At 40.7% G+C, this 57671-nt stretch carries 54 protein-coding genes (1 of these 54 running past the window's edge); 22 read left to right on the top strand and 32 right to left on the bottom strand.

The annotated features are described in order from the left end of the window. Together N824_RS05545 and N824_RS05540 are read left to right on the top strand one after the other, a co-directional pair. Positions 1 to 933, top strand: the 3' portion of a protein-coding gene (locus tag N824_RS05545; protein WP_048904161.1) for a hypothetical protein. It extends 309 nt beyond the left edge of the window; the window shows 933 of its 1242 coding nt (coding positions 310–1242); the start codon falls outside the window, past its left edge; the stop codon is at positions 931 to 933. Between the two features lie 318 nt (positions 934 to 1251). Further along, complete coding sequence (locus tag N824_RS05540; protein ID WP_048904160.1) at positions 1252 to 1668, top strand: DUF1801 domain-containing protein; 417 nt, start codon at positions 1252 to 1254, stop codon at positions 1666 to 1668. A 51-nt stretch (positions 1669 to 1719) separates the two neighbouring features. Here the strand turns inward: N824_RS05540 and N824_RS05535 are convergent, their stop codons facing one another. The 4 genes from N824_RS05535 to N824_RS05520 are packed head-to-tail and all read right to left on the bottom strand — an operon-like array spanning position 1720 to position 7216. After that, positions 1720 to 2097, bottom strand: coding sequence for a c-type cytochrome (locus N824_RS05535; protein ID WP_048904159.1), 378 nt, complete (start codon positions 2095 to 2097; stop codon positions 1720 to 1722). Between the two features lie 59 nt (positions 2098 to 2156). Beyond that, on the bottom strand, positions 2157 to 3272 hold the full coding sequence (locus N824_RS05530) for a Gfo/Idh/MocA family protein (protein WP_048904158.1): 1116 nt from the start codon (positions 3270 to 3272) through the stop codon (positions 2157 to 2159). A 32-nt stretch (positions 3273 to 3304) separates the two neighbouring features. Further along, positions 3305 to 4162, bottom strand: a complete 858-nt coding sequence (locus N824_RS05525; protein WP_048904157.1) for a sugar phosphate isomerase/epimerase — start codon at positions 4160 to 4162, stop codon at positions 3305 to 3307. Positions 4163 to 4189: 27 nt separating this feature from the next. Continuing rightward, positions 4190 to 7216: a PVC-type heme-binding CxxCH protein gene (locus N824_RS05520; RefSeq protein ID WP_048904156.1), complete on the bottom strand. Its 3027-nt coding sequence runs from the start codon at positions 7214 to 7216 to the stop codon at positions 4190 to 4192. A gap of 121 nt (positions 7217 to 7337) precedes the next feature. Here N824_RS05520 and N824_RS05515 point away from each other — a divergent pair, with 121 nt between their 5' ends. From N824_RS05515 to N824_RS05495, 5 genes are all read left to right on the top strand, one after another. Further along, positions 7338 to 8213 carry an AraC family transcriptional regulator gene (locus N824_RS05515; protein ID WP_048904155.1) on the top strand — a complete coding sequence of 292 codons (876 nt, stop codon included), beginning with the start codon at positions 7338 to 7340 and terminating at the stop codon, positions 8211 to 8213. Between the two features lie 285 nt (positions 8214 to 8498). Next, positions 8499 to 8705 carry a hypothetical protein gene (locus tag N824_RS05510; RefSeq protein WP_048904154.1) on the top strand — a complete coding sequence of 69 codons (207 nt, stop codon included), beginning with the start codon at positions 8499 to 8501 and terminating at the stop codon, positions 8703 to 8705. A gap of 63 nt (positions 8706 to 8768) precedes the next feature. Further along, positions 8769 to 9941, top strand: coding sequence for an HlyD family secretion protein (locus N824_RS05505; protein WP_048904153.1), 1173 nt, complete (start codon positions 8769 to 8771; stop codon positions 9939 to 9941). After that, a complete protein-coding gene (locus N824_RS05500; protein WP_235206998.1) occupies positions 9922 to 12114 on the top strand; it encodes a peptidase domain-containing ABC transporter in 2193 nt (730 codons plus the stop codon). The genes N824_RS05505 and N824_RS05500 overlap by 20 nt, the downstream gene beginning before the upstream one ends. A gap of 59 nt (positions 12115 to 12173) precedes the next feature. After that, a complete protein-coding gene (locus tag N824_RS05495) occupies positions 12174 to 13406 on the top strand; it encodes a TCR/Tet family MFS transporter (protein WP_048904152.1) in 1233 nt (410 codons plus the stop codon). Here N824_RS05495 and obgE read toward each other — a convergent pair. The 10 genes from obgE to N824_RS05445 form a co-directional block, all read right to left on the bottom strand. Continuing rightward, a complete protein-coding gene (obgE, locus tag N824_RS05490; protein WP_048904151.1) occupies positions 13403 to 14401 on the bottom strand; it encodes a GTPase ObgE in 999 nt (332 codons plus the stop codon). The genes N824_RS05495 and obgE overlap by 4 nt on opposite strands. A gap of 103 nt (positions 14402 to 14504) precedes the next feature. Continuing rightward, the gene (locus tag N824_RS05485; RefSeq protein ID WP_048904150.1) at positions 14505 to 15074 is read right to left on the bottom strand and encodes an adenylate kinase; all 570 of its coding nucleotides are present in this window, start codon (positions 15072 to 15074) and stop codon (positions 14505 to 14507) included. A gap of 337 nt (positions 15075 to 15411) precedes the next feature. After that, on the bottom strand, positions 15412 to 16983 hold the full coding sequence (locus N824_RS05480; protein ID WP_048904149.1) for a right-handed parallel beta-helix repeat-containing protein: 1572 nt from the start codon (positions 16981 to 16983) through the stop codon (positions 15412 to 15414). An 84-nt stretch (positions 16984 to 17067) separates the two neighbouring features. Further along, the gene (locus tag N824_RS05475) at positions 17068 to 18375 is read right to left on the bottom strand and encodes an IPT/TIG domain-containing protein (protein ID WP_048904692.1); all 1308 of its coding nucleotides are present in this window, start codon (positions 18373 to 18375) and stop codon (positions 17068 to 17070) included. A 32-nt stretch (positions 18376 to 18407) separates the two neighbouring features. Then, a complete protein-coding gene (locus tag N824_RS05470) occupies positions 18408 to 20279 on the bottom strand; it encodes a RagB/SusD family nutrient uptake outer membrane protein (protein WP_200869824.1) in 1872 nt (623 codons plus the stop codon). 24 nt (positions 20280 to 20303) lie between these two features. After that, complete coding sequence (locus tag N824_RS05465) at positions 20304 to 23702, bottom strand: TonB-dependent receptor (protein ID WP_152541995.1); 3399 nt, start codon at positions 23700 to 23702, stop codon at positions 20304 to 20306. Between the two features lie 251 nt (positions 23703 to 23953). After that, entirely contained in the window at positions 23954 to 25129 is a 1176-nt protein-coding gene (locus N824_RS05460) for a FecR family protein (protein WP_084498206.1), read from the bottom strand. A 61-nt stretch (positions 25130 to 25190) separates the two neighbouring features. Further along, complete coding sequence (locus tag N824_RS05455) at positions 25191 to 25778, bottom strand: RNA polymerase sigma factor (RefSeq protein WP_048904146.1); 588 nt, start codon at positions 25776 to 25778, stop codon at positions 25191 to 25193. A gap of 87 nt (positions 25779 to 25865) precedes the next feature. After that, positions 25866 to 26966 (bottom strand): glycoside hydrolase family 2 TIM barrel-domain containing protein, encoded by a 1101-nt coding sequence (locus tag N824_RS05450; protein ID WP_200869823.1) that lies wholly within the window; start codon positions 26964 to 26966, stop codon positions 25866 to 25868. A 24-nt stretch (positions 26967 to 26990) separates the two neighbouring features. After that, positions 26991 to 27806, bottom strand: a complete 816-nt coding sequence (locus tag N824_RS05445) for a phytanoyl-CoA dioxygenase family protein (RefSeq protein ID WP_048904145.1) — start codon at positions 27804 to 27806, stop codon at positions 26991 to 26993. 155 nt (positions 27807 to 27961) lie between these two features. Here N824_RS05445 and N824_RS05440 point away from each other — a divergent pair, with 155 nt between their 5' ends. Beyond that, a complete protein-coding gene (locus tag N824_RS05440; protein WP_048904144.1) occupies positions 27962 to 28825 on the top strand; it encodes an AraC family transcriptional regulator in 864 nt (287 codons plus the stop codon). Here N824_RS05440 and N824_RS05435 read toward each other — a convergent pair. Further along, on the bottom strand, positions 28822 to 30735 hold the full coding sequence (locus N824_RS05435) for a GxGYxYP domain-containing protein (protein ID WP_052334063.1): 1914 nt from the start codon (positions 30733 to 30735) through the stop codon (positions 28822 to 28824). The genes N824_RS05440 and N824_RS05435 overlap by 4 nt on opposite strands. 51 nt (positions 30736 to 30786) lie before the next feature. Then, positions 30787 to 31257, bottom strand: coding sequence for a carboxymuconolactone decarboxylase family protein (locus N824_RS05430; protein ID WP_048904143.1), 471 nt, complete (start codon positions 31255 to 31257; stop codon positions 30787 to 30789). Between the two features lie 512 nt (positions 31258 to 31769). Between N824_RS05430 and N824_RS05420 the strand changes: the two genes are divergently transcribed. After that, positions 31770 to 32852 carry a calcium:proton antiporter gene (locus N824_RS05420; RefSeq protein ID WP_048904141.1) on the top strand — a complete coding sequence of 361 codons (1083 nt, stop codon included), beginning with the start codon at positions 31770 to 31772 and terminating at the stop codon, positions 32850 to 32852. Positions 32853 to 33212: 360 nt separating this feature from the next. Here the strand turns inward: N824_RS05420 and N824_RS05415 are convergent, their stop codons facing one another. Then, on the bottom strand, positions 33213 to 33554 hold the full coding sequence (locus N824_RS05415; RefSeq protein ID WP_048904140.1) for a TfoX/Sxy family protein: 342 nt from the start codon (positions 33552 to 33554) through the stop codon (positions 33213 to 33215). 279 nt (positions 33555 to 33833) lie between these two features. Here N824_RS05415 and N824_RS05410 point away from each other — a divergent pair, with 279 nt between their 5' ends. From N824_RS05410 to N824_RS05400, 3 genes are all read left to right on the top strand, one after another. Beyond that, positions 33834 to 34403, top strand: a complete 570-nt coding sequence (locus tag N824_RS05410) for a Crp/Fnr family transcriptional regulator (RefSeq protein ID WP_048904139.1) — start codon at positions 33834 to 33836, stop codon at positions 34401 to 34403. 71 nt (positions 34404 to 34474) lie between these two features. Beyond that, the gene (locus N824_RS05405; RefSeq protein WP_048904138.1) at positions 34475 to 34894 is read left to right on the top strand and encodes a DUF4267 domain-containing protein; all 420 of its coding nucleotides are present in this window, start codon (positions 34475 to 34477) and stop codon (positions 34892 to 34894) included. A gap of 1 nt (position 34895) precedes the next feature. After that, a complete protein-coding gene (locus N824_RS05400) occupies positions 34896 to 35372 on the top strand; it encodes a DUF2214 family protein (RefSeq protein ID WP_048904137.1) in 477 nt (158 codons plus the stop codon). Positions 35373 to 35439: 67 nt separating this feature from the next. On the opposite strand, the gene mobC is transcribed toward N824_RS05400, so the two are convergent. From mobC to N824_RS05385, 3 genes are read right to left on the bottom strand one after another with little or no spacing between them, the layout of a single operon-like run. Further along, a complete protein-coding gene (gene mobC, locus N824_RS05395) occupies positions 35440 to 37431 on the bottom strand; it encodes a conjugal transfer protein MobC (RefSeq protein ID WP_306413879.1) in 1992 nt (663 codons plus the stop codon). A 9-nt stretch (positions 37432 to 37440) separates the two neighbouring features. After that, positions 37441 to 38676, bottom strand: coding sequence for a relaxase/mobilization nuclease domain-containing protein (locus N824_RS05390; RefSeq protein ID WP_048904136.1), 1236 nt, complete (start codon positions 38674 to 38676; stop codon positions 37441 to 37443). After that, positions 38661 to 39053: a plasmid mobilization relaxosome protein MobC gene (locus N824_RS05385; RefSeq protein ID WP_152541994.1), complete on the bottom strand. Its 393-nt coding sequence runs from the start codon at positions 39051 to 39053 to the stop codon at positions 38661 to 38663. The genes N824_RS05390 and N824_RS05385 overlap by 16 nt, the downstream gene beginning before the upstream one ends. Positions 39054 to 39425: 372 nt before the next feature. Here N824_RS05385 and N824_RS05380 point away from each other — a divergent pair, with 372 nt between their 5' ends. Next, positions 39426 to 40052, top strand: a complete 627-nt coding sequence (locus tag N824_RS05380) for a hypothetical protein (protein WP_048904134.1) — start codon at positions 39426 to 39428, stop codon at positions 40050 to 40052. A 367-nt stretch (positions 40053 to 40419) separates the two neighbouring features. On the opposite strand, the gene N824_RS05375 is transcribed toward N824_RS05380, so the two are convergent. Beyond that, positions 40420 to 41307 carry an RteC domain-containing protein gene (locus N824_RS05375; protein ID WP_084498205.1) on the bottom strand — a complete coding sequence of 296 codons (888 nt, stop codon included), beginning with the start codon at positions 41305 to 41307 and terminating at the stop codon, positions 40420 to 40422. Positions 41308 to 41729: 422 nt separating this feature from the next. Here N824_RS05375 and N824_RS37220 point away from each other — a divergent pair, with 422 nt between their 5' ends. From N824_RS37220 to N824_RS30050, 4 genes are all read left to right on the top strand, one after another. After that, positions 41730 to 41846, top strand: coding sequence for a DUF892 family protein (locus tag N824_RS37220; protein ID WP_306413883.1), 117 nt, complete (start codon positions 41730 to 41732; stop codon positions 41844 to 41846). Between the two features lie 354 nt (positions 41847 to 42200). Continuing rightward, on the top strand, positions 42201 to 42566 hold the full coding sequence (locus N824_RS30055) for a hypothetical protein (protein ID WP_048904132.1): 366 nt from the start codon (positions 42201 to 42203) through the stop codon (positions 42564 to 42566). 347 nt (positions 42567 to 42913) lie between these two features. Further along, positions 42914 to 43648: an SRPBCC family protein gene (locus tag N824_RS05365; RefSeq protein WP_048904131.1), complete on the top strand. Its 735-nt coding sequence runs from the start codon at positions 42914 to 42916 to the stop codon at positions 43646 to 43648. A 67-nt stretch (positions 43649 to 43715) separates the two neighbouring features. Further along, positions 43716 to 43868, top strand: a complete 153-nt coding sequence (locus N824_RS30050; protein ID WP_152541993.1) for a lmo0937 family membrane protein — start codon at positions 43716 to 43718, stop codon at positions 43866 to 43868. A gap of 336 nt (positions 43869 to 44204) precedes the next feature. On the opposite strand, the gene N824_RS05360 is transcribed toward N824_RS30050, so the two are convergent. From N824_RS05360 to N824_RS05340, 5 genes are all read right to left on the bottom strand, one after another. After that, a complete protein-coding gene (locus tag N824_RS05360; RefSeq protein WP_048904130.1) occupies positions 44205 to 46412 on the bottom strand; it encodes an outer membrane beta-barrel family protein in 2208 nt (735 codons plus the stop codon). A 38-nt stretch (positions 46413 to 46450) separates the two neighbouring features. After that, positions 46451 to 47320 carry a hypothetical protein gene (locus tag N824_RS05355; protein WP_048904129.1) on the bottom strand — a complete coding sequence of 290 codons (870 nt, stop codon included), beginning with the start codon at positions 47318 to 47320 and terminating at the stop codon, positions 46451 to 46453. A 48-nt stretch (positions 47321 to 47368) separates the two neighbouring features. Beyond that, positions 47369 to 48100, bottom strand: a complete 732-nt coding sequence (locus tag N824_RS05350) for a HEAT repeat domain-containing protein (protein WP_052334062.1) — start codon at positions 48098 to 48100, stop codon at positions 47369 to 47371. After that, a complete protein-coding gene (locus N824_RS05345) occupies positions 48097 to 48651 on the bottom strand; it encodes an RNA polymerase sigma factor (protein WP_235206997.1) in 555 nt (184 codons plus the stop codon). Before N824_RS05345 ends, N824_RS05350 begins: the two co-directional genes overlap by 4 nt. 425 nt (positions 48652 to 49076) lie before the next feature. Beyond that, positions 49077 to 49643, bottom strand: coding sequence for a cupin domain-containing protein (locus N824_RS05340; RefSeq protein ID WP_048904127.1), 567 nt, complete (start codon positions 49641 to 49643; stop codon positions 49077 to 49079). Positions 49644 to 49938: 295 nt separating this feature from the next. Here N824_RS05340 and N824_RS31165 point away from each other — a divergent pair, with 295 nt between their 5' ends. Continuing rightward, entirely contained in the window at positions 49939 to 50094 is a 156-nt protein-coding gene (locus N824_RS31165) for a hypothetical protein (RefSeq protein WP_161662267.1), read from the top strand. A gap of 189 nt (positions 50095 to 50283) precedes the next feature. Here N824_RS31165 and N824_RS05335 read toward each other — a convergent pair whose 3' ends face one another. Then, a complete protein-coding gene (locus N824_RS05335; RefSeq protein WP_048904126.1) occupies positions 50284 to 51048 on the bottom strand; it encodes a TIGR03915 family putative DNA repair protein in 765 nt (254 codons plus the stop codon). 13 nt (positions 51049 to 51061) lie between these two features. Continuing rightward, positions 51062 to 52318 carry a putative DNA modification/repair radical SAM protein gene (locus tag N824_RS05330; protein WP_048904125.1) on the bottom strand — a complete coding sequence of 419 codons (1257 nt, stop codon included), beginning with the start codon at positions 52316 to 52318 and terminating at the stop codon, positions 51062 to 51064. Positions 52319 to 52526: 208 nt separating this feature from the next. On the opposite strand from N824_RS05330, the gene N824_RS05325 reads away from it, so the two are divergent. Further along, positions 52527 to 53057 (top strand): hypothetical protein, encoded by a 531-nt coding sequence (locus tag N824_RS05325; RefSeq protein ID WP_048904124.1) that lies wholly within the window; start codon positions 52527 to 52529, stop codon positions 53055 to 53057. A 538-nt stretch (positions 53058 to 53595) separates the two neighbouring features. Here N824_RS05325 and N824_RS05320 read toward each other — a convergent pair. The 4 genes from N824_RS05320 to N824_RS05305 form a co-directional block, all read right to left on the bottom strand. Beyond that, entirely contained in the window at positions 53596 to 54129 is a 534-nt protein-coding gene (locus N824_RS05320; RefSeq protein ID WP_048904123.1) for a DUF2911 domain-containing protein, read from the bottom strand. Between the two features lie 256 nt (positions 54130 to 54385). Next, complete coding sequence (locus N824_RS05315) at positions 54386 to 55036, bottom strand: HD domain-containing protein (RefSeq protein WP_048904122.1); 651 nt, start codon at positions 55034 to 55036, stop codon at positions 54386 to 54388. 11 nt (positions 55037 to 55047) lie between these two features. Next, entirely contained in the window at positions 55048 to 55497 is a 450-nt protein-coding gene (locus N824_RS05310; RefSeq protein WP_048904121.1) for a carboxymuconolactone decarboxylase family protein, read from the bottom strand. Positions 55498 to 55561: 64 nt separating this feature from the next. Continuing rightward, entirely contained in the window at positions 55562 to 56137 is a 576-nt protein-coding gene (locus N824_RS05305; protein WP_048904120.1) for a Crp/Fnr family transcriptional regulator, read from the bottom strand. A 205-nt stretch (positions 56138 to 56342) separates the two neighbouring features. Between N824_RS05305 and N824_RS31160 the strand changes: the two genes are divergently transcribed. The 3 genes from N824_RS31160 to N824_RS35390 all read left to right on the top strand — a co-directional run bounded on the left by N824_RS31160 (position 56343) and on the right by N824_RS35390 (position 57579). Next, positions 56343 to 56750, top strand: a complete 408-nt coding sequence (locus tag N824_RS31160) for a hypothetical protein (RefSeq protein WP_048904119.1) — start codon at positions 56343 to 56345, stop codon at positions 56748 to 56750. A gap of 309 nt (positions 56751 to 57059) precedes the next feature. Continuing rightward, positions 57060 to 57428, top strand: a complete 369-nt coding sequence (locus N824_RS05295; protein WP_048904118.1) for an STAS/SEC14 domain-containing protein — start codon at positions 57060 to 57062, stop codon at positions 57426 to 57428. A gap of 19 nt (positions 57429 to 57447) precedes the next feature. Next, complete coding sequence (locus tag N824_RS35390) at positions 57448 to 57579, top strand: hypothetical protein (RefSeq protein ID WP_255327412.1); 132 nt, start codon at positions 57448 to 57450, stop codon at positions 57577 to 57579. The last annotated feature ends 92 nt before the right edge of the window (positions 57580 to 57671 follow it).

Raw genomic sequence — 57671 nt, 5'->3', positions numbered from 1 at the left:
ACAAATCCCGAAGCGGTTGTTGTTGAACCGGAGATTGAGTCGCCTGTTAGAAATACAGATCATAACTACGTTGAGACGCCACAGGTTATAAACCGCAGTCAGGATCCTGTCATTACGCCTGATACCAGTTCAGTTAAAGAAAATAAAAAACAGGAACTGATTGCAGAGGTAGTCACACCAAAAACAGAAGATAAACAAGCTGTTACCCCGGCTGATAGCTTGCCGACAGGTAAGAAAGCGGATGTTTTAGCGCAAACCAATGAGCCTGCAATAAAAACAGATGTTGCTGAAAAGAAAGCGAATAAACAGGTGCCTCCAAGCTTTGCCGGAAAACGGAGTGCGCTTACACTTTCTGTTATGGCTGCGCCTGATATTTCGACTTCGAACAGGAATGTGGATACCAAAGTAAGTTCCAATATAGGAGTACTTGCCACTTATACGATTACCGATAAAATTAGTGTAACCACTGGTGCTGTTTATTCAAGAAAGCTATACAATTATGGTGGTATTGGATCGGCAGGAACAACCTATATGAAAAATGCCTGGCAGGTTGATGCGGATTGTATTGTATTGGATGTTCCGCTTAATGTAAACTATACGTTTTTAAAAAGGAGAAACTTTTCGGTTGGTGTAAACTCCGGCCTTTCAAGTTATTTCATGCTTAATGAAAAATACAAATACATTACCGGACCCCAGGGAGGGGCACAAAAGATTTCTGAACTTGAAATTAAGAATCAGAACCAGCATATTTTTGGAGTAGCCAACCTATCCTTGAGCTTTGAACGCAGGATAACCAACTCGCTAAGCTTTGGTGTACAACCTTTTATAAAACTGCCACTTACAGGAATTGGGAACGGCAATGCCAGATTAAAATCAACAGGAGTTGCCTTTTCATTGAATCTGGGTCTATTTCCCAAATCCGGGCGCAAATAGAACTTACTTATCGCTATGATAAATGGTAGTCTTCTCTTTTGCCAATGTTAACTCCTCAATTGCAGCTCAATCGGCCATAAGTCCATTTTATTTACACCGGATTACCCGCGGTAAAATCTAGGATACCTAAGCCATATAATTTAATATAATTACTTATATTTAAGGCTCATCCCAGTTTATTATATGTTCTAATTTGTCACAAATCGCCCTTCAAAATGTCGTTTACGCACCGCATTAAAACTGCTTTTGCAATATAAATTTACCGTACTAAAAAAATTGCTGCACTAAGCATTGAATCAGAATCAACCATCTCAAAATATGACTATATCTAAAACCGCCACAAATTCAAATAAGGTAAGTGCACACATCAAAAGATTAGAAGCACCCATAGCAGCCGCAACGCAATATATCAGGCAGATTATTTTAAGTACGGATAAAGAAATAGGAGAACAGATAAAATGGAATTCGCCTTGCTTCTATTATATGGGGCCAATGAAACCATTCGATCCTAAAGAATATAAAAGAGATATTGTAGTCGTAAACCTGCATAAGGGCAGTATCTTACTGGTTTTTCCTACGGGCGCAAAAGTAAATGATACCAGTGGATTGCTTGAAGGAAATTTCACAGATGGCAGAAGACTGGTCAGGTTTAAAGATATGGATGACGTTAAAGCCAAACAGGAGTCGTTAAAGACCATAATTACGGAATGGCTTAAGTTGGTAGAAACCAATTAGCATAAAAAGCGGGTGCATCATGATTGATACACCCGCTTTTGGTTTAAGTGATTACTTAGTAGAAAGTATATACTTTACAATTTTCTCGGCGTCGGCCTGAGTTACAGACGGGTGAGGTGCCATAGGGATTTCGCCCCATACTCCACTTCCACCTTTAATTACTTTTTTAGCAAGCAAAGTAACGTTTGCCTGTGTTGCAGGATATTTCTTTGCAACATCTGAATATGCAGGTCCAACCAGTTTTTCAGTTGGTTTATGACATGCAAAACAGTCTGATTTTGTAATCAGTGCTTTTCCCTGCGCAACATCTGCAGGTGATAAAACACTAGATGCCGGTTTAGCCCCCTTACCGGTTTTCTTAGTTTGTGCGTATCCGCTTGTGCATACTGCAAAAACAGAACAAATTAAAAAGACAAAGCTCTTTTTCATATTCAATACATTAAAATTAATTGAGTTCGGTTCATTTGATAATGCAAATAAACTAATTTTTATGATTTAAACGTGAAATCTGGCAAAGGAATTATCTCTCCCCCCTTCATTGCCGATTCATGCGCCAAAATACCTACACAAGTGATGTTGGCAGATTCCTGAGCATCAGGGTAAGGCGCTCTGTTTTCAGTTAAAGCATTTAGAAACTCATTTACCAGATGTGGATGCGAACCTCCATGGCCCGATCCCTGTATAAACGAAAGGTGCTGATTGTCTTCGGAATCATAAACACCAGCAGTTGTAAAATGCTGAATTTCTTTAGGAAGAAGATGGGCGTAATCTGGTATTTTAACTTTCTCAGGAGATTCACCTGTATGGATTACACTGTCCTCATGTTCAATTAACGTCCACTCAAACGATTTTTTAGAACCATACACGTCAAAACTCTCCCGGTATTGTCTTGCGGTATTAAACAGCGATCTTGTAACTTCGGCAGACAAATCTGAATCACGGTATTTGATATGGCAAGTTTCGATAGCAAATGGAGATCCATATTTCTCAATCAAATTATCATCAATTTTTCCCGAACCAAAACAAGAAACATACGCTGCCTGTGCTTTTGGCAATGCCAATACAGGACCAACACAATGTGTAGCATAGTGCATTGGTGGCAAACCTTCCCAATATCCGGGCCAGCCAGCCATTTCCTGCTGATGTGATGCCCTTAAGAATTGTATTTTGCCCAGGTCTCCCTTTTCATAAAGTTCCTTTACAAATAAAAATTCACGACTGTAAATAACCGTTTCCATCATCATATACGTTAATCCGGTTTCTTTTACCGCTTCAACAATCTGACGGCACTCCTCAACAGTAGTAGCCATTGGTACTGTACAAGCCACATGCTTTCCGGCCCTTAAGGCTGCAATAGATTGCTCCGCATGATTTTGTATTGGTGTATTGATGTGAACTGCATCTACATCAGGATCTTTAAGCAGCTCCTGGTAACTCGCATATCTTTTTTCTATTCCAAATGCATCTCCTATTTCTTTCAGCTTATCTGGATTACGCTGGCATATTGCGTACATGTTTGCATTAGGATGTTTTTGATAAATTGGAATGAATTCTGCACCAAATCCAAGCCCAACAATGGCAATATTTATTTTTTTCTCACTCATATTATTAACGGATACAATGTTTATTTGATATGTTATTTACTCCAGTTTCTTAAAAATTTAACTCCCTCTTCGGCAAAACTATCCTGGCTTGGCGCAAGTGTACGCCAGATGCAAACCGCTCCGGCCAGTTCTTTTATCTCAGGGGTAAAGCTTTCAATTGAAACAGCACCCTGGTAGTTTATCGCTTCTAATCCTCTTTTATAGGCATCCCATCGGGTTTGACCAGTACCTGGAGTACCTCTGTAGTTTTCAGAAACCTGTACATGCAAAAGGTCTTTACCTGCAAGCAAAATTGCCCTTTCAATATCAGGTTCTTCAATATTCATATGAAATCCGTCCAGCAATATCTTTGCTGTCGGATGATTGATATCTTTAATCAGGCGAACAACATCTTCGGCGGTATTGATCAGATCAGACTCGAAACGATTCAACGGCTCTATGGCCAACTGAAGTCCTCTTTCCTGCGCCATCTCCCCTACTTTATAAAGATTGCTCGCAGCCCTGTCCCACTCTATTTTTTTCTGTTCGGGCGACACCAAACGTGCTTTACCTACTGCAGAATACATTGGCCCGGCAAAAAAACCGGCTCCAATTTCGTATGCTATCTCCAGACAAGATTCTATGTAATCAAAACTGGTATCATGAAACTTTACATCATCATTTGTTAAATCTCTGCTGGGGCCGAAAGCCCCACAAATAGCAGGTACTAAATCAAACTCCCTGAGTGCTTCTTTAACAATTTCTGTATCAATCAGGGCGGGATCCTCAATTGGTATTTCTACCATGTCATATCCCATACTCTTGATCTTTGAGAACAGTGAAATGGTCTCTGTTTTAAATGGCGATGTCCATAACCACGTACTAACACCCAACTTAATATTTAAACTCATATGTACCGGCAGATATTTGATTACTATTTATTTGGTTACTTTCATTACCCCATTCATGATGCTCCAGTGCCCCGGAAAAGTACACAGGAAAGGATAATCTCCTGGCTTATCAGGTGCAGTGAACTGTAAGGTAACTTTTTCTTCCGGATTCAACAACTTGGTTGCGAACAAAATCTCAGGAATAGCAGGTACGTAATTCTTCTCGGCACCGTTAGGGTCCTTCGCCATTTCATCTGCGGCCGCACCAACTTTTTTAAGTGTTCCTGGTTTAGAAATCACCATATTGTGCTGCATAAAATCTGGATTTTCCAGGTTAATGGTTACTGTTTGTCCTGCTTTTACAGTGAATGAGGTTTTGTTAAACTTCATTACATGCTCTACAACTTTAATGTTGATCACCACTTCATCAGAAGGCTTGGCAGAGTGATGTTCTTTTTCAGATGAAGCCAGGTCTTTGTTTTTCACATTCGGAAGGATGTCCTTAACTATGGTCTGAATATACGGGGATGGATTTGAGGCTGTTTTAGACATCGCCAGGAACCCTTCATGATGCAGTAATGCGGCTGAATACAATGCCTGAGCAATGTATTTATCTTTTGCATTTACGGAATCAGCAGCGGCTTCGTACAAAAGATGTCCAAGATGAACAGAAGCAGGTATATCTGATATGGCAAGTATGGCTGCCAACCGAACACGAAGATCTTTGTCTTTCAATAAACCTGCTTTTTGGATTGAACCAATCATTGCATTGTCTTTTGGAAGCGCTTGAATGGCAGCTCTTCTTACACCAGCTGCAGGATGACTTAACGCCTCCTGTACTGCCTTTAAGGCCTCAGCATTAGATCCATTCAGCGCACCTAATCCTTGCAAGGTCCAGATCGCGTTTATTGCAGGTCCATTTAAATCTATTTCGTCGACTTTTTGATTGCTGATGATTTTATAAAGACCGGGTATAACTGACAGATTTTTAGATTCCACGATTAAACGCTGGGCAGTCATTCTCCAGAATAGGTTATCATTTTCTAAAGCCGACAGTAATCCTTCAGGATTCTCTTTAGACAGCTTAATTGGGGTATATGCTTTCGCATTTTTATATTTAATCCGGTAAATACGGCCACGTACACGATCACGTAGTGGATTTATATAGGCATTACCTTCACCGTTCTCAAATCCACGTGGTGTAGGATTATGCTGAATGATAAAATCATACCAATCTGCTACCCATACTGCACCATCCGGCCCCACTTCGGCATGTACAGGACCTACCCATTCGTCGGAACTCGCCAGGAAATTCCAGCCATCTTTTTCGATGAAACCCGCACCTTCTTTTTTAAGTAGGGCACTGTGAATTACCCTTCCGGTAGGTTCACAAACAAAGGCTGTGCTGTTCCAGTAACTTTTAGGGAAATTCCTTGCCGTATAGAAATTATGACCTGCAGCAGCAGTAAAACCACCATGCACATCTACCTGTCTTAAATTTGGAAATACCACATGCATTTCATAATGGCCATCAATCTTTTGAACCGGCTGAACCTTAGAACCAGGTAATACTTTTTGCATATATTTTTCTGGCATCGAGAAAAATGCGGTATGCGTGTTGTTGGCGGTCGAAATAAACACATCATTCTCTTCAGTAAAGGCCAATCCCCAGGTGTTGTTGCTGGTTTTACCTTTAAAATCGAAGTTTTTGCCATCTGGTGTAAAGCTATACACACCCTGACTGAACTTCAGATTCTGATCGCCTATTTTACCTTCAAAACCAGCATATCCCACCACTCCCCAGATCCTGTTATCAAATCCATATTTTAAATTTGAAGGCCCGGCATGGGTATCACTTTTACCCCATCCAGTTATAATATTTTCACGAATATCAGCCTTATCATCTCCATTAGTATCTTTCAGGAAAATAAAGTCGGGGGCCTGTGCAACGATTACGCCACCATTTGAAAACATGATACTGGTAGGAATGTTCAAACCATCGGCAAAAATCGTAAACTTATCTGCTTTACCGTCTCCGTCAGTATCCTCACAAATCTTTATTCTGTCGTCACCCTTACCATTTTTATTTCTTATTGTATTTGGATAATCTATCGTTTCTATCACCCATAACCTTCCTTTTTCATCCCAGGCCATTGAAATAGGGTTAATAATATCTGGCTCCGATGCAAAGAGCTGTATATCGAAATCTACAGGAACCTGCATACGTTTTTGAGATTCAGCAGCAGTAAAAGCATGTTGAAATCTTGGTGCCGGATCACGTTTTTCATAATTAGGAATATTGGCATCAGAATACACGCCAACAGGAATTTTGTAATCAGCAATTTGCTTTTGCACTTTATCTCCAAGCGCCCAAACCACACCATTACTTATCAGTTTTATGAAGTCAGGCTGTTTCCAGGTACTATCATTATGGCCACTTGCAGTATAAAACACCCTGCCTTTACCTTGTTTGCGAACCCAGGTATAAGGCTCATGTAAATCGCCTTCAACACGTTCCTGCAGAACTGTCATATCGGGATTAAGCTTGGTATGAACATAAGTTTCATCCCATGAGGAGAAAGGATTAACGCCTTTCATGACAGGGTGATTTTTATTCACCGTTACAGCCGAGAATACCCCCGTTTTATGGGTACTAAACTGTCCGCCAACGGCCTGAATATACCAATCAGAATTCTGAAAGCAGAAAGAAGCAGAGTGAATAGGGATTAAAGCCTTCCCTCCCTCTACAAAATCTTTAAGTGCTTTTTCTTTGTCCGGAGTAATGGTATCATAATTCCCATAAATAATAATACCATCGTATTTATTAAGTGTTTGACTGTTTAACAAACTTGTATCAGTGGTATAAGAGACATTAATCCCAAGTTCGAAAAGAGGACTGATCAGCATCGGAGCAAGCTTTGAAGAGTTATGATGCGTACTTTCGTTTCCTAGAAAAAGAACCTCAGCTCTTCGGGGATGCTGTTTCTCTGCATTTCCACCGACTACTCTTGTTTTATTTGAACAATACTGAAACAAGACACTACTTAATACGATTAGAAGAATAATCTTTCTCATTGGGTCATTATTATATTTGGAAATACAAATAAGCTATTTTTTATATCATTATTCTATCTAAATATTATCAGTTTCTAAGTGTATTTTGTCATTGCTCTATTTTTTTATACTTTCACATCAGATGAAAAGCATTGTTCAAAAATCCGCCATACCTCATTCTAAACTATTGGTTGTTAAGAGACTGGAGGAATTAAACTTCGACCCAAGTCTTCACCAACACCCTGAATACCAATTATTTTTGGTGCTTAAGGGGTGGGGAACACGCTTTATTGGAGATAATATCAAGCCATTTAAACCAGGAGATCTTGTATTTACAGGACCTAATCTACCACATTTATGGAGAAATGACCCTGATACCAAAAAATCATCAAAAACACTCGGCATAGTGATCTATTTCCCTCAGAATTTTCTCAGTGAGATTATTAATTCAAAAGAAGAAATGGAGCACATCCGTTTACTATTTGAAAAAGCAGGAAGGGGGCTGGAGATCTATGGGAAAACGAATAAAATGGTAAGTAAAATGATGCAGGAACTCATCAATGCAAAGGGGGTTTCGCGATTAATCATACTACTTCAGATTCTAAATGCCATTGCAGATTCAACGGATTCCCATCCCATTACCCATGTTAATTACATCCCAATAAATAACAAAACCGAATCTGACCGGATGAATAAGATCTATAGATATATTATGAAAAACTTCAGAAATAAAATAAGTCTCGAAGTGATCGCAGATCTTATCAACATGACCCCCAGTTCATTTAGCAGGTATTTCAAATCGAGGGTCAACAAATCCTTTTCAGATTTTTTAAAGGAGTTAAGAATAGATTATGCACGTAAACTTTTGAATGAAAACAAGATCAGCATCAACAGCGTGAGCTACGATTCCGGTTACACTACGCTTTCTAATTTTAACAAGCAATTTAAAGAAGTAACCGGAAAAACGCCTCTTCAATATAGAAATGAATACCTTAAAATAAGGACAGAAAGCATCTAAAACCAGCTCAAATTCCGAAACAAAATACCTGCCTGCCTACTGTGCACTAAATGAACAAATTGAACAAATTCATACGCACTATCGATTTTCGTATAATACAAATGGTTTTCTTGTCAAAAACCCACATTTCACCTATCTAGGTCAACAATTTGGCGCTTCCGGGCAGATTCTCACAGCCATGGTTTTCTCACTTTTATTATTACTTTCGTTTTAGTGTTGGCCAACATAGGCGTATCCTGAAAAGCCTTTAACGAGTAAGGAATTTAACAATAACAACCCCCTATTATGAACAAGTTAGAATTAAACAATCTTGGTGTTCAAGAGATGAACACAACTGAAATGACAAAAGTTGAAGGCGGTGGTTTACTTGGCGGTATATTAGATAGTCTTTTGACTTCTGTAGTAGGAACCGTAAACTCTGTAGCAGCTGACACTTCAGCTTTCTTAAGCAAAACATTAACCAATGTTTTGAAACTGGTTTGGAGCCTGTAAGAAAAAATATCGGTAACCGCTATTCTGAAATTCAGAATAGCAGTTGCTTTAATATCCAACTATATGCCCCTTTCTACCTACTCTGCCGAAACAATTTCAAGCACCTCTCTTGTTTATCGATCACAGATCAGTAATTCAACCAAGCTCATATACCTAATTGCGGTTTTTGCGATCCTTGGAACTTTTGCGGCACTCCCTTTTATAAAAACTCCAATAAGTGTAAAAAGCACTGGACTATTACAATCTTCAGTTGAAAAAACTGAATTAACAATACCTGTAAACGGCAGGCTTACGCTGCTTAAGCTTACAGACAATAAGAAACTTAAACAGGGCGACACGCTTTTAATCATTGATGGAGCGCTACCTAAACAGCAGGGTGCTTTGGTACAAAACCGTCAGGGACAAATTGGACAGTTCCTGCAGGACATACATATGCTGTTAATTTACATCAACCGAAACGGATATAGCTACCCGAGCCTGCAAACAGGCCAATATAATGCTTCATGGCAACAATTTGCCCAGGAGCTTGAAAATGCACGAATAGCAAAAAAACAAGCAGAAAGCACCTTCAACAGATACAACAAATTATACCAGAATAAAGTGCTTACAGAATCTGAATACGACAAGTACAAATTTGAACTTGAACAAGCAGAATCTGCCTTTTTGATGGTGAGTACAAAATATAAAACCCAATGGCAAACTGAAGCAAACCAATTGCGAAATGAATTGCGTGAGCTTTCAGGTCAACAGGTAGAAATAAACGAACAAAAAAAGCAATACATATTAAGGGCCCCTATTGCCGGATCTCTACAAAACCTGGTTGGTCTTCAAAAAGGAGCATACGTTTTTGCCAATCAAAAAATAGGAGAAATATCCCCTGACACCAACCTAACAGCCTTTTGCTATATAAAACCAGCAGATATTGGCCTAATAAGGAAAGGTCAGGAAGTACGCTTTCAAATAGACGCTTTTAACTACAACCAATGGGGTTTGGCTGAGGGTAAAGTGCTCGATATTTCTGACGACATCATTATAATTAACAACAGCCAACCCGTATTTAAAGTAAGATGCAGTTTGGATCAAAATTATTTAATGTTAAAAAATGGTTACAAGGGCTATTTAAAAAAGGGTATGAATTTTACCGCCCGCTTTACGGTAACCGAAAGAAGTTTATACCAATTGCTATACGACAAGGTAGATGATTGGGTAAATCCAAATGTTAGCGGAGCGATATGAGAAGGCCATGAGCATCAAAGTAAAACAACACGATATAACTGACTGTGGGGCCGCTTGCCTCGCCTCTATTGCATCCCATTATAAATTGGATTTGCCTGTTGCACGCATCAGGCAACTTGCCGGTACCGACAAAAAAGGAACCAATGTACTTGGCATGGTAGAAGCCGCCGAAAAATTGGGTTTTGAGGCTAAGGGAGTTAAAGGCCCATTTGAAAGTTTATTTAAAATCCCCAAACCGGCCGTTGCGCATCTTATTGTCCATGATATTCTGCAACACTATGTGGTCATATACAAGGTTACCAATAAGTATATCGAAGTCATGGATCCTATTGACGGACAGCTGCATCGTAAAAGTCACGAGGTGTTTAAAAAAGAATGGACCGGTGCACTAATACTGCTTCTGCCAGCTGAAGAATTCCAGTCGGGGAATGAAAAAGTATCCGTACAGGGCCGTTTCTGGAACCTGATAAGACCGCACAAAAGCATCCTGATTCAGGCATTGTTTGGCGCAATTGTATATACCATTCTTGGTTTGTCTACATCTGTCTTTGTCCAAAAGCTGGTAGATTTTGTTCTTGTAGATGGCAACAGGAATTTACTCAACTTAATGAGTATTGGAATGATCATCATTCTAGCACTGCAGCTCTTTATAGGTACAGCAAAAACCATCTTTACGCTCAAAACAGGGCAAATGATAGATGCTCAGCTGATACTGGGATACTATAAACACCTGTTAAAACTGCCTCAGCAATTTTTCGACACCATGCGTGTGGGCGAAATCATTTCAAGAATTAATGATGCAGTAAAAATCAGGACGTTCTTAAATGATGTGAGCATAAATTTTCTGGTAAATATCTTTATTGTGTTCTTTTCATTTATCATGATGTTTACTTATTACTGGAAGCTGGCCTTCATCATGCTAACCGTAATTCCTTTATATCTGCTGATCTATTATATCACCAATAAACTGAACAAAAAAGCACAGCGAAAACTAATGGAAGATTCCGCTGAACTGGAATCCCAATTGGTTGAAAGCTTAAATGCAATAGGAACAATAAAGCGTTTCGGGTTAGAAGGGCATGCCAATGAGAAAACGGAAACACGCTTTATAAAACTCCTGCAAACAGGATTTAAATCGAACATTAACGCTGTTTTTTCTGGAACATCCTCTGAATTGGTTTCCCGTTTATTGACCATTATCTTATTATGGGTAGGTGCCGGTTATGTCTTGGAAAGTAAAATTACGCCCGGCGAGCTTTTATCATTCTATACGCTTATTGGTTATTTCACCGGGCCGGTATCTTCTTTAATTGGCATGAACAGAACCGTCCAGGATGCCGTTATTGCAGCAGATAGATTGTTTGAAATAATGGACCTGGAACGGGAAAACGATGAAAATCAAATTGACCTTACCCCTGATAAAATTGGCGACATTCATTTTGAAAATGTGTCTTTCCGTTACGGAACAAGAGTTACCGTATTTGAAAACCTTAACCTCAGGATACCTAAAGGTAAATTTACAGCGATTGTTGGAGAAAGCGGTTCTGGTAAATCAACGCTGATGTCTATACTTCAAAACATCTATCCGATACAAAAAGGAAATGTGAGTATTGGCAAGTACGACCTGAAATATATCCGTAACTCCTCTCTTCGGAATGTGGTATCAGTTGTACCGCAGAAAATTGATCTCTTTGCCGGTAATGTTATTGACAATATCGCTGTTGGTGACTATGAACCCGACATGCAGAAGATCATAGATATATCTACTCAGCTGGGAATTATTGACTTTATAGAAACGTTACCATCAGGATTTCAAACCTACCTTGGCGAAAATGGCACGACCCTATCAGGCGGACAAAGACAACGCATAGCGATAGCAAGAGCAATATATAGTAATCCCGAGATTCTTATTCTTGATGAAGCTACTTCTTCACTGGATTCTGCATCTGAGCAGCATGTTCAAAGAATGATTGATCTATTAAAAGTTCAACATAAAACGGTAATTGTTATTGCCCATCGTTTAAGTACACTAAACAATGCAGATAAGATCATTGTCTTAGACAAAGGTCTTGTTGTAGAAGAAGGAACCCATAATGAACTGTTGTTCGACAAAAATTCTGCTTATGCAAACCTCTGGAAGTTGCAAACTCCGCAATTAATAACACACGGATAGTTCTTTATTTTTACGCCCAAATGTTATACCTTGCGGGGTGTAAAACACTTCTATAATTTATGGCAACATCCCGAAAGGCGGCATTAAGTTTTATTTTTATTACCCTACTACTTGATGTTATTGGCATTGGCCTGATCATCCCTGTATTTCCTCAGTTAATTGAACAGCTAATTGGCGGCAATATCAGCCAGGCCTCGCAATGGAGTGGTTGGCTTACCTTTGTTTACGCCATTATGCAATTTGTTTGTGCCCCTATTATAGGAAATCTTAGCGACAAATATGGTCGGCGACCTGTTCTTCTGTTATCCTTATTCGGATTCGGAATAGATTATATTTTTCTTGCCTTAGCCCCTACCATCTGGTGGCTTTTTGTCGGCCGTATCATAGCTGGCATTTTTGGTGCAAGTATGACCACTGCAACCGCATATATAGCCGATATCAGTACAAACGAAAACCGTGCGCAGAATTTCGGAATGATTGGAGCAGCATTTGGAGTAGGCTTTATTATTGGACCTGCATTAGGAGGATTGCTTGGAGAAATAGGACCACGTGTACCTTTCATTGCAGCCGCAATATTAACGTTAGTTAATGTGGTTTATGGCTATTTTGTGTTGCCAGAATCTCTGGATAAAGAGCACCGACGCGCCTTTGAATGGAAAAGAGCCAACCCGCTTGGGTCTTTAATGCAGCTAAAAAAATATAAAGGTCTTGGTGGCTTAATTATAGCACTTGTTTTCCTTTACATAGCCAGCCATTCTGTACAAAGTACCTGGACATTTGTCAATATTGAGAAATTTCACTGGAGCACCTCCATGATCGGAATATCTCTAACTGTGGTAGGCGTGCTTGTAGCTGCAGTACAGGGAGGATTAATCCGGTTCATTAATCCCAGACTTGGCAATGAAAAGAGCATCTACGTGGGTTTTATACTATATGCTGTAGGCTTGTTTCTTTTTGCTTTCGCTTCAGAAACCTGGATGATGTTTGCTTTCCTTGTACCTTATTGTTTAGGCGGAATTGCGGGTCCTGCTTTACAGGCAATTATGTCTGGAAACGTTCCTCAAAACGAACAGGGCGAACTACAAGGTGCCTTAACAAGCTTAATGAGTGTGACCGCAATTATAGGCCCGCTGTTCATGACAAACTTATTTGCATGGTTTACAAGTCCTGGTGCTACAATTAAATTTGCGGGAGCTCCGTTTCTTGCCGGGGCTGTATTAATGTTAATTAGCGTATTAATTGCCTATAGGACAATGAAAGGTCATTCGTTTATGAACAGAAAGAATGCTTAGCTGTTAATAGCTGCCCAAAGCATATCTTTTAACTCAACCAATCCCTTTTGTGCCACAGATGAAATAAATATCGAAGGAATATTCTTAGGAAGTTCCTTCTTCATTTCTGCTACCAATTCCTCATCAAGCATATCCGATTTGGTTATGGCCAGTAAATGTGGTTTTTGCATCAGCTCAGGATTGTAATCCTTAAGCTCTGCTTTAAGTATTTCATATTCTTCGGCTATGGTTCTTTGTGTATCGGCAGGCACCATAAATAGCAATACAGAATTACGTTCTATATGTCTGAGAAAACGATAACCTAATCCTTTACCTTTAGAAGCTCCCTCAATAATACCGGGAATGTCTGCCATTACAAAAGATTTGTTATCTCTGTAAGACACGATACCCAAATTAGGAACAATCGTTGTAAACGGATAATCAGCAATCTCTGGTTTAGCAGCCGAAAGCACGGATAACAAAGTTGATTTGCCGGCATTAGGGAATCCAACAAGACCAACATCAGCCAGCACTTTAAGTTCAAGGACCATCCATTCTTCCTTGCCTGATTCTCCTGGCTGTGCAAAACGTGGCGTTTGTAAAGTAGGGGTTTTAAAGTGCCAGTTACCCAGGCCTCCTCTTCCTCCCGGAGTAAGTATCTTGGTTTCACCGTCCTGGGTAATCTCAAAAAGAACATTTCCGGTTTCGGCATCTTTGGCGATGGTACCTAAAGGAACATCAAGGATTTCATCTTTACCTTGCTTGCCTGTTGATGTACCACTAGATCCAGGTGCGCCGTCCTGAGCGATAATATGCTTGCGATATTTTAAGTGAAGCAAGGTCCAGAACTGAGCATTCCCCCTTAGGATGATGTGTCCGCCACGACCACCATCACCGCCGTCAGGTCCACCTGTAGAAGTTCGTATATCCCGGTGCAAGTGTGCAGAACCCGACCCTCCTTTTCCAGAGCGACAGCATATTTTAACATAATCTACAAAATTGGAACCTTGTGACATAACCTTCTGTTTTTAAAAAAATAAACCTGAAAAAGTTTTTCAGGATATATGAAAATAGCGGGAAGAACTGAAAATTCGCCCCGCTACTTGTAGTATTATTGAACTAGTATTTATCTATTATTGCGCTTAAATCAGCAAAAATATCATCGATCTTCCCGATTCCATTTACTTTGCTTAACTTATTTTGTCCTTCATAATAAGGCAAAACATGAATCGTTTTGCTGAAGTACTCTTCTATACGTTTTTGCAATTTGTCAGCCTGATCATCAACACGACCTGTCTCAATTTGTCTTTGTGCAATACGTTTGGTCAGCTCCTGCTGATCCACATCAAGTGCAATTACACCGGCAATTGAACTTCCTTTACGCTCAAGAAACTCATCTAAAGCCTCAGCCTGAGGAACCGTACGAGGGAAACCATCAAATATAAATCCTTTGGCATTTGGATTTTTATCAACCTCTTCTTCCAACATCGCTATCGTAATTTCATCAGGAACAAGTTGTCCTTCTGCAATCAGGGCACTTACGCGTTGTCCCAAAGGAGATTGATTTTTGATATGGGCCCTAAAAAGGTCGCCTGTTGAAATGTGAATTAACTGATACTTCTCAATTAATTTTTCTGATTGGGTGCCTTTGCCTGCACCCGGTGGGCCAAAGAGAACAAAATTAAGCATTCGGGTTGTCTTTAAAGTTAAAAAGCCTTCTGCGCAAGCAGTAAGGCTTTTGGTTGTTATTTATACATTCACAGTTAAAAATCTCTATGAAATTTATTGAAGATCTAATAAAATTAACTTCTACAAATAGAGATTTAACCATTCAAAATAATTTACTTATACCTATTAAATCAGTTGTGATAACTCTCCAGTTCTCAATTCATTAATCTCAACAATACCGAGAAAAGAAGGTTACTTTTTAGCCTGCAAATATATAATTATTAATTTACTATATTGATTTTTTTACAAATAACCCTTGCCAAAGGGCAATGCAGGACGGCTAAATCTTTCTTAAGGGCTATTGGTAAGCACCCTTACTCATCAAATTATTCACAATACGAACCTTCCCGTCCTTGTCGGTTGTACCATTTATCTCAGCGGAAATAACTGTTCCGGTATTTTTTGCAGGAGATGTAGATTTAAGGCGGAAATCATAAGTAAGAACATTCACAAAGAGTGGATCTGCACCCGATAAAGAACCAGCATCACCACCGCAAGCTGCTTTCCACAAATTAAAATCGGTATAGGGAACATTATTCCATCGCCAAATGCTTACCCCTTCTGAATAATACAAATTGGCGCTAACAATATTATTTTTACCACCAGCAACTTGTTTATTGATAAAAACACCTCTGTCTGGTCTTGGATAAATAATGTTATTTATAATCACATTATCATTGCAATTCTCTGTTAGTCTCATCTCTCCCTCAACTTCATTGGAATAGCCCAAATCTTTGCTATTGTGATATACCGTATTGTTAACTACGTAACATTTATTGGTACCTCCCCCGGTATAACCGATATATCCCCCCATATAAATTCCACCCAAAGAACAATTGTATACCAGGTTATTTCTTACCGTACATTCCTGAGTGGGAAAATTATCTGTTTCGCTGACAATCCCTATACCCCTGCCACTATCTCTAACCAGATTTCTTTCAACCAGAATATTTCTCGCACCGTCAATATAAATGCCGATGGCACCGTTATGCTCCTTATAGGCGGGAATTGGTCCTGTCTTCCCATCAATATTAAAAACTTCATTATCGGCTATTATACCATTACGTACGTAATTATACGAAGGATTCGGATTTGCAGCATAGCCACCGGCAGCCACAATACCTATATTTTCACCATTGTAAACCTTATTTTTTCTGATCTCAAAACCATCCACATATCCATTTATAGTCAAGTTTTCGCTATACCCCGTGTTACAGTCAAAAACCTCATTTTCCTCAACCAGAATCTTTGTGAGTGCCACATCCGTATTGCCTATAATGTGAATACCATGCCCACTTCTTCCTAATTCCGGAGTCGCATTGTTTTCAATGTTAAATACCCTGTTCCGTCTTAGCGTAACATTTGTTGAACCGCCTTTCACAACTATTCCATCAACATTAGCCCACGCATTAGTGGTTTTGAAATCACAAATATCGAAACCGTCAATTACAATAAAACTTATACTATTTACCGTAACAAGGGCTTCATTACCAGACACAGAAAGACCTTCACCGCTAATAATAGCTTTTTCTCCATGATATGGCTTTAAAGTAATCACTTTATCCTTTCTGCCAGATCTGGAAAAGGAGACTTTTTCCTTGTAGGTACCTGCTCTGACAAAAACCGTAAAACCGGGATTAACCAATTCAAGTCCTTTATTAATTGTACTTACCGGAGCTTCCAATGTCCCGCTATTAGAATCATTTCCGTTGACAGCCACATAGATATCTTTTCCAGAAGTTTGTCCTTCTGGTTTACCCGAACCTTCCGAAGCAATTTTTTTACTGCATGCAAATAAAACACCATAATTTAACATGATGATCCCTAAAAAAAGGAGGCGCTTAAAATACCCTAGCCTTGATGTATTCATAACTTAAATTCAAGAGGTAACCAATTAAAAGCCATTTACTTTTAATTGGTTACCAAGTTTGTATGTTAAAATTAAAGGAGTTGTTTATTCCGAAACTATTTTTCGGATGCTATTGTTGTTTTTATCCAACACATATACGGTTCCATCCTTGTCAACAGCGACTCCAGAAGGCGCACTAAATGCTGCAGCTTTGCCAACTGCATTTACATTGCCAGCATTTGCAGATCCGGCGAAAGTACTGACCGCATAAGTCAGGCCATCTACATAACGGATACTTTGGTCCGGATTAGAGGTACTACCCCCTCCAGAACCATTTCCGGCTATATATAAATTATTTGACGCATCTATTGACATACCCCATGGATAGGCAAATTTGGCAGATTTAGCTGGCCCATCTTCATAACCTACCGAACCAGACCCTGCTACAGTTGTGCCACTCCAATTGGAAGAGTCGTATTTTTTAATGAGCTGATCTCCATGTACAGTAACAAATAGATTCCCCTTATTATCAAAAGCAAGTCCTGATGGATAGTTCAACCCTGCAATAACCTGACTCGTTACGCCAGCTGGTGTAACCTGATATACATTCCCAGGCGAATTGCAACTCGTATAAAAAACATTACCACTTTTCTTATCGAAAGCCACGCTCCATGGCTCTTGATTCGCCCAGGTCAAAAGACTAGCTGTACCATCAGGTGTTATTTTTCTAATGTCCCAATTCCCAGGATCAACACAATACAAATTACCTTCAGGGTCTATTGTAAGCCCATAAGGAATACTAAATTTAGCTGCAGTTCCTTTCCCGTCGGCATAGCCGCCGCTATTTGGATTACCTACAAAAGTTGTCACGTTGCCATCCTTATCAATTTTTCTAATGCAATGGTTACCTACATCGGTTACATATACATTGAGCTGATCATCAACAACGATACCACTGGCCCTGTACCAGGATTCCCCACTAAAATTAAACATGGCATCTGTACCTTGCGCATTTGCAAATCCTGCAACTCCAGAACCGGCTAGTGTAGTTACAGTTCTTGTATATTCATAAGTAAAAGTACTTGTACTTGTCGCAGTTTTATCACCAATTGTTACGGTAATCGCACCTGAACCTGCCTTTTTAGGCACCACAACCATCAACTGTTTACCATTAACGCCAACTACTTTTAACGGCTTACCATTCAGTGTTACCCTAATCTTTGAGGTATCGGTAGTAAAATTACTTCCGTTAATTAATATTTCAGTACCACCACTACCTTTCTCAGGAAGTATTTTATCAATTGTTATTGGAGAGGAATCATCATGTTTAAATCCTTCATCCTTTTTACATCCTGCAATCACTACCAACAGGAAAGCGGCAATAAATAAGCAAGCATTTATATATCTTTTCATATTCTTATACGTATTAATAAATGATGAATCCATTACCAACCCGGGTTTTGTACTAAAGATGAATTTTTATCAATATCATCCTGTGCAATAGGAAATAAGTACATCTTATCATTCCAGGTTCTGTTTTGAAGTAGGATCCGCTTACTAAAATCAGCAAAGGCAAAACCCTGGCTGCCATCGTTTGTAATGGTATTCATTCTATAAATGCTTTGCACTTTTGAATCCCCCATCATCAACCTTCTGATTAAGGTAAAATACCTGTCTCCTTCAAAAGCCAATTCTATTTGCCTTTCCCTCAAAATCCATTTCCTCATTTCATCCTGATTGCCTACAGCTCCCGGATAAACAGTTTCCAGATTTGCAACACCTGCCCGCTGTCTTACCAAATTCAAATACTTTAGTACATCCGGATGATTCGGTTCAACCTCATTTAATGCCTCAGCGTAATTCAAATACATTTCAGCAAGACGCAGATGAATAAAAGGACGATACGTCACAGAACTGGTTCTTATATTAGAAGCAGGGCTCACATTTTTTAACACATCGTAACCGGTAATATCTCCATTATTGTTGACACCAACGCCCGATTTTCCTGAGTAGTAAAACTCAGCACGTCCGGTACCATCCTTGTTTGCGTCTGAAGAGAAGAAATTCCTGTCATCTGCAGTAGGCGCAGGTAGAACCGGTTTACCATTGTATTGAATACTCACGTAAAACCTTGCTTCCCTATTAACGTACATATTTGAATTCCCTTTAACATAACCTCTGTTTAAGCCATCTCTGGATTTACCCCAGTTGGCCGGGTCATCGGACTGGACAAAACCTGTTTCCACATACTGAGCTTGTGGATCATCAATAGTCCTTCCGTTACGCATATAAAAGGCATCTACAACATTCTGCGTTGCATTTTGCATATCAAATCCACCTGGTTTAGGTGCACAACGCACCTCATGTCCCCATTGCCACGAATTGGCCATATTGGTAGAGAACAGTATTTCATTGTTCCAGTTTGTCAGGAACAGGTTACGGAAAGATAGGTACGGATCAAACTGAGCATCACCTTCATCAATATTTGTAAACAGCTTATAGCCCTGCAAGTCAATCACCGCTTTAGCCGCATCAGCAGCTGCTCTCCATTTATTTGCATCATACTGCAACGGCGCTAATGAAGTACCGTCATTATTTTTAAAGCCTGCAAACTTCGGGTTGCCATTCCACAGCGGACTCGCTGCTAATAAGGTTACTTGCGATTTAACAGCAAGACAGGATGCTTTGGTTGCTCTGCCATAGTTTACCGAAGAAGACCAGGCATCAGGTAAATCAGCCGCTGCTCTGTCTAATAAGGAGTTGATGTGATCAACACATTCATTAAATGGACTACGAGGATATTTATTATAGTCATCATTAAGACTCAATAATTCAGTCACCTTAACAAAAGGCCCATATTGTCTTAATAATTTCCAGTAAAACCAACCTCTTAAAAAGATAGCTTCTGCTTTGTATTGCTTTTTCAAATCTGCACCGATTAAACTCTCAGACATTTTATCAATATTTTGCTCAAATACAATACTTTGTCTGATACCGGCATAATTTTCACCCCAGTAATACCAATAATTACTCTGGGCATTCCAATTTCCAGTAATCATTTTACGAACGGCGACCCCCTGGATACTACATGAGGTTTCATCACTTGCACCAAGCATACTATAGGTATCTGCTGGAATTGAAACATGACTATAAATCTGATTCAGATAGGATTCCGCATTTGCTCTGGTTTGCCAAAGCATATCAGAAGTAAGCAAATTATCAGGTGTTTTATCTAAATATTTACAACCAGGACTAAACAACAATATGCAAAGTGCAATACTGCCGATAGATAGAAAGTTTTTATATAAGTTATTCATTGTAATCATTTTAAGTAATGGTTATTAAAACTGCGCCCTTAAACCAAAAGTTACCATTCTTGTAATGGGATACTTTGCACCATTAGATCCCAATTCCGGATCCCATATTTTGAATTTACTGAAGGTCAGCAGGTTCTGACCCGATGTATAAAAGTACAATACCGGTACACCTGCTTTTTTCATAGATTCTGAAGTAAGTGTATATCCCAGAGAAGCCTGTTTTAAACGGATATAAGAACCATCTTTAAGCCAGTGCGTGCTATTTAAATAGTTGTTATCGGAAAGACCACCCACAGTTAAACGAGGATAATATGCATCCTGACGAGGATTATCCGGGGTCCATCTATCTAAAACTTTAGCCAGGGTATTGTTTTGATATTGACCTAAGCCGGAGAAAGGTATCACACCTACTCCATCAACGCCCATGCCATTTCCCCTAATCTCTGATCCATTTGCCATAATCCCTACATCAGCCACTCCCTGAAAAAATAACGAAAGATCGAATCTTTTATAAGCTAAAGAGAAACCAGCCCCATACAACCAGGAAGGGAAAGGCGACTTATCTAACCTTCTGCTGTCATAGGCATCAATAACACCATCTCCATTCTGATCCACATAGCGAATGTCGCCTGGGTGCACTGTCCCGAATTTCTGTTCCGGACGGGAGTCTATATCGTCCTGATCGGTAAAGTATCCGTCAGCAACATATCCCATAAATTCGTTGGATGCATATCCCGCCTGGCTTTGGTATGCAAACTTTCTTTTAGGCTCGTCTGCAAAAGTAATTTTATTTTTACTGTGGGTTACATTTCCAAACACACGCACACCTACGGCGCCTATCTGATCGTTATACTCAATACTTGCATCTATACCTCGATTACTCATTTCACCTAAATTGGCAAAGATCGCAGTTGAACCGAAGCCGCCAATTGAAGAAATTGATTCTCTTCTGATTAAAATATCTTTGCGTCTTTCATCAAAAGCATCAACAATTAGGTTGAACTTATTAAACAAACCGATCTCAAGTCCGATATCTCCTTTGTAAGACTTCTCCCAGGTTAAGTTTTCAATACCTATTAAATTTTCAGTTAAACTACCATAATATGTTCCATTTAATCCGAATCCGGTACCTCCACCTTCACCAATTTGTGTTAAATAAGGGAATCTATTCCCGGTACCTATATTATCATTACCCACAACACCATAAGAACCACGAAGTTTTAAAAGACTGAACGTCTCGGTAAATGGTTTAAAGAAACTTTCATTAGAGATCACCCAGCCTCCGGATACTGAAGGGAAAACTCCAAATTTCTTACCCTTTTCAAAATTTTCAGAACCCGTGTACCCTGCATTTACTTCGAGCAAATATTTATCCATAAAGCCGTAAGTAATCCTTCCGGCTAAACTTTGATTGCGGAAGGGAATGGAACCAATCACATCGTCAGCTGTACTTTTCAGCCTGTTTCTCATATTATATAAAAACATCCCCCCAAATCGATGATTTCCAAAGGTTCTATCATAATTAATATTCCCCTCTAAATACATCATCCGCTCACCAGCAGAAGATCGACCATAACCTAAAAATTGCTGCCCGATTCTCGTTTGTGTAAACATCAATTCGCCATTACCATCACGACCAATCGCTTGCCAATTGTCGTTTATACCTGATCTTCTGTTATCAAACTGTCCGTAACTGTCAAATGAAAATCTTGCATAAGACGACAAACCAGGAGTTAACACATCCAATTTTTGATTTACAGTAAATACGGATTGAACTGCAGGCCTAAACTCATCAGAGTAGCCATTGTTCTGAACCTCATTTAAAGGATTGGAACCACCATTTGTTGTGGGACCTGCCCATTTACCATCAGGATATCTGGCAGGATAGGCAACTGGTGTGGTAGCATAAGACTGATACCATAAACTACCTGCAGAAATACCCGGATAACGGGAATTTACCAACATTGCCCCGAGGTTCAGTTGAAGTAATGTGCTTTTGGTCACATTTACATCAATATTGCTTCTGAAGTCATAGCGTTTAAAGTCCAGATTAGGATTAAAACCATTTAAATTTGAAACTTTATATGGGCCCTTTTGATTATAAAAAGAGGTCGAAATGTAATATCGAACAGATTCAGTACCCCCATTTATGTTTAAGTGCGCATTAGTTAATGAAGAATGACTTTTGTATACCTCATCTATCCAGTTTACATTTGGATACATATAAGGATCTAAGCCACTTGCCGTTTTCTGAATAGTTTCCTCAGAAAAATTTGGCAGGAGGCCCATATTGGTTCTGGCTTCATTTAACAATTCCATATATTGAATTCCATCCAGCATCTTTGGTCTTTCAGTAAAACCGGTCAACCCATTTTCAGCTTTCAAAGAGATCTTAGGTTTACCTGCTACCCCTCTTTTTGTGGTAATGATCAATACGCCATTGGCACCTTTTGCACCATACATTGCTGTTGAAGAGGCATCTTTAAGCAGTGAAATACTGGATACGTCCTCAGGATCTATGTTATTAAATGAACCCCCAAAATCACTGTTCACATCATCTCGCTGAACACCATCCACGATGATAAGCGGCGAGGTGTTTCCGCCGTTAAATGTTCCCAAACCACGAATAGTAAACTGTGAATTATCGTACCCAGGTTCTCCACTTGATTGCATAGAGATAATACCAGCTACTTTTCCGGCCAATGCGTTAGAAAGATTTGCAACCGGGGTTCTCATATCAGCCATATTCACAGAGCTGATGGAACCGGTTACCGTAATCTTTTTCTGGGTACCATAGCCCACTACCACAACCTCCGAAAGCTCATCAACTGCCTCTTTAAGCACCACATTTATGGCATTCTGACCGTTAACAGAAACTTCCTGAGTAATAAAACCAGTGTAAGAAAAAATAAGGATAGCATTAGGCGAAGTAACAGCAATGCTAAAATCTCCATTACTATTGGTAGTCCCGCCCCCTGTTTCACCCTTTATCCGAACGGTTACACCAGGTATTCCTTTGCCCTGCGGATCCAGCACACGGCCACGTATGTCAATAGCCCGGGCAACAACGGGCTTTATTTTTAAAAGGCCGTTAACCTTTTCTCTAATCACAACAGTTCTGTCCTCAATAGTATAAGACAGAGGCTGGCCACTGAAAATCTTTTCCAGTACCTCATTCAGTTCCACAGAATTAACTTTGATATCTACCGTCTTTGCGTTTTGCAATAGCTCCTCGGTATATAAAAAGTCATAATTGCTTTGTCTTCGTATCTCCTTAAAAATACGCTTAAGGGTCGCTTTTTTTTCCGAAAGCGTGATCCTTTGCGCAAAACCTACTGCACTCACCTGCATCATGGTTGCTATTAATATTACGGTGGTTAGTCGCATAATCAGCAGTAGTTTATTGATATACTTTTTGAGCATACCAAGTTGGTTAGCATAATTTTTATACATTTGTTGGTCTGGTTATTAGCGAGTTGGTTATTGCACTTATTAAAGCTCAATAACAGGTTCGCTGGTTAAAGTTGATTGAATCGCAAGTTTTGTTGACTTAGTAATCCAGGCATTGGCCAGTTGTGTTGCAAGCACTTCTGGCTTTTTATTTTCTGTTAGCGAGGGCAGTTTCAAAGAAAACAATTCGCTAATCCCAGGATTACTTTATTGATTTTATGTAGTTATTTAGTAACTGTAATCCTCCCTTCTTCAATTATAAAGTGAACCTTATTTGTATATTCTAATTTTCTGAGTACTTGTGAGACATTCGCAAAACGGCTCACCGTACCGCCAAATTTGTCTTTGGAAACATTTCCTTTAAAGGCAACATCTATATTATACCATCTCGAAATTTTTCTCATTACCGATTCGATACTTTCACCATCGAACATAAAGTATCCGTTTTTCCAGGCCAAAACCTCATCCATATTTGCCTCGACAATTCTTAACCCGTCGTATCCATTTATAGCCTGACTTCCGGGTTTAAGTATTTGTTCTATACCTGAGGCTTTGATCAACACAGATCCTTCCACAAGCGTCGTTTTAGTCATTGGCTCATCAGCATAACTATTGATATTAAAATGAGTACCCAGAACTTTTATCTCCTGATTTTGTGTCTTAACTATAAAAGGATGACTTTTGTCTTTCGCGACCTCAAAGTAGGCCTCACCTTTTAATTCAACGCGCCTTTGCTTAAGCGCAACAAAAGACGCCGGATACGTTAATGACGATGCCGCATTCAAAAGCACTTTACTTCCATCCGGTAAAATCACTTGATATTGGCCACCTCTTGGTGTTTCTATGCTGTTAGGGGCTGTATTTACAACGTTACCGGGTTTTAATGCATAAACAATTTTTCCATCGGCCAATTTAGTAACTGTAACACCGGATTGCGCGGCCAGCTCTCCATTTTTAGCATCGGTAAGACTTATTTTCTTTCCATTAGCGAGCGTAAGCGTTGCCTTGTTTCCACCAGGGGCTATATCGCGAACCAATTTATCAGACTTGGTGTCTAGTCTGGACGAATAGTAAAAAGTACCTACACTTAAAGTGATCAGAATGATTGCTGCTGCAGCAATTTTTCTCCAATACAAATTCCTGTCCCGAAGAACACCAATTTTATGTCCCCCTTCATTAATGCTATCTTGTATTTTACCATAAAGTCTGGTGATTTCATCTAAAGACATCTCTGCCTGATGATCACTACCTACCAATCTGGAAGCTTCTTCCGCCAGCACAAAATCCCATTCACTTTTATTACTTCCTTCTTCAATGAGCTTAAAAACCCTTTCAAGTTCAGTTTTACTGCATTGATTATTTAAATACCTTGTAAATAGGTGTATGATGTCGTTGTTCAATTTCTCTCCTTTTGTAACTAATACAAATGGGAGTAACGATACATCTATCCTAAAAAAAATATTATTTTATTATTGCGGCCATTAGTACGATTACTGCACTACGCATAGTGATAAATCCTCTTATTGATTTAAGCGCCTTTACCATTTGACTATTTACTGTACTCTCAGAAATACCAAGTTCTGTTGCTGCCTGTTTATACGTTAATCCTTGTATGCGACAACGGATAAACACCTCTCTTCTCTGCTCTGGCAAACTTTTTATGGCTTCATTAAATATCGAGGTGCTTTCGCTATAGTCGAGTAGAAGCTCCGTAGCATTTTCTTCACCAACTACGTTTTTCCGCATCTCCTCCACTATGCTTGTTTCATGCTGGGCCCGTTTTAACAGATTAAGCAGGTGTCGGCGCGCAATGGTATACAAATAGGGTTTAAATGGCTGTTCGCAATCTATTTTATCTCTGTTTTCCCAAACCTTAATAAAAGTATCGTGAACAACATCTTCAGCAAGAAGCGAAGACTTAGCTGTTCTCAGCACAAAATATTTTAATTGTTTCACATACAAATAATAAAGACTGCTTAAAGCATCCGCATCACCCTCCCTAAGAAGTGTAACCAATTTCTTTTCACTGTAATTATTATAAATGTTCATTCGGTTTGGTTCCCAAGCCGAAACTACAAAAAATTAACACAAATTATATATGTTATTAATTCTCAACTACAACGCTTCCAGCAGTAACTATTTCTGGTGTTCCTGCAAGTAACTGCTGTTCTTAGATTTTAAAGCAAAATCCTTTAGCAATTCAATCTCTTCCGAGTCATAAGGTGTAAAATCACCACGAAAAAGATCATGCTGCCATAGCGCAGGAATAGGATCTGCAGGCCGATGCCCCCAAGGCAGGTCTGTTTGCGTTTTACCATTTACAAGACCCCATAACATACAGCCTACCTTTTCATTATAGAAAACAGCCAGATTATCTTTAATTACAGACCCATTAGGCCTGTTCATCCATTCGGTATTAAATAAGGGTCTGCCCTGTGTTTTAAGTTCCGTAATTTGCTTAATCAGCTCATTTTTATTACCATAATTATGAAAAGAAATAATATCTGAATTTGCAAGCGCAATCTCATTCAACCGGTCGTCACCGTTCCATATATCAATTGTTATGGGTTGAGAAGGATTGATTTCGCGTGCCCATCTGGCGACCTTCTTAAGCAAGGGAAAACTGGCAGAACCAAGTCCTCCATTTGTGGGTTCGTTATACAAGTCCCATATAAAGATGCGTTTATCGTCCTTAAAGCGTCCAATTACAGCTTTAACATACTTCTCAATGCGGGGATAAGTGGTAGAATCAACAACCATACTATGACCTGGACTTGGCGACCACGCCCATGCATACCATCCTTTAAGTGGCTCCGGCTGCTTTCCTACTTTAGGATCATGCTCAATTCCAAAAACGCAATCATCAAACAAAGCAGGCATAAATTTAATATTATGCTTGTTGCAAATTGCCAGAAACTTATCCAGTGTGTTTAAAAAATATTCAGGATCATCTTCATAAACGGCATATTGAAGCACAGCTCTCAAACAATTAAGTCCGCTTTTCTCTGCCAGAGCAAGTTCCGTGTCAATGGCCTTGGCGTCAAAACTAGTCTTATCCCACATGGCAGTATAATTAATGGCATAAGCCGGGATATAGTTAAAGCCACAGTAAAATGGCTGTTTGTTGTACCAATCCCATATTTTCTGCTTTGGCCAGCGTCGGTCGGATTGGGCCATAACCGGGCAAACGAATAATACCAGCAATAATAAATTTATTGCATAAAATATCTTTCTCATAAAAATTCCAAAAATGGACTGCCCTTAAAGCACCAGCGGATTAATTTCTGATCTCACCAAACCACCAATTGGCTCATTCATTAACCAACGCTCGCGGTCATTTATCTGCCAGCTATTCTTAGGTTCAGCTACCTTTGCACCATCAGCAACGTAAATAATAGTCATAACCTCCCGCATAATATCAGATTGGTTACCGGGAGCGCTATGAATGGTATTGCCATAATGCCAGGTTGCGTCTCCAGCTTTCATCGTCGATGAACGCATGATAGGGAAAGCATTATCCTTTACATACTTTTCATACTCAGCTTCCGATTCATCAGAGATTTCGTAATTAAACACTACTCCTTTTTTATGAGAATCAGAAGCAAATGTCAGCATACCCATTTCTACATTAATATCTACCAGAGGCATCCACATAGTGACGGTATTAGGTGTGTCGAGGGGCCAATAATACTGATCCTGATGCCATGGCGTAGGCCCACCTCCAGGTTCTTTAAACAGGGCCTGATCATGATAAATGCGTATATTTTCCACGCCAAGTAAGTCTGCGGCAATCTTACCCATACGTTTGGCAAGCGTAAATTTCCTCGCTTGTTCATCTACTTCCCACAAATTCATTATCTGTAAAAAAGCTTTCCCGTACGTATCTCTTTCGGCTAAATCTCTTTTTTCGGTATTGAACTTAGCGGCGGCTTCTTTGATTACATCTCTGTAAATAAGCACTTCTTCAGCATCAAGTACATTTGGGATTAAAACATGTCCGTTCTGACGGAACGCTGCAGCCTGTGCGTAAGTTATTTCACGGTACTGATCTAATTTAGGCAATTCAATTGTCGACATGACTCTATTTGATTTAGGTTTACATTTGGTGTTTTCAATTGCTAAATAACTGTTTATCCTTAGTCTGCGAAAGGAGTAAATTGGCCTTTTAATGGTTTTTTTTATCCATTTACAAGAATTAACCCATAACTTTATGAGAATATGAAATAATTGACATGGCAAGAGCTGCATTTGAAGCATTAGACCCATATAATGATAATTCCTTTCTGCTTCGCGAGTTCAGGGAGTTTACCGCGCCCTATCATTTTCATCCTGAACATGAACTTACGCTTATTGTAAAAGGTAAGGGTAATCGTTATGTTGGCAATCACATGGACGTATACAGTTCCGGGGATCTGGTTCTTATCGGCTCAAATCTACCCCATTGCTGGAAAATTGAGCACAACGAAGAACAAGACAATGATGTTGCCTCAGTAGTTATTCAATTTAACAATGATTTTCTGGGCACAGATTTCCTGGCCAAACCAGAGCTATCTCAAATACTACATCTGCTGGAAAGAAGCAAACATGGAATACAGTTTTTAAACCCTACTGCTGAAGAAATAACCAAAAGATTAATTCTCTTGGCTAAACAACCAAATTCTTTTAAGCGACTTATCGAATTTTTAGAAATCTTATATACCCTGGCCATTTCCAAAGAATACAAATTACTCGATAAGCAAGAAACAAAGGCGCATCAGTCAGCAAAAACAGAAAGAATCAATATCGTTCTAGGATATATTATCGACAATTACAAGGATGAGATTTTGCTTGATCAAGCAGCCGCGTTGGTAAATATGACGCCAAACGCCTTTTGCAAATACTACAAAAAGACCACCAAAAAAACTTTTATAGAAACAGTAACTGACTACCGGATAAATTACGCCATTCAACAACTTGTAAATTCAGATAAATCTATCTCCGACATCTGCTTTGAGAATGGCTTTGGCGACCTATCGCATTTCTATAAGCTTTTTAAAAGAAAGATGAAACTTAGTCCTTTAAAATACCGCAAGGAATTCAGGAAAGATACTGCCTAATGGATCTTCCCATTGGCCGCATCCGGGGTTTGTTTTAAATAAATGCGATACAATTCGAAAAAAGTCGGCGCATCCAATAATTCGATTTTAGGATCAATACGCTTTAACTCATCAACCACTTTCACATACCAGCCAGGGTCTTTTAAAATATTGCGAAACCAATGAAATGGTACCGGGCGCTTTCCTACTCTATCAAGAATATGTTTTGCCGCTACCACAGGATCATCCTCATTGACGTCATCATCAGCACGCAACACGGGCATCTTCCCATGTAAAGTAGTTAAAGGGGTTTTCTGTGGAACTATTCCGTTAGGGCTAAACTTAGCATAGGCATCCAGCCCTTTTTTATTAAGCCCGGGCGCCTGGCCATCAATAATAAACCCGGTGATACTTAAGTCCCATTTATCATAATATGGCTTGTTGTGCGCTACCCAGGCATCCAGACCATCCGGTAATGCTGAAATTGGTCTGGGCTGCTGCAACATTCCCGGCATTAAGTATCCGGCCCCATTATCAGCTGCAGCGAAATAATCATTTTTTGTTGCCGATTCCCTCCTATATTCCATTGCCATTGGCACTCGCTGCTGTAAAACCGGACTAATGCACCACATCAATGGAATTTTACCACGCTCCGGACTATCCCATAAGGTGGGTGTAGTCTGAGATATCCATGAGGAAGCATCGTAATCACCAACATAGAAAATAAAGAAATTACGCCCTTTAAAATTAACTTTTCCGTCCCCGGTTAAATAACCTCTTTGCTTCAGTTCAGCCTGGGTAACCCACTTTTGTTCATATTTCTTCTTAAGTGGGTAATGCTGCCAGAAAGAGGCATTTGCCAGTGCACCAAAACCAATGGCATCCGCATCTTTAAACGCGTTATAGGCACTAATAACAGCAGAATATTCCCATTCGGTTGGCACATCATCGTGACTGCCACCAGCATGCCTGGTGTATTTAAAAGCCCATGGAGGGAAACCCCCAAGATATGCATAATCCATGCCCTTGTTGTGCTGATAAGCGGTAAGCAATAATTCTTTAAGCGTGGTTAGGTCTGTCCCTATTTTCTGAGTAGGATCATCAGTTGCAGGCTCATCACCCCAGGGGCTCAGGTCAAAGAAAAACCCACGCTTACTCACAAAAAAATCATGATTGGTAAGCGTATGATGATTTGGGCCGGCAGCACGCGGATTCTTCATCCACTGCTGATCTACATAATATGCGCCATACTTTGCATTGGTTTTGCCGGCCTTTGTGTATTTCTCCATAAACCACAGGTAGGCATCATTTTTAGCCGAACCTGTGGATAAGCGGGTAGTTCCCGGGATAATGCCAGCTCCGGTAAATAATGATGATCCATCTCTATTCAACAACCAGACTTTAACAGGTAATTTAGGACCCTGTAATACAAGACGTGTGTATAAACTGTTTTTACTAAGGTCATAACGAACAGCAACGACATCTTCCTGCCCGGCAACAGAAGAGGCTACATTACTGGTTGCAGAAACGTTGGGGTCATAAACCACCACGCCTTTAATAGCTGATCGGTATGCTTTAACTAAACGAACAACATCCTTATAAACCACCGTATCCCTACCGTTTAACCATTTGCCCTTTTGCCGATATTTATTCCACCAGTACCTGTCAATGTCTATTGCCCCATTCTTTACCATGTAAATATACAGCCTTGGCGATTTCCGGTTTACTATTCCTTGCAATGTTGAAACTGTATGTACATCATCCCATGCTGTTTTTACCTCGTCAGCATTACTGAGATCTTTTGATAAGGTATACTCCAGATCAAATATACCAATAGGAACTTTTTCTAATGATTGAGATTTCACAAAAGGAGAAAGCAAAAGAAAGCATGCTCCTAAGAACATGCTTCTTATTAATTTAAAAGTCGTCATTATCTGTATGTTAAACTGTGAATATAAAGAAAATGACGAAATAATACCCTATTAAGCTTTTATGGCAAATGCACCTGGCTGATAATCTCCTGCCGGAGTACGAAAAGCAATATTAAGACGATTGTAACTGTTAATGGTATTCACTGCGATTGTCAAGTCAATCAGTTCTTCTTCAGTAAACTGCTGTATCGCTTCCTGATATACCTCATCAGAAACATCGCCTCCTGTTATCCTGGTTACCGCCTCTGCCCATGCCAATGCAGCACGTTCCCGGGCGGTATATAATGGGGCATCACGCCATGCATTCAATACATACAATCGCTGCTCAGTTTCACCTTCCACACGCAAATCTTTTGAATGCATATCCAAACAAAACGCACAACCATTAATTTGAGACACTCTAAAATAAATCAGGTTTAAAAGTTTCTTTTCAACAGGAGATTTGGCAAGATAAATTCCTAAACCATACATTGCTTTTATAGCGTTCTGTCCTTTTGCGAATAAATTGATTCTTTGTTCCATTTTCTTTTTGATCTAAATTGTAATACAATATTTGTTTTATACCGCTATGACAATCGAGGTTTCAGAAATAGGACACCAATGAGAAAATATTTTCTGTTTTTATTATCTATACCCTCCATTTAAAAGATTAGCAAAAAAAACTGCATTTAWWWWMWRYYTSCTYRWTCCTTGCCATTAGCCACGATAAGTTGGATCATCAGCAAACAAAACTCCCCTTCTCCGCTTCCATTTGCCGTGGCAATAATGGCCGCAGAATTGGCTACTTTACCAATATTTGTTTTCGATGAATATCCATTAATAAAGGGCTTACTGGTATATTGAGCCACGGTAGCGTATTTAAATCATAACATCCACAATTTTTTATTTAAACTATAGAAACATTAACTAAGAAGAATTGAGATTTATACGTTAAAAGTGTAAAATTTCTGAACCACAACATTCTTTTTATCGTTTCCTGCACAATAATTGTAGTCTTAAATTTTTAATTCAATATCTCACTTAATCCCAAATTTATGAGCAAAAAACTACCAGTACCTTTATGGACCATCTTATCTCCAATCGTAGCCTGGCTAGCCTATTTTGGCAGTTCGTTAAATCTTGGGATTTTCTATACATTCTTTCTAGCAGCCGTCCTCATTGCCGCTGTACTTGCGGCAGTACATCATGCGGAAGTTGTAGCTCATCGGGTCGGGGAACCTTTTGGCACCCTGCTGCTTGCACTGGCCATTACCGTAATTGAAGTAGCGCTGATTGTTTCTTTAATGCTAACAGGTGGTCCCGATACCGCGGCACTTGCCCGCGATACGGTTCTGGCTGCTGTAATGATTATTTTAACCGGAATTATTGGTCTGTGTCTACTGGTAGGCGGAGCCAAGTTTAAAGAACAGGTGTTTAGTCTTCCCGGAGTAAGTGCAGCTGTGGTTACGCTTACGGCAATACTGGTACTCACGTTGATTCTTCCAAATTATACCACCAGTAAGGCAGGTCCTGAATACACCCCTACCCAGCTCATTTTTGTAGCTGTAGTGTGCCTGGTGTTGTATGGTGCTTTTGTGATGGTTCAAACCATCAGGCATCGCGATTTCTTTTTACCTCCCGATGCTGATGGCGACGAAGAAGTACACGCTGAACCGCCAACCAATAAAGTCGCTTTACTAAGTACCTTCCTATTGCTTTTATGTCTGGGCATTGTAGTATTACTTGCAAAGGCTTTGGCACCCGATATAGAAAATGCCGTAATCAACTTTGGAGCGCCAAAGTCATTGGTAGGGGTCATCATTGCTGCAGTAGTGTTACTGCCAGAGGGGCTTGCAGCCTATCGTGCAGCCAGAAAGAACCGTTTACAAACCAGCCTGAATCTTGCTCTTGGATCTGCACTGGCAAGTATCGGTTTAACCATTCCGGCCGTGGCAATTGTATCTATGGTAACAGGAATGACCATTACCTTAGGAATTGACATGAAGGCAACTGTCTTACTCTTGCTGGCACAATTTACAATCATGCTTTCACTGGCTACAGGCAAAACTAATATATTACAGGGAGTGGTTTTACTGGTTATATTTGCGGTCTATCTTTTCACGATAATAGCCCCATAATTTATTTAAATGGGTTACCTTTTTAGCTTCAGGGTATTAATTAATGAACAAAACTTGTATCTAAAACAAAATTATTATGAAAAACCTATTCAAATTTGGCTTTTTAGCTTTAGCAATATCTTTATCAGTTGCCGCTTGTACTTCAGWMWWMMRAKCNWGATGCTACAGATTCTACAATGACTGATACTTCTATGACCACAATGGACACTACTGCAACTGATTCGGCTGCTATCGATACCGCTGTGAAGACGCAATAAAAAAATAATTTAGGCTAATTACCTACGCAAAAGCGCCTGCTCATTCGTTGAGGAGGCGCTTTTACTTTAATTTAAATATCTACTCAACTAATTTATACCAGACCTATTTTTTCTTTTTGGAGGATTTAGCCAGCGGATTAAACTCCAGACAGAGGCTCAGCCAGTACCTCAGCTCCTGTTGCTTCTCTACATCAGTATCATCTACATACACAAAGTCTTTCATTGTTCTTCCGTTGTTGATCATTTGCCTACAATTGGTGTTTTCCAATTTTTCCTCTGCTTTGCTTGCTCCAACGCGGCATAGTAACCCTGTGCTGGTTACACATATACACATCTTTTCATCAACCATAAAACAAATCCCGCTAAACATTGCTTTTTCTGTCACGTCATCCCGGTCTTCAAGTAACTCGCGGACACGGTCTGCTAATCGTTGATTATAACTCATAAACTATTTTACGTTTAACTCAATGGTAAAAATACCATTTCCTATATCAAATCACAATTGTGTAAAGACATGTTAAAAATTGCTAAAAATGTTGAAATAAGATTCTCAGCCCTAAGGTAAAACATAAAGGGAAAGAGTTTGATGAGATATACAAAGAAGTCATTGATATGGTTTGGAAATGCCGCTCATTGATATTTACGCCATACAACTGCATATCCTCCTCTAAATGAATTAACGGTTATCTTTTGATACAAATTTCTCAGTTGGTTATATTTGTTTATGGACTTACTGATCAAAACCATTCAAAATTATATTCCACTTTCATCGGCTGATGAAGAAATTATACGAAAACTATTTCGCGAGCGAAAACTGAAAAAAGGCGAACATTTACTGGAAGCCGGCAATGTCTGCAGAAATATTATTTTCATTGAAAAGGGATTGGTGCGTTACTACAACAATAAGGACGGGGAAGAACAAACCGGTTATTTTAACAAGGAGGGGGAATTTGTTTGTGACTACCCCAGCTTTTTACCACAGAAGCCGTCATTAACGAACATACAGGCATTGGAAGAAACTACTGTCCATACCATCAGCCATGCCAATATGCAGTTGTTTTATCAGCAAGTGGAGCATGGCGAACGATTTGGGAGACTGGCAATTGAATACGTTTTTGTGAATGTGATCAACCAGATCACCTCACTCTACAATGATCCTGCGGAGCTGCGCTATCAGCAGTTTCTTTCCAGGTTCCAGGATATCGGGCAGCGCATACCACAATATTATATTGCCTCCTATATAGGTATCAAACCACAGTCTTTAAGCCGAATCCGAAAACGTATGGTAGGGTAGCATTAATTAACCTGGGTGAATGAACCCAGTCATTTCATTAGTGAACTTTGTGTTATTAAATACTAAATAACATGAAAACAAAAAATGAAATAAGCAGCTGGGGTATCCGCTCCGCATCCTACTGGATGACCATGCTGATGGCCCTGGGAATTATCTTTGTAGGCATCCGGTTTATTGCCATTCCCCAGACCGCCGCCCAGGCATTTGGCATCCCTTTTTCCAGCACTCAGGACCTCGTTTTTGGAAGAATAAAAGGCATACGCGATATCTTTTCGGGGATCGTGCTCTTGCCACTACTTTTATTACGCATGAGAGTAGCGGCAGCCTATGTTTTTACAGCAGCAATCATCATACCTGCAACAGACTGCGTACTGGTCTTGTTGACCAATGGACTGGATGTTCCGCATATGCTGATCCATGGCTTAACAGCCGCCTTCATGGTCATAACCAGCTTTTTATTGTTCAGTGCTAAACAAAAAACAACACTCTGATATGAATATGCTAATTTTAATGCAGGGCTTGCTTATCATGCATCTTACCGGCCTCACACTGCTCGCGGGCACTACCGTTGCAGATTACGTTACCTTCCGTACTTTTTCCAACCAGTTTAAAACCTTGGGCGAACCCTCCGACAGCCTGTTAAAGCTCATGTCCAGACTTGCAATAGTTTTAGCGATAGGTGGTGGTTTACTCCTGGTTTCCGGTGTAGGCCTGATGGCGGTTACCCATGGTGTTTTCATGCATCAATTGTGGTTTAAGATTAAACTGGCACTTATCCTGGCACTTGTACTCAACGGCTTCCTGGTTGGAAATGGGCAGATCGCAAAGTTAAAGAAGGGTTTAAAGCAAAGCACTGATCGTACCGATCGATTGGTTAGCGGCGCTATAGTACGGCTGAATATTTTCTATCTGCTGCAACTGGCGATATTTCTGTTTATCATTACCCTGGCTGTTTTCAAGATCAACTAGCATTGCTGGTTGCAAAGTGTGTTTGAGAATAACCCTAAAACAAAAACAGTTGTCCGGATTTGCCGGACTAGTTCTTGCGAATCACCAAATGGGCAAGTGCAGGATCACCCATCATTCGCTGTACCTCCGACCGGACAATGTCCTGTACCTCCTGTTTGATCTGAAGGTAGTTCTTTTGGACCATACTTGAATTGACCGTTCTGATTACAGGGATAGGAACATAAGCCTTCTCTTCTTTATTCAGGGCATCGAAATCATTCTGTATCTCGCCATGAAAGGCCTTTAAAATAATTTTTTGATCCGGGATATCGGCAACCATACCTACGAACTCCCCGCTGGAAAGGGACGCAATTCTGGAGGCCGGAACGGCAAATTCCAGTTGCCTGCTTTTGCTGATGGAAGTATCTCCACTATTGATTGACATGCTTTGACGATCCTGCATGATCTTACCAATGCGTTCACTCAGTTGCTTGGCGGTATCCCCGGTTACCTGCCCGGCAATGATGTTGCCCACCGTACTCATGATCACATCGGCCTGTTCCCGGCCGTAATCCTTACGCAGTTGGCTGGCATCCTGAATGCCCAGACACACCCCGATTTTATTACTCCTGCCAGTCGCAATGGTAGGAATGATATCCGTAGTCAGCGTTGGAAACTCATCGAAGACCAGCATGGATTTTAGCTTATTCTTCTGATTGATAATTTTCAGCAAACGGTTAACGTACAAGGAAAGCACTGCCCCGTAAGTCTGAATCTTCTGCGGATTGTTTCCCATACAAATGACCTTCGGATGCTCGGGATTATTGATGTCCAGGCTAAAATCATTTCCGGACAGCACATAATAAAGCTGAGGAGATGATAGCCTGGCCAGCGCAATCTTAGCCGAAGCAATCTGCCCTTCCAGTTGCTCCATCACATCATTCAGGTAGGCATTCACAAATGGGTTAATCAATACTTCTATTTCTTTCTCCAGACGCATTACGGTGAACAAACTGTCATAATCCAGCTGAATCAGTTCAATGGCATGCGGCAAAGTACAATAGGCGCCGTTTTGGTATTTACGTAAAAACCAAATGATTGCAGTCACAAAATTAATTGGGGATTCCACAAAAAAATCTCCTTGCTTTTTCTGCCACTCCCGGTTCAGTCCCAGCAGAATGGTACGTGCAGATTCTGAGGCGTCGGTGATGTCAACCATTCCCAATGGATCAAATACATTTCCGCGATGACATCGTGATAGGTCATCAAAATTGATAAAAATACATTCCGGTTTACCCTGGTAGCGATCCTTATGTTTCAACCAGTGGTTGTAGGCAATTAAAGACAGATCTGGAAATTTGAAATCGTAAACCAGCATGGAATAAGGTGAAGCTTTAGCCAATGCCTGGGTGATGAATTCCCGGATACAAAAAGCCGACTTACCTGAACCGGGGTTACCAAGCACAATGGTCGCCCTTGCCGGGGAGATCACATTGATATAACCCTTTCGCTCCTTCCCTTTCAACTTATATCTGGTGGGCAAATTAATTGAAAACTCATTCTCCAAAAGGCGTTCTTCCTGCGGAAAGCTCTCCTGATCGGTATTGAAAATATCACCGTTCAGTTTGTTGTTGATCACTCTGGAAAATAGTGTCGCACCAGTCAGGATCAGTAAATACCCTATTGAAGCCAGCCCGATATACAGCATAGCCCGCCAATGCAGACTCAACTCCAGCACCAGAGTCAGGGCGCTGATAAAATACAACAGCAGGCCGGTGAACAAATAAGCAAGGCCGGTTTTGGGACTTAATTTATCATCCTTTTTCCCTCTGACTCCCAGTAGTGAAATGAACAGAAAGCCTAAAGCAACAAATTTGGACCTATGAAAATCGTCAAACAATCCCGAATGCGCTATATTGACCATTACCCGGTCAGTGAAAGCGCTGACGAAGCCCCAAAAATCAAAAGCTAAATAGCCGTAATAATAAAAATGTAACAGCAGGATACTGATTGAAATGAACCTGGTCATATCCAGAATCTTTCTCATTGCCTGCTCATTCTCTCCCGTTTGCATTGCCATAATTCCTCTTTAATATTTAATCCCCTGTTTTCTCCGCTTCTGCTTCGTTCTTACGACAGAAACCGAAGGACGATCCTGCTGGAGCTGTATCTGCGATGGATTGACCAGCGCCGATAAACCATCCCCAGACAAACCCTGTTGCGAATCACCAGCATGCACGCCCTGACCTTTTTCATATTCCAGGACACGACCAACATTGTCGTTCAATCTGCTCAATACACCTTCAGCACCATAGGCACTAGCCAAGTCTACTCCTTTGAATACACATTTATTCAAGTGGTCAACATAAATCATGTCTTGCAATCTATTATCCAGATCAACTTTAAATACCACATCGATTGCCTTTGTTTTCAGTGATGACCGAAAGGCTGCTATATCACAAATCCCTACGTTGTTTAGCACAAGGTCTATTTCATAGAGAATTCTTCCTTCCAGGCCCAGCTTAAGCGGCGCATTCTTTTTAAATCTTTCTTCAAGGCTGTTTAATCCTGGATTGAAGGGTAAAGAACTGGCTTTGATCGGCACTCCTATCCTATTACCTGACCCATCGAGCAAATGATAAATTAGTCCCCTATTTTTAAACAGCCTGGATCCTTCCTTACCCCGTTCTGCCCGAACGTTATACAAGCCCAGGATTGCATTTAACTCTGCAAATGAGGTGAAAAGATATTCATTAAGCACGCTTTCCAACACACCAGCGATACCGCTGAACGTCTGCGATTTGCCATAGATTAGCTTTGAAAGCTGCTTGGGATACAAAGCCTCACCTGAGTCCTTCACTGCCGTGCTGGTAACCAGTGCAAAGCGAGTCCGTATCTGCTTAAGGAGGGACTGAAAACCCTCTGTTTTCATATACAAATTTATTCGGCGACCATCAGCCCGTATATTGGTGGTTAAAATATGCAGGTGCGGATGTGCCGCGTCAAAATGCTCATATACCAAATAAGGCTGGTTCCCAAAACCAATACCATGCATATAAAATTTTGCTATCTCCTTCAATAAGCTTGGAGTAAGCTGGTTTGCCGGATCAAAATTCAAAGATATGTGCAGGCCATTTACTATAGTCCGGGGGTTTAACGCAGCCATTTTTTCCAGCATTCCCAGGCGGTCAGTCTGATTCAGTTCAGAAAGTCCGCGCGGGTAATTTTCGGCCATCAGGCAGGTTGCATCACTTGAGTCCAGCTTATTCTCATTGTAGTAAAAACTTCCACTTAAGGATTTAATTGTCTTTATGATCGCAACCATTTTTCAGCAGTTGAATTAATGAACACGTTAATCTCCTGAATGTCCTTTAACAATTTCCGACGATCCATTTCATATTTTAAAAGCCAATCCTGGAATAGCGGAATGCTGGCCATGGTATGCAGTTTTTGCACCGCCTGATTGAACTGAGTTGCCACATCATTTAAGCCCTGCCTTAAAGCTACCAGTTCAGCAAAAATATCTTGAAGCGACTGGTTTCTTACTGCCGCAATTATGGGCTTCCCCAGTAAGATTGCCCGTGCATATTCACTGAAATTCCTGTGGGTTGTACCCGCAAGATTTTTCTGCAGCAGGTCTTGTTCCCCTTCAGTTAACCGCACCATACAGCATTTGTTTCTATTATTTTTTTTTCTTCTCATTCCTACATCCTTAAACAACATTAAAAAACCATAAGGGGGTTTAACGCCTCTAACCTAAGATTTCGCTAACTGAAGATCAGCCAACCCTTACGCGTAGCATTTACGCCGGCCCATTACACAAAAGTAAGGTTGGTAAAAACCAGAAAACGACCCAGCATAAATTCTAAAGAGGATCAACCCCGTAATTAAAAAATAACATTGACGGCCAGATCAACATTAGTGACGCTTTAGGCTAAGATTCAACCGTGACCAAAAGCGAAATGAAAAAATAGCCTGGAGATCGTCTCTTCAATCCCTCTTGAATTCTAAATAGGTTATTCTCCAGGCAACAGATGACCTTTGCTGGTGCGGACCTAGAAGAAAAATTCAATTATGGGAGAATACATAAAATATAAAAATAAGGTGATCAAACTGGGTACCTGCGAAAGTCTCTATTATGCCTCGTATCCAAAATATGTCCAGGCACTGGAATCAGGTCAGCTCAAACAGGAACCAGGGAACCTTCCCCCTGAAAAATACGCCGAGGCGGACATGGGTTTCCTCTTTCGCTTTCCTTTTCCAGATGAAGATCATTTGAAACTGGGAGAAGTAGAAGATTACAGACGCGGGGTGCCTATAATCGTCAATGATATCAACATGTTAAAAAACGCTCCCTCCCAGACCGAGGTGTCCCATACCCGGCACATAGAACTTACCCAACAAAAACTGATACATCGACAGTCTGATGACAGGCTTTGCCTGGTCCTGGTTTATCGTGATCCCTATCTTGGTAGCTCTTTCCGTGTAGAAAATGATGCAGATGTAAAGCAAATGCTCAAACAGCTGATCAGAAACAACATTGTTATGGAAACGGATTCCCTAAAAAAAGTGTTTTACCGTCAGATCGCCCGTAGGATCATCGATGGATATCAACTGAAAAAGCACAGCTTAAGGATCATCCATTCACAAAAAGATGTCCCGAAACCAAGGATTTCTACAAGTAGAAAAAAGCTAAACTGATCAGAGTTAAGCGGACTGTATTGAATTCAGTTAAGGTAGTAAGCAATTGAAATATTTCTTGAACCTATCCGCTATTGGATTGTTTTAGTGATAACACATTTTAGCAAAACAATAAATCAATTACCGCAGATATGGAAAGGAATTCATTTGTAGAAGGATTGGTGATTGTCCTGGTGATGTTGCTGGTCATTTTCCTAATCAGCAAAAACCGGAGGAACGGGAAAATTTGAAGAGATATAAACAAGCCGGAAATCAAGCCAAAAAAATATGATTTCTAGATCTCATTGAACGAAGGGGGAATAGATTAACCAGGAGAAATAAGCCAAGACAATTGGATGAAACCAATTGCCCCGGCTGAAGATATCGGCTAATACTCCTTAATCAAACGGATCATCTTTTCCATCGCACGAATGACTACATGTTTATCTACATCCTCCCCTGTATAGGCATTACTCCGCAGACTTCCGGCAGAGACATTGCTCTGCCCTGAAGCCGTCACGATCAGGGGTGCCAGCTCCTCACATAAAGATTGAAAGGATTTGCCCTTGATTACCGACGCGTCCAGCGCCGCACGGACGGCCATACCCAATTGATCCACCGACAAACCAAATTGAGTCTGCACCTTTTTTTTCTTTGTCAAATTTACCACTTCAGAGGGACCCAAGTTAGGTTTATCCAAATCATTGATCTGTGCCAACACGTATTGGGTTATCAAATCACAAGCAAGGAACCTGGCAAAAAGATAATCGCAAGCAGTCCGCGACATTTCTGGCAGCAGGGGTAACTCAGGGACGGGAGTTGTAATTCCATTGTCCGGGAGGAAATACAAATAGTCTGTTTGTTGCATTCCGCTTCGGAAGTAACTGTAATAAAAACCATAACGCTTCAAAAAGTAATCGAGCTGTTCCAACTCGGATTCATAAAAAGACCTGATCCCCTGTTTTGCACCCAGAGGCCTATTCAAAATCAGGTGGTAACGTTCCCGATAAAATAACCAAAGGGCCACAAATTTCGGTCGAATCTGCTTAAAATACACGATCCGGGTAGTATCCGAAAGGTCAGCCAAATCAGCAAATGAATTATCCAGGGTCTGAATATCGGTTCGAATCAAAGTTGAAATGGCACCGAGTATTTCAAGTGGACTGCCGACTTCAATCTCGATTAAACGTTGCTGGAGATCCAGATAAGCTAACTCAGATTTTTTTTCAAATAAAGGCCAAGCAGAAACCAGGCCTGTGTTTTCATTTTTCATCATAGGGAGAGAATGAGTTTAACAAAAAGTTCTTTAAACCACTGCCGTTGAGAGACCAAAGGGCAGCGATACATTGCCATGAAAATGGACGTTAAAGACAAAAATGTCAATAGGGGCTTTTCCCTATTTTGAGAAATAGGGAAAAACCCCTACATGCCATATCGATTGGAATTAAAGGCAAGCAGGATATTCTTAGTTGGGTAAAAGCGTGTACATTTACCTAAATAGAAGTTTTGAAACAAAAGCTATGAAGAAAAATAATTCCTGAAGCCTGATCAGTTCAATACTATGAGGCTACGCAAATCCAAAGGAGTAGCATAAGGTGGCTTAGACAATCACATGAAAGATCTTCGCATGCTCTTCAGTAACGTCATACATGACTATTTCTCCAGCGATGCTGTTAAATCTAGTTTAGTCCCAGTCTCATTCAGGTAACTCGCATCAGAACTCCCTATCCAGTAGGCCTCATTCATTATGAAATTGCAATTTATGGAACCTTGGTCGTTTTCGCCCAAAACATGGGACATACGGAAGTTGATTAGCAGCTGCAATCGATCCTTGACAATGAAAAAGCAACCAACGTAGCCCTTACCGAAATTGTAGCCGGTGCGGTCAACGAGCAGGCAGCTGCAGAATAACAAAATTTCCCGGTCCCACTTAGCAGCTACTAAGAGGGATTACCCTGACGATCTCCATAACTTAAAACCCAACTAGTTAGCCGGAAGAATCCATTCCTATAACCGGACTTGCCGCAGGCACCATCACCTCATTCTCCGTGATTTCCCACCTGGCGAAGACGCTGAATACTGCTAGCTGTTTTCAGCTGGAATACAGGAAACAAAACAATTAAAACATATTCATAACCAAGGTGTTATACGGATCTAAAGTCTACCACTATGGAAAATCAAGATCAGTTACCAGAAGAAGTTGTTAATGCTGAGCAGCTCCAGGTTGGCCGCAATCCAAATGAGCAAGAAGAACAGCAAAGTGAGGATGGCGTGGAGCAGGAGGCCGGTTACACTCCCGGAGAAACCGAATTTGCTGACGGAGAAGGTACACGTCTTGACCAGAAAGTTGAAGAACTGGAATTCGACGATGACGACGATCCGGAACCAGAGCCCGAAAGCGATGAGCAGGAGGAACCACTTATTGAAGAGGAGGATGAAGAACTGGAATTTGACGACTATGAGGAGCTGGAGCAGGACCCGGACGACGATGACCTGGATGAGCAATCCAGGCGATCCGGCACCGATTACACCTAAAAAATCCACTAAGTTTACCCGGTCAGGCCGGGTAAACTTTCTTCAGACAAAGCCTGAGTATAAAAAATTACCGTTAAGAATAAATGGTCACTTCGCAGGATGTTAAGAAGCCTGCTATAGAGGCAGTTCACCCCCATCATATTTATCGTGGTCTATACTTTATCCCAAAAAAAGAAATAATACACGCGTGACGATTCGCTGCCCTTAAACCAAGACCATAGTTCCAAGTGTAAATAAATTTGAAATAACCCGCGCAGTAATATTTTCAACATCAACAAAACCAAAGCGCGGTGACATTGTTCATTAGGCTAATATCAATATCAAAGAAAAATCTTAATCCTTGACACATGAAAAACGAATTGAATAATCAGATCATAGAGCGCCTGACCAGCTTTGGACTACGCAGTACAGGAAAAGAAAACATGGACCAGGGTGAAAGAATTATTTCCCTGCTTGCAGGCAGCTGGCTACTGTACACAAGCCTGAAAAAAATCCGCAAGCATCCTTTTCTGGGCATCCAGGGTGCAGCTGCCGGAGGGCTCATGCTTTACCGTGGGGCTACAGGCGCATGTCCGGTTTATAAACAACTGAATATAGACACCACAGATCCGCAGGCCATCAATATCACTGAGGACATTACAGTGAATGCACCAAAAGACAAAGTATATGCTTTCTGGCGGGAACTTTCCAACCTGCCCAGATTTATGAAACACCTTAAAAGTGTGGAAGAGACCAGCGACCGGATATCCCTATGGACTGCAAACACCCCTGGTGGATTAATTGACCTAAACTGGAACGCTGAGGTCACCAGAGAGGAAGAAGGAAGCTACCTCGGCTGGCGATCCCTGGAAGGTTCGATGATCGACAACGCAGGCAAGGTGGAATTCCGTGAAACATTAAACGGGACCGGCACGGAACTGCATATCGAAATTGACTACTTTCCGCCCGCAGGAAGTGTAGGCAGGGGTATCGCATCATTGTTTAACGGAATTTTTGAACGCATGATCCGCGAAGACATTCAGCGCTTCAAAAACTACGCAGAAGAAAGCGATTTCAAACAATACGCAGGTCTTTCACTTTAAATAGTTAAAAACAAAAATACGCATTGCAGAGTTATACACGAAAATCTTAACCTTAAAAATTCATACCATGGGAAATCTACTTTATACTATTGCGGTCATTCTGGTCATCATCTGGGCGATCAGTTTCTTTGGTGGTTTTTACACCGGCGGAATCATTCACATTCTGATTGTTATTGCCATCATAGCGATTGTCCTGGGAGTTATCCGGAGGGCAGCTTAAATGGAGCCAGGCCTTGATAAAAGGCCTGGCTTATAATTTAAACCGGCGATGTTAACAATAATAGCTGGCATACTACCCACCCGAAACTACGCGAAATACAACAACTTAGCATCTCATTTAAACTATTACTGCGCTATACCACGAGCCTCACCCCTGCTAAGGACATGGTCATACCCAGTTGGCTAAAAGATAGTTAATATTCAAAAACATTTTCGAACCGTCTATCAAAAGTAAATTAAATTCCTTATCAGTGCACATAATGCTACTGTTTAATGAAATTGGCGATAACAGGTCAATACCACTGATTTTAAGCAGATTGACGCTATCTTGCATCCCTTAATTTTTGACCCTGTTCTGTTCATTCTGTGCGCTTCCCGCATTTTTTTTCATTTCCTGTTTGATCTTGCTGCCGAAATTATAAGAAAACCCCAATGTGACCATCCGCGTGTCAAAATCACTGCGGTAGCGCGCAGATGCGCTTGTAACATTGGAAATACTTCCGCTGGAAATATTTGCACGAAACACGTCTGATACCGCTAGTTTCAGTGAGGCCTTATTTTGCAAAAGTTTTTTTTGCAACCCGGCACTGATTTGGCTTTTGTGATCCAGCTCGAATTGCCCTACTGTCCTTCCTGATATATAGAATCCGTTCAGATCGGCACTCCAGGTATCAGCTAGCTTAAACTGCTGACCGGACTCAATGTAAAAATAAGTTGTGGAGGTACTGAGATAACCAGCATTAACCTGTCCCATAAACTTCAGGCTAACCAGTTCAGTATAGACGTTTGCATCCCACCATTTAGTTGGCCTGATGACAAGGTTAACATTAATGCCTTTGGTTATTTTTCCACCAAGATTAGCGGGCGTGCTGATAAAGATGCCATTTATCTGATTAACTGTCTCGGTCTGGAAGTTTTTATACCGGTTATAAAAGGCAGTGGCTGAGAGCATCCCTTTATGTCTCCAGGAGAGTTCATAATTGGTAGTCGTCTGAGGACGCAGCAAAGGATTACCTGAGGAATAAGTATATTTGTCGATCAGGTAGATAAAGGGATTCAAATCTTTGTAAAACGGGCGGTCGATGCGCCTGCTAAAAGATAAGTTGAAAGAATTGTCCCCTGCTGAATCCAATTTATAGGATAAGTAAGCAGTTGGAAACAAGTTTAAGTAGTGCTGACTAAAGGCCGAATCTGCTTTAATAGGATTATCGCTTTGCAGCGCACTGACACGCGTATGTTCCAGGCGCAGACCTGCCTGAAAGGATATCCTGCTCATTTCTTTGCTAAAGTTAACGTAGCCTGCATTAATGTGCTCTTTATACCGGAAGCGGTTGGTCTTATCGTAGTCAACAGAACTGGCGCCATTGATCACATCAAAATAATTCGCCAGGTTATCTGTGCTCACATAACTTGTTTTCACACCAGCTTCCAGTTTTGCCTTCCCGGCAACGGGATGACTGTAATCACTCTTGAGGGAATAGATTTGAATATCTGCAGGCAGGTCAGTTGAGGTAGTCTCCTCCCTACCCGCACTACCGTCCGGCAAAAAAATACTGTTCAGAAATAACTGGTTGTTCTTTGCCCGATAGGTAATCAGATCGGCATCCGCGCTAAGCTGCCTGCCAAAGCTATCGAGCTTGGTCAAAAAGCTAAGATTGATCCCTCCATTGCTGAATTTGCTTCTGGCGGTATTATCCGCCACAATACTAGAATCCAGCAAGCCGCGAGCGTTGTAGAGCGCTGTATTTACCGGACTGCTGTAATTTCCCATTGAAATCGACCCGCTGAATAATATACCAAAGGTAGATTTTGACGAAAGGTAATAATCCAGCCCCAATTTGCCGTTGGTGTTATTGGTCACTGGTCTAAAATAGGCCAGTTGCTGGTAAGCGCTTAATGGCGAGCCGTCTCCAGTAAAATAATTGCGCGCCAGCTCCAGCGTTTTATTGGTTTTGGAAAAGCCGTAACCCAGGCTGGTAAACACATTTACTTTTCCACTGAAGTAGTTCAGGCTCAGGCTTTCATTATTGCGCCAATCATCTGTCTTGCCAAGACTACTACTAAGACTTCCATTCATTCCCTGTGATTTTTCCTTTTTCGTCTTGATATTGATCACCCCTGCCGTACCACTGGCTTCATATTGGGCTGGCGGATTACTCATCAACTCAATCTCCTCTAGCTGCGCCGCGGGAAGAGATTTAAGGTAACCCGAAAGGTTATCCCCGGAAAGATAGCTCGGTTTGCCGTCGATCAGAATGGTGACACCCGACTTGCCCATGAAGGTGATATTGCCATTCTGGTCAACAATCACCCCTGGTGATTTTTCCAGCACTTCAAGTGCATTTGCACCAGTGTTGGACACCATCGATCCGACATTGACCACTGCTCGGTCAAGCTTATGCTGAACCATCGCTTTTCTTCCGCTGATCTTTACCTCCTTGAGCTTTACGGTATCCTTCTTGATCGAGTCCTGGGCCATCGTTAAGCCGGAATTCAGGGCAAAGCAGATCCATAGGGCCAAAAAGGCCATTAGTTTTGTGTCCATAGTAATGCGTTTTAGTTTAAACCAGCTGGGAGCAGCTGTTACTTGCTTTTGCGGAGATAGATGTTCCCCTGCATGTTGGTGATAGCTATTTCCTGGCCCCCACCATTGATGTATCCTTTTAAAGCTCCGGCAAGTTTAGCCTGATAGGATCCATTTTTGTTCTTGCTAAGTTTTGGTTTGATAGGACCTGCCAAATTAAAGTCTGAAGAAATCACACCCTGATCAGACTTTAGTGTTACGCTGGCCTTGGTACCAAGGGGAAAGGACAGGTCGATAATGCCCGTAAGCGTGGAGAATGCCATCGGTGCTTTTGCATTGACATTTTTAAATGTGGTTACGATGTTCCCATTCACCGTGGTTGCGATCGCGGATCCCGAAATTTTTTCGAGTAAAATCGAACCATCCGCACTGGTCACTATGACTTCTCCGCTTACCTCCTCTACTTTCACATTACCGTTACCCCCTAGGGAAATATTTAGGCTGGTTTTGTTCCTTGGCACCAAGACGTCCACATGGAGTGTCCTTTTCTGGTTATACTGACTGATGTCGACTTTGTTGTCATGCTCAGATATCTTCAACAGCCTGTTTCTATCGCTGCTCCCCGTAGCACCACTGTTAACATTCACATTGACATTCGTGTTGGTATTCGTGTTTACGTTTTGATTTTTGCCCTGACCGTTGTTGTCATTGGTATTTTGCCCGGGTGAGGCCGTAATTCGCAGGTCCCTGCCTTCATGTGTACGGATACTAACTGACCCGCCGGACAGGTTCATGTACAGTGCAAAAGGCTTCCCTGGGCTACTCAGCACTACGTTCAGCTGCTCCCTGTCCTTGATTTGTGCCATCAGCAGGACAGGAAAAGCTGCAAGCAGAACTATGACCCAGGTTTTCATTTTTGTTTTTTTCATTTGTATATAGATTTGTTTTCTTAATCGAATATAATTCATTATAGTTTGTCAAATGATGAGTTCATTTATGGTGAATTCTATTTTTGATCTAACCGCATGATTAAGCGCTTCCTGTTCCAGCAGTTTTTTCAAAGGTGCTACCGAAGCTTTTTCCTGCAGCTTCAGCATCAGGTTGGCCATAGCCACCTGCACTAATGGGCTTTCTTGCCGCGTGATGGAGTTTACAAGTCCTGCCCGGACTTCTGGCTGGCTGCTGAATTTTGCCAGGGCATCGAGCGTCACCAGCCTCACGTTGACATTGGGGTCTTCGTTCAAAGTAAGGAGCAGGGTGTTGATAACCTGCCGGTCAGCTGCTTTCATCTCCCCTGTATAGTTCACTGCCCGCAATCGCTCAGTAGCCGAGGGGTTTTCCAGTAAGGACACCACCATTAACTTACGCATCTGCTCCACCTGGTTAGCCAAAAGGGACAGTCTTTCATTGTCATTTGTTTCGACGGTTGTATTTTGGTTCAGCGAATAGCCTACAACTACACTTACAGTAACTAGGAACACGCTATAAGCGAGCTGGGCCTGCGGACGAAAACTAAACAGGGTAGTTAGTGCTAGCCAAAGCTGCTGTAAGTAGTTGCGTTTTTCCTGTTCCGTTTGCTTATAATGATCCAGCGTCCCCTGAAACCGCATTTCCATATCAGCGCTGGGCTCCGGCGACTTTAATCCGTCCAACAGGTCCCATATATCCCGGTTTTCCAATTCATCTTTATGCGCTTTCTCTCCGTTCATAATAATTTGTTTTTCTGATAAATATTCTTCAATTCATTAAGTGCGCGGTGCACCCTTACCTTTACACTGCCCTCGCTGATGTTCAGTATCTGAGCAATCTGATGGTATTTGAGTTCCTGGAACTTGCTAAGCGTCAGTATTTCCCTATCCTGCACTTTCAGCAATTCCACGGCCCTATAAAGTTGCTGCTGATCATGTTTCTTTTCCAGCTGCTGATCTGCCGTGTTCCCGTCGGTCAAATTTTCCGCCAATCCCTCCATTTTGTCTGACCATGGAACTGGGTGTCGTCTTTTTCCATTGTCTTTTAGCACATTCCTTGCGATGTGAAACATCCAGGTTTGGAAAGTACCAGTACCCACATAACTGCTCCTGTATTTCAGCATCCGGTAAAAGACGTTCTGCACCATATCCTCACTGGCGACCCGGTCATGAGTCATATGGTAAAGAAAGCCATACAATGAGCGGCAATGGCGCTTAAACAATAAACTCATTTTGTCAAGGTCTCCTGCCTTCACCAATTGCATCAGCTGTTCATCATTCAGATCTATCAAACGTCTTTGGTTTTATTGTTTATATGAAGGGAAACTTCTTCTCCGGGAAAAGGTTACAGGAAGATAGGTATTTTTCAAAAATAGAAGGTGGGCCTCCTTTTAATTTATCGCATTTGCTGGTATGCTGAATTCCAAAAGCATTTTTATTTGACGAATTTAGGTCGAACAAAATATAAGCTTACCATGAGAGAATCCCTAATCCTTCAAGCTGGCAACCCTTTAATGTAGAAACCTATATCTAAGCAGTCTATCATAATATTTGGAACATTCAATAGGCTCCTCAATCAATTTCTTACGATTTCAAAGATATGAGTAGGAAAAAACCATCTTCATTGTAATAATACACTGGAGAACTCAGGATTAGGTCTGAATTAAATTGATACCTCAAACATTTTAATAAGGAATTTTTAAAATGGTTTTCATAACTACTCAAGCTGCAATGGCGGCCCCACTATCTGCATTTCATGATCGGCGAAAAGTTTCACCATCTCCTCACGATCGGGTACGTGATCCAATCCTGCCAGGGTAACAAAGAAGTTTTCCATCTTGCCTGCGGGTTGAAAAATAACGGTCATTTTTCCTTTTTCTGATATTTGCGTCCATGCATGTGGAACTTTCATTGGCAAGAAAATACTATCCCCGGTGGCAAGATGAAATTTATCATCACCCACTTTGAAAAAATATTCGCCCTCTAATACATAAAACATTTCATCCTGTAGGTGGTGAATATGTAAAGGTGTTCCTTTTCCTTGTGAGACACTAGTCTGTTCAAAGACGGCAAGATTTCCACCAGTGTCAGTTCCCGAGACTTTAACATCCAGGACATTTGCATTTACACCTTTCAATTTAATATGACCATGCAACCTTCCTTCACCTCTATTGATTTTAAACCCTTTGCCGACTTCCGCCTGATTCAGCATACCAAAAGATTTACCAATTAAAGGGAGCATTGCGGTTGCTAGCGTTGCAGTAATAAATTTTTTCCTTTTCATCGTTATTTTAGTTTTAAATCCGTAAAAAGAAATACAGATTCAAATCTACCTAAAGTATTGAGAACAAACCACATAAAACCAGAATAATTAAAGCCCAATTCAGATTCTACTGGAGCCTGAGGCGGGAAGTAGCATGAGGGGGCAAGACGAAAAAATGGTTGAATTAGAAACTTCCGTGATCGTCTCCAAGTTACAATAGCGGCATCTACAAACTGTATTTTTTTAAGAATAATTCTTGACTCTTACCTTAGGTCATAGCCTACCTTTGTTGAACGTTATTTAAAACAGTACGAAAATGACCTCGATGTACGCTGTAAAACAACTGGTTAAACTTGCCGGGGTCGTTCCAACGACACTGCATGGATTGCGTAAACCAGTTGGAAGAAACTATTCCAGGTATCGGCTCTGTATTGGGAACGGGAGTGTTCGTATTCTTGATGATACCGTTTAAGCTCATACCGGAATGAGTTCGCGCAAAGGACTTCAAAAACAAACCTGTTAAAATGAAGGATAAATAACAAGAGTGCCTTTGGGTAAAGTTTATCATGTAATAAAGCTCAACTAAGAACTTGACTCGCCTTATTCATTGCTGTGCAACAATGGACAAAAACCAAAGTTGGCTCGAATCATAAAACCGCCTTTAAGTATCCATTTTTTCAGTAAGATATTTCCAATATCTTTTTGGTACATGCTGTACATGTAATTTGGTGTTTTTTCTGGCAACGATATTGGTGCTTTTAAAATAGTCTTTCCATAATATGGCATAGAAATTTTCCTTGACCGCATGCAGCTCCCCTGTTGTTTTTTGCAGGTTCTTCTCCTCTTCTGGAGTAAGGTTTACTTCTTCTGCTTTTTCCAGGTTATAGTATAATCCATAATGTCTTTTCAAGTCGTAAATGATCCACTGCTGATCTGCATAACGGTTCTTAAAATGGTTCATGATCAAAGGGAGTACATTGAAGTCCGGGTCTATAACGCAGTAAAAAATCCCGTCTGCCGAATGTTGAAATCTTATGAAAGCCTCCATCCTGTGTTTCTCTCTTTCTACCTTTTTGGCTGTTTGTGCTACCGCCAAGACATGGGCATTACCATAATTGACTTCTGACCCGGCTGGGTTTGAAAATATATAACAAGTAAACTCAAAGAGACTACTGTAAGCCTGAGCTGATTCTGATAGGAAGGCGCAGTAGAATCTTCTCATCCAACTTTTGTCTAATTTCTTTTTTAATCCTGTCCATACCCTGTCAGCCTTTTTCTGATCCCTATGTACATGGAATTCGGCGGCGAAGGCATCCGGTTGGTAGTATTTTTCCAATTGCAGAATTATGTTTCCTGGTTTTCTTTCAAACCATTCAAAAACTGCACACAACAAACTTTCTAAACTGCCATCGATCACGTATATCATTAAAGTTTCAGGATTAAAATAAAATCAATTGCTGAATATCATTCTTTAAATATTTACTCTGACTTTCCATTAATATGAATGATTTGATCTGCGAAGCCTGATAATCGTTAATCTGATAGGGAGTATCAGCGCATTTGATAAAATATTTTGCCCTATTATAGGCAACCCCTATTTTCTTAAGCTGTTCGATCCGTAACTTTCCAAATTTTCTCGCCTGTATAATTTTTTTTGCTGAACTCACCCCAATTCCAGGGATACGCAGGATCATTTTATAGGCGGCCACGTTGATGTCTATAGGGAAAAACTGAAGGTTTCTAAGAGCCCAGCTCAATTTTGGGTCTATATCAACATCAAGGTGAGGGTTGGCATCATTCAGCAGTTCATTAACGTGAAAGCCATAAAAGCGCATAAGCCAGTCAGTCTGATATAATCTGTTCTCACGAATTAGCGGGGGTTGAGTACCAATAAGCGGCAGACGATTGTCATGGCTAATCGGAATATAACCTGAATAATAAACCCTTTTCAGCGAGAAGTTTTTATAAAATGCGTCTGCGGTATGCATAATGTCTTTATCTGTTTCAGGTGTTGCACCGATTACCATTTGTGTGCTTTGCCCTGCAGGTACAAATTTAGGGGTACTTTTAATCAGCTTTTTTTCGTCGTTGAACTGTACAATTTGATTTTGTACGAATCCAAGCGGACGCTTCACGTCTTCATGGCTCTTTTCCGGGGCAAGTAATTTTAGCCCCTTTTCCGTGGGCATCTCCAGATTGATGCTCATTCTGTCAGCATAAAGACCCGCCTCCCTGATCAATTCCTCGCTTGCACCGGGAATCGTTTTCAAATGGATGTACCCATTGAAGCGTTCTTCAAGTCTTAATTTTTTAACGACTCTTAGCAGGCGCTCCATGGTAAAATCTGCATTTTTAAAAATTCCAGAGCTTAAAAAAAGTCCTTCTATGAAGTTTCGTCTGTAAAAATTGATCGTTAAGGATACAACTTCCTCTACAGTAAAAGCTGCACGTTCAATGTCGTTACTCTTTCTTGAAACACAGAAAGCACAATCATAAATGCAATGATTGGTCAATAGAATTTTTAAAAGAGAAACACAGCGTCCATCTTCTGTATAGGTATGGCAGATTCCAGAAGCGTGGCTATCGCCTAATCCTTTATTGTCATTTTTTCTTGTTCCCCCACTTGATGAGCATGATACGTCATATTTTGCCGCATCAGCCAGAATATTCAATTTTTCCCTAACTCGTTCCGACATCTTCCTAATTTTTTACTAACAAAAATAGTTATTTTTACTAAAAATATTAGCTGTTTAATGAAATAACTCTTTATTGCTTAAATTAGATTATAACTTCCGTTTGAATCCCCGCACGCCAGCGTTACTACAAACTCCTTGGGTATGGGGATTCTAATATATTGCACGGGGCGTGCTATACCACCTTTAAAGGCTATTAGAAAATTTATAGATGGTGGTGCTTTGGATAGAAATTTCTATCAAACACGTCCTGAATGCACTGCAGGTACTTTCATGGATAATTCTCATTGGCTTATGTATTGAGGCCGGAACCATTATTTTCAATCTGGCTTACACCCTTGCCGTTAAACCCATTCACACGGATAACTTCTGGCAAGGAGCTGATTTATCGGACCTGTACCAGCATGACCACGGACATTTCATGGTCATTGCACTTTTTAAGATCATCGTAGCTGTAATGAAAGCAATTATCTTTTACCTGATCATTAAACTGTTTGCGGATAAAAAGCTGAGCATTGCCCAACCTTTCACTTCCAAATTGAGGACGGTCATTTTAAACGTAGCCTTTTTAACCCTGGGCATCAGTTTCTTTTCCCACTATGGAAGTAACTATGTAGCCTGGCTGTCCGAGCAAAAGATCGAAATAGCCGATCCGAATAAATTGGATCTTTATGCTGCTGAAGTATGGTTTTTTGGCTATCATCCTGTGTGTAATCGCCAAGGTTGTAAAAAGAGGTATTGAAATTCMRWCNTSAAWWYGRWMNTRAMMRKWTRRKYANTGCYYAKCWTYATAWMYKYARACAKYWTRATGRNTMAGSKAAAAKRTMAYTNNATGMMTTKYMTSAKAARKWTGATTTGACACTTTCGAATCTTTCCATTCTCAAAACAGGAAAAGCAAAAGCCATGGKCTWTANKWMSRTKMSRWKYMATKTRWAAKRKRMYCRASWGYYTKYWTGCCTGCCTGCAGACCTACTGGAGTACGTAAAAGAGAAATAATAAACGCTATGGACTGGAAATGAACAACAATTTACCGCATTGGGGGCCGATTGCAGAAGGCAGGACTTTGTGTCTAAACATTAGGTATGCCATCAAAGCCTCCATAACTGAGCATTTCGGCATCAATACATGTTGGAACTCAAAGAATCATTCTCAGATCTGAAAGATCAGCGCAAAAGTATATAAAAAAGAAGGCGCCAATCACGTGTATGGCGCCTTCTATGCTAATACTTCTGACCCACTGCCCAATCATTTACAGCAGGCAGACGAAAAAACTCTTGATTCTATTTTACATTAAACGGCACCGAAATATCGCCCCATTCTAAAACAACCTTACCTGATTTATCGATAGTAAAAGTCATTTTTTCCACGAAGCTTTTTGCTTTTCCGGTTTTAGCATTTACGCGGATGACGTCAGCTGCTTCTTTGTATTCATAAGGCCCCGCCGGGTTTGCGGTCTTATTAAAGATCCACACCCAGTCCAAGGCACCAGGAATGGAGTGCAATGAATATTTTCCGGCAGGTAAAGCTTTTCCGTCAATGGTCACATCTTTAGTCACTTCAAAAATAGTAGCCTCATTTGCTCCGGTCCGCCAAACCTTACCGTCAAAGGGTGCGATTTCTTTACCTACAGTACGGCCTTTTACGGAAGGCGCACTGTAATCGATCGTGATTGCTGTGCCTGATTTAGTCGTTCCTTTAGCGATTGCAGGTGGACTCGGCCGTTTACTTTTATCTTCCTTAGGTTTGTCCTGAGCAGATAAAGTTGCTGAGGTGAACAAAGTCACAATTAGTGACAGTACAAATATTTTTTTCATAACATCTAATTTTTTGATTGTTCCTAATATAACAAAATTTCATTCGACTGTCATTTGTCCTAAATGCAAACTTGTGCTCACTGCATAAAATCAAATTTAGATACTATTCAGCGCAAGCGTTCCTTCTTAGTTTTCATAAACATATCGAGATCCAAAATCTGTTTGAAGTCTCGCTTCGAAAAATCATCCGGCAGATGGGTAAATGAGATCATGAATTCATCAACTCAACGATTCAAAAGGTCAGCGCCTCAATTGCTCAATCGGTCCATGGTGAATTCAGAATCGCGTCACAAAAGTTCCTTGGATGAAAATCGGGATTCATACAAGTACAGATATCTGCATTGATACTTCCAAAGGTCGTGTCCGGCTTGTGCTTAAACCCCTCGTAAAAAGTGGGAATGATCGTATTTTTGAAATTGTTCCTCGGAAAATAACTGAGGATTTCTTGTCTGTTCTTTTCAGACAGTTCGCTATATCCTCTGCCAACAACATCCAGGGCAACGCCATAATTTAACAAGGCGACCTCTGCTTCCTTATATTCGGCAATTCCAGGGCTGGTATGTAAGGCTATCGTATCCCAGACCAATTGAAGTGCCTGTGAGGAGAGTCCATGGCTTCGAAGGAAATCCCTGGCTGCATCGGCTCCGTCCACTTCAAACCTTTTATCCTCACTCTTGTAATGCGGTGTAAGGCCGAGGTCATGAAAAACAGCGCTTACAAATAACAATTCCGCGTCATGAGTAATCTGCTTTTGCTTACCATTAAGAGCCGCAAAAATAAAAGATCTGATCGAGTGGTTATAGAGAAATTCCGTTCCATGTTCCAGTAGTAATTCGGTTGCCTGTCTGGCTATTGTACTGTCCGGCAAGGTAATTCCTGCCACAGTTTTTGGATTATTTATTTTCATGACTGCTATTTTTAAGTTGCGACTGTTCCTGTGGCGATACCAACACGGTTCAAAAAGTTGATGTGGCAAATCATCACAATGAGATCGGCTATTTCTGATTTGCTGAAATAACGCTCAAGTTGCTGATAGGTTGTGTCTGTAAGTCCGCGTTCAGAAATGTGGGTGATTTCTTCTGTTGCCTGAAGTACCGCTTTCTCTACATCGGTAAACAACGGGCTTTCGGCCCAGGCAGAAAGCAAAAATATTCTTCTTGGGGATTCTCCATGCGCTATCGCTTCCTCGGTATGGTAGTCAATGCAATACACACATTTATTAATTTGTGAAGCGCGGATTTTAATCAGTTCAATCAGCCTTCTGCTGATGGAAGAGGCATAAAGGCGTTTGTCAATGGCCAGCATATGCTCCCAATACTGGGGATGTTCTGCCCAAACGTCAAGGCGGTGTTTAATAACATGTAACATAACTTTATATTTTAATTGTCAGTACAAAGTTCCTCAACAAAAATTCCAGTTCTCTTAAACTGGTTTAAGAAATAAATCGCTTACGGATTTCGCTCAGGTATTCTGGCGTAAATCCCAGAAAAGATGCCAGCAGGTACTGAGGGACACGCTGCAAAAAAGCCGGGTAATGGTCGCGGAAATCCAGATACAATTCTTCTTTAGATAGCTCATAGAGCATCCTGAGCCTCATTTGTGCTGCAGCATAGGATTTTTGAAACATCAGATGAAAATAAAGATTCAGTTCCGGAACAGCGTCTAGCAACTGCTGCTGATGTTCAGCGGTAATACACAACACCTCAGTGGGTTCTATTGCGCGAATGGAGAATTGAGCAGGTGAAGTGTGCTGGAAGGCCATGAAATCAGAAGTCCACCAGTTCTCAATTGCAAAATCAATTGTCTGTTCACTGCCGTCCTTTCTGAGATAGTACAGGTGAATACACCCCCTGACGATAAAAAATTTCTCATCGCAGCGCTCGCCTTCCCGGAGAAGTACAGTCTTTTTTTTATATGTTCTGGATTCAAAATACGATGCAAGTAATGATAACTTTTCCGGAGCAAGTGTGCAAAATCTGCTGACATGGTTTAGAAGTGGCTCTATCATCACCGGAGGTTTTTATTTTCAAAACTATCACAAATTTGTCTAAAATTAGCATTAACCAGTTCACTGGTCCAATTAAAGGTACTTGCATAAATTGCAAGATTTGGACTCGTCCTGATTAATCAGCTCAATATTCCAATAGTTTAAGGGCTCACCAATTCATCACCTCATTGATTCATAATCCTTCAGATAATTAATTGTATTGCCTATGATCGTCAAGTTCCTCGCCAAGAGCAAAACCTTTAAAGGTGTTCGCTACAACACCAATAAGGTAGAAAAGGATAAAGGTGAGCTGATGAAGGTATCTGGCTTTGGGTCGCTTCAGGGAATGCCTCAACTGCTGCTACAGGATTACATTAATTATTTAAATATGGTTTCCGGCGCAAACAAGCGGGTTATGGTAACGGATTGCTTTAATAATAGTGTCCTGCACCAGATCGCTGGCATCTTCGACATCTGTTGTAAAGTTTTCCAGGCAAGAGCGATGACTGCAGATTTCATTGTTCAGATTAATCGTACGCATAGGGATAGATGTGTAGGATTAAAATTAAAAATCTTTTCAGCAGAACAATTGTCAAAATACACACCAAAACCACTGGAAATGAACACCTTTTAACTTTAAATATTAAGTATTTTTTTCCCAAACAATTCAGATCCGGTTCTTCCTATTATCCGCTTCATAGCAAAAAACTGGCAAAAAAACGCTGAAAAACAGCATTTTTATTCTAGTCAGGGAAATTGGAAATAAAACCAATCCAGAAAAAAGCCAAGAAAAATAGAGCGTGCCCCCGAAAACGGAAATTTTACATAAAACTCGTTTACATGATTATTTTCAGTGGCGCACTACTGAAAATTTAGGAAAACTCCATCTAATTTTATAAAACCATATCATGCTCTTCTTGTTATGCTATAAAACTTTAAGATTATGCTAACAGTTATTCCTGATCTACCAGCTCATATATTCGGTGTGCGCGCCAGTGGGGAGGTAACCAAAGACGACTTGCAGCAGGTGTTATTGCCTGGCCTGGAAAAGCTAACCGATCAATATAAAGAAATCTATTACCTGCTGGTGCTGGAAACCGATGTGCAAAACTTTACAGCCGGGGCATGGATCCAGGACCTGATAGCTGGTGTTAAACACCTTACACAATGGAAAAAAATGGCCATCGTAACTGATCAGAAAGCTGTAGAAAAATTCACTGATATTTTCAGTTATGTAAGTCCTGGAGAGGCAAAAGGCTACAAGCTATCGGAATTACCCATAGCAATTGGCTGGCTAAGTCACAAAGAATAACATCAAAAAATTTACTCCTATGAACCATAAAAAATTTATTAAACGCGCGCTTCAAACCAGGCAGGACAACGGCCTGACCATCTTTGCAATACTGGCTGGCATTGCTGCAGGCGCAGCAATAGCCGTATTATTTGCTCCAGGACTTACATAACTGAAAATATCAGTGAATTTTTCTACAGCTTTCTGATCAGTTACGATGGCCATTTTTTTCCATTGTTAAACACCTTACACAATGGAAAAAAA

Source organism: Pedobacter sp. V48 (assembly GCF_000523515.1).
GTDB lineage: Bacteria > Bacteroidota > Bacteroidia > Sphingobacteriales > Sphingobacteriaceae > Pedobacter.
Note: the sequence above shows the minus strand (reverse complement) of the source record. Positions and strands in the feature narration are given on the sequence as shown.

Coding starts and splice junctions, on each gene's coding strand:
- N824_RS05305 (WP_048904120.1), bottom strand. CDS start 56,137: ATGATAGAGCCACTTCTAAACCATGTCAGCAGATTTTGCACACTTGCT.
- N824_RS05485 (WP_048904150.1), bottom strand. CDS start 15,074: ATGCTTAATTTTGTTCTCTTTGGCCCACCGGGTGCAGGCAAAGGCACC.
- N824_RS05515 (WP_048904155.1), top strand. CDS start 7,338: ATGAAAAGCATTGTTCAAAAATCCGCCATACCTCATTCTAAACTATTG.
- N824_RS30055 (WP_048904132.1), top strand. CDS start 42,201: ATGGAAAATCAAGATCAGTTACCAGAAGAAGTTGTTAATGCTGAGCAG.
- N824_RS05400 (WP_048904137.1), top strand. CDS start 34,896: ATGAATATGCTAATTTTAATGCAGGGCTTGCTTATCATGCATCTTACC.
- N824_RS05540 (WP_048904160.1), top strand. CDS start 1,252: ATGACTATATCTAAAACCGCCACAAATTCAAATAAGGTAAGTGCACAC.
- N824_RS05495 (WP_048904152.1), top strand. CDS start 12,174: ATGGCAACATCCCGAAAGGCGGCATTAAGTTTTATTTTTATTACCCTA.
- N824_RS05385 (WP_152541994.1), bottom strand. CDS start 39,053: ATGAGAAGAAAAAAAAATAATAGAAACAAATGCTGTATGGTGCGGTTA.
- N824_RS05350 (WP_052334062.1), bottom strand. CDS start 48,100: ATGAACGGAGAGAAAGCGCATAAAGATGAATTGGAAAACCGGGATATA.
- N824_RS05500 (WP_235206998.1), top strand. CDS start 9,922: ATGTTAGCGGAGCGATATGAGAAGGCCATGAGCATCAAAGTAAAACAA.
- N824_RS05440 (WP_048904144.1), top strand. CDS start 27,962: ATGGCAAGAGCTGCATTTGAAGCATTAGACCCATATAATGATAATTCC.
- N824_RS05465 (WP_152541995.1), bottom strand. CDS start 23,702: ATGCTCAAAAAGTATATCAATAAACTACTGCTGATTATGCGACTAACC.
- N824_RS05335 (WP_048904126.1), bottom strand. CDS start 51,048: ATGATATACGTGATCGATGGCAGTTTAGAAAGTTTGTTGTGTGCAGTT.
- N824_RS05375 (WP_084498205.1), bottom strand. CDS start 41,307: ATGATGAAAAATGAAAACACAGGCCTGGTTTCTGCTTGGCCTTTATTT.
- N824_RS05390 (WP_048904136.1), bottom strand. CDS start 38,676: ATGGTTGCGATCATAAAGACAATTAAATCCTTAAGTGGAAGTTTTTAC.
- N824_RS05310 (WP_048904121.1), bottom strand. CDS start 55,497: ATGTTACATGTTATTAAACACCGCCTTGACGTTTGGGCAGAACATCCC.
- obgE (WP_048904151.1), bottom strand. CDS start 14,401: ATGTCACAAGGTTCCAATTTTGTAGATTATGTTAAAATATGCTGTCGC.
- N824_RS05340 (WP_048904127.1), bottom strand. CDS start 49,643: ATGAAAAGGAAAAAATTTATTACTGCAACGCTAGCAACCGCAATGCTC.
- N824_RS05380 (WP_048904134.1), top strand. CDS start 39,426: ATGGGAGAATACATAAAATATAAAAATAAGGTGATCAAACTGGGTACC.
- N824_RS31165 (WP_161662267.1), top strand. CDS start 49,939: ATGACCTCGATGTACGCTGTAAAACAACTGGTTAAACTTGCCGGGGTC.
- N824_RS05535 (WP_048904159.1), bottom strand. CDS start 2,097: ATGAAAAAGAGCTTTGTCTTTTTAATTTGTTCTGTTTTTGCAGTATGC.
- N824_RS05525 (WP_048904157.1), bottom strand. CDS start 4,162: ATGAGTTTAAATATTAAGTTGGGTGTTAGTACGTGGTTATGGACATCG.
- N824_RS05455 (WP_048904146.1), bottom strand. CDS start 25,778: ATGAACATTTATAATAATTACAGTGAAAAGAAATTGGTTACACTTCTT.
- N824_RS05520 (WP_048904156.1), bottom strand. CDS start 7,216: ATGAGAAAGATTATTCTTCTAATCGTATTAAGTAGTGTCTTGTTTCAG.
- N824_RS05420 (WP_048904141.1), top strand. CDS start 31,770: ATGAGCAAAAAACTACCAGTACCTTTATGGACCATCTTATCTCCAATC.
- N824_RS31160 (WP_048904119.1), top strand. CDS start 56,343: ATGATCGTCAAGTTCCTCGCCAAGAGCAAAACCTTTAAAGGTGTTCGC.
- N824_RS05470 (WP_200869824.1), bottom strand. CDS start 20,279: ATGAATAACTTATATAAAAACTTTCTATCTATCGGCAGTATTGCACTT.
- N824_RS05330 (WP_048904125.1), bottom strand. CDS start 52,318: ATGTCGGAACGAGTTAGGGAAAAATTGAATATTCTGGCTGATGCGGCA.
- N824_RS05405 (WP_048904138.1), top strand. CDS start 34,475: ATGAAAACAAAAAATGAAATAAGCAGCTGGGGTATCCGCTCCGCATCC.
- N824_RS05365 (WP_048904131.1), top strand. CDS start 42,914: ATGAAAAACGAATTGAATAATCAGATCATAGAGCGCCTGACCAGCTTT.
- N824_RS05480 (WP_048904149.1), bottom strand. CDS start 16,983: ATGAATACATCAAGGCTAGGGTATTTTAAGCGCCTCCTTTTTTTAGGG.
- N824_RS05430 (WP_048904143.1), bottom strand. CDS start 31,257: ATGGAACAAAGAATCAATTTATTCGCAAAAGGACAGAACGCTATAAAA.
- N824_RS05315 (WP_048904122.1), bottom strand. CDS start 55,036: ATGAAAATAAATAATCCAAAAACTGTGGCAGGAATTACCTTGCCGGAC.
- N824_RS05415 (WP_048904140.1), bottom strand. CDS start 33,554: ATGAGTTATAATCAACGATTAGCAGACCGTGTCCGCGAGTTACTTGAA.
- N824_RS05475 (WP_048904692.1), bottom strand. CDS start 18,375: ATGAAAAGATATATAAATGCTTGCTTATTTATTGCCGCTTTCCTGTTG.
- N824_RS05505 (WP_048904153.1), top strand. CDS start 8,769: ATGCCCCTTTCTACCTACTCTGCCGAAACAATTTCAAGCACCTCTCTT.
- N824_RS05530 (WP_048904158.1), bottom strand. CDS start 3,272: ATGAGTGAGAAAAAAATAAATATTGCCATTGTTGGGCTTGGATTTGGT.
- N824_RS35390 (WP_255327412.1), top strand. CDS start 57,448: ATGAACCATAAAAAATTTATTAAACGCGCGCTTCAAACCAGGCAGGAC.
- N824_RS30050 (WP_152541993.1), top strand. CDS start 43,716: ATGGGAAATCTACTTTATACTATTGCGGTCATTCTGGTCATCATCTGG.
- N824_RS05295 (WP_048904118.1), top strand. CDS start 57,060: ATGCTAACAGTTATTCCTGATCTACCAGCTCATATATTCGGTGTGCGC.
- N824_RS05435 (WP_052334063.1), bottom strand. CDS start 30,735: ATGACGACTTTTAAATTAATAAGAAGCATGTTCTTAGGAGCATGCTTT.
- N824_RS05510 (WP_048904154.1), top strand. CDS start 8,499: ATGAACAAGTTAGAATTAAACAATCTTGGTGTTCAAGAGATGAACACA.
- N824_RS05320 (WP_048904123.1), bottom strand. CDS start 54,129: ATGAAAAAAATATTTGTACTGTCACTAATTGTGACTTTGTTCACCTCA.
- N824_RS05450 (WP_200869823.1), bottom strand. CDS start 26,966: ATGAGAAAGATATTTTATGCAATAAATTTATTATTGCTGGTATTATTC.
- N824_RS05410 (WP_048904139.1), top strand. CDS start 33,834: ATGGACTTACTGATCAAAACCATTCAAAATTATATTCCACTTTCATCG.
- N824_RS05445 (WP_048904145.1), bottom strand. CDS start 27,806: ATGTCGACAATTGAATTGCCTAAATTAGATCAGTACCGTGAAATAACT.
- N824_RS05360 (WP_048904130.1), bottom strand. CDS start 46,412: ATGGACACAAAACTAATGGCCTTTTTGGCCCTATGGATCTGCTTTGCC.
- N824_RS05355 (WP_048904129.1), bottom strand. CDS start 47,320: ATGAAAAAAACAAAAATGAAAACCTGGGTCATAGTTCTGCTTGCAGCT.
- mobC (WP_306413879.1), bottom strand. CDS start 37,431: ATGGCAATGCAAACGGGAGAGAATGAGCAGGCAATGAGAAAGATTCTG.
- N824_RS05325 (WP_048904124.1), top strand. CDS start 52,527: ATGGTGGTGCTTTGGATAGAAATTTCTATCAAACACGTCCTGAATGCA.